This window comes from Cupriavidus pauculus (assembly GCF_022179805.1).
In the GTDB taxonomy this organism is placed as follows: domain Bacteria; phylum Pseudomonadota; class Gammaproteobacteria; order Burkholderiales; family Burkholderiaceae; genus Cupriavidus; species Cupriavidus pauculus_E.
On the sequence record NZ_BPUO01000010.1, the window covers coordinates 114,867 to 172,020 of the forward strand.

The window sequence follows — 57,154 nt, forward strand, 5'->3', positions numbered from 1 at the left end:
CGCGCGTGCCGGCGGCATGCGGCTGGCCGTGTCGTTGCCGTCCGTCAGCAGGATCAGCACCTTTTCGACGGCGTGGCTGTTGTCGAACATCTTGATGCCGAGCCCGATGGCATCGCCCAGCGACGTGCTGGCGCCCGCCATGCCCGGGACGGAATCGTCGATCAGCGTACGGACCAGCGTGTGGTCAAGCGTAAACGGTGCCAGCGGGTACGGGGCATCGCCGAACACGATCAGTCCGATGCGGTCGCCGGGCCGGTGCGCGACAAAGTTGCTCACCACCTGCCGTACCGCCTGCACGCGTGCCTCGACCTGGCCGGCCGGGTCCTTGAAGTCGCGGGTGTCCATCGACTGGGACAGGTCCAGCGCCAGCAGCAAATCGCGCACCGGCTCGGACTTGTAGATCGGCGGCTCCAGCCATTGCGGCCGTGCCAGCGCAGCCACGATCAGCACCCACGCCAGCGGCGCCAGCAGATGCAGCAGCAGCCCACGGCGTGGCACATGGGCGCCAGCGGCTGGCTGCAGCCCGGCCGCGCTGGCCACTTCGCCAAAGAACGGCAGGCGCACCGAAGCGCTGGTTTCGCGATACGCAGGCAGCCGCCACCAGACCAGCAACGGCAGTGGCAGCAGGACGAACATCCACGGATAGGCAATCGCGATCATGCTGGCGGCGCCCGGTGTTCGGCAATCCAGCGCCGGCAGGCCGACGCGGTGTCGCGGGTCTGCTGCGCGGACCAGGCGCCCAGCGCGGCGCGGTCGCGGTACTCGGTCTCGACCAGAGCGGCCAGCGGCGCCACGGCATCGGCGGCCTTGCCGGCATGGGCCTGCAGGAAATCGCGCCACGCAGTGCCGGACAGCGCCGCCACGGTGTCGCGGGGCCACGCGGCCAGCGTCGTACGCTTGAGCAGTTCGGCCACGGCAAGCAGCGCCTGCGCACGCGCCGGGCCTTCCGCGCCCAGCGTGGCCTGCAGCCCGGCCAGTTCCTTGAGCGCGGTGCGGCGATAGCGGTTGGCGCGCCAGTGCCGCCAGAAGCGCCAGGCCAGCCAGAGCACGGCGCAGAGCAGAACGATGCCGAGCACGAGCCAGCCCGCCGTCTGGGGAAACCAGGATGGCGGGAGCGGCGTGACGATATCGGCAAGATCGTTCACCGGCGGGCCTCCCCTGAGGGCATGCCGGAGCGTCGGCATGGGCGCAGGTTACGCCCTGGCGCCGGGAATCCGAATTAAGAGTTTTTGGCGGGTATGTTGAAGGATTTCACCGGCCTGGCCGCTCAATGCAGTTCGACGTCGGCATACGCGGCGATGGTGCTGACCGAGGCATGCCCCAGTTGGCGCTGCACGGCCTTGCGGCTGGCGCCCCGGGCCAGCGCCTGGGCGCCGGCGGTGTGCCGCAGCCAGTGCGCGCTGGCCTGCGCGAAATGCTGCGCGGCCTGGGGATCGTCGTCGGCCAGTGCCTGGCTGGCCTGCGTGAAGCAGCGCTTCCAGATGGCCGCAATCTGCGCGACCGATAGCGGCGCATCGTCCGCATCTTGCTGGACCCGGCCGATCAGTGGCGTCCGCGCGGGCAGGCGCTCGACATCCCGTCCCAGGCCTCGTGCGTCCATGTGGTCGCGCAAGGCGTCGATCACGCTGTCTGGCAACGCGTTGGTGCGCGGACGGTTGCCCGGCACGGTCAGGGTCCAGCCATCGGCCCAGGTGAGATCCGCCACCGTGGCCTGCGCCTGTTCGGACACGCGCAGTCCCGTGGCATGCACGAGCCGCAGCATGAACTGCAGCCGCGCCGTGCGCGCGTCGGCTGCCGGCAAGCCCGCCACGTATCGTTTCAGGTGCTGCCACTGTGCGCCGCCCAGGCTGCGGTCTGCCTGGATGCGCGGCACCGCCGGCGCCGCCACACGGGGTGCCACCTGGAACGGGTTGGCGCTCAGGTGTCCGTGCCGGACCAGCCAGGCGCACAGGATGTTGAGGATCTTGCCGGCATGGCGGATACTGGCCGGCGACAGCGGCCCTTCGAACGGGCGCCAGTCATGGCGGTCGCGCGGCGTGCCGCGCCGGCCCACCCATTGCGCCGCCGGTTGCGGGTCGGCCAGGAAGGCCAGATAGGCGGCGCCATCTTCCGCGCCAAGGGTGGCCAGCGTCTTGCCGCGCGCGAACACGGTCCAGAGCAGGAAGCGTTCGGCTTGCGTGCGGTAGTGGCGCCAGGTGTGGCAGCCCTCTGGCTCGTAGCCCGCCAGCCAGGTCTGGATCGCGCCAACATCTGCCTGGCTGGCCGTGTGGCGCAGCGATTCGAGTGGCGCCAGCGTCTGGGGTGGCGCGTCCGGTGCGCCTGCCGACATCGATTGCGCATGCAGCCACGCCTCGATCTCGTGTGCGGTGGCTTCGCCGATGCCGTGCGCGTGGCGATACCACTGCCGGGGGTCGGCCGCCAGCGCGGCCTGCAGGTCGGCCAGCGTCATCCATCCCGCGCTGGCCAGGCGGCTGGCAATGCTGGGCGTGAACCAGCCCGCCACGGCATCGCCCGGCGCCGGCCGCGCCAGCAGCAGCGGCTGCAACGCGTCCAGCGCGCGCAGCAGCTTGCGCTGACGCACCTGGCGTGCCGTGGTGCTCTCGCCGGCACGCGGCACGATCATGGCCAGCCAGGTCTTCTCGGTCAGGATGGCCGCCTCGCCGTCGGCACGCGGGCGCGTGGCCAGCCGCTTGACGCCACGCACCAGTTCGCTTTCGATCCAGGCCAGCGTGGTACGCGCCTGGCGCAGATCCAGGCCGGGCCCCAAGTAGCGCGCGGCCAGCCGGCCGAGGTCGAGCCCCTGCAGATGACCACGGTAACAGGCAAAGTGATGCGGCCCGAGCAGGCGCTCGGGAGCTACTGGCGGGCGCACGCGCCGCCGGGGTACGGCTGGGGACAAGGCGGAAATTCGGAAATCGGCAGAGGGGCGCGATGATAACCGAATGGTGGGGGCGAGGCTGCTGGTGGGGTCGATGCTGCTGATGGTTTGCTCCCCTCTCCCTGTGGGAGAGGGGAGCACCGTCTCGCCAAGAATAGACGCGATCGAACCTGCCGAAGTTGCTCCCCTCTCCCGCTTGCGGGAGAGGGGCGGGGGTGAGGGCCGGCGTGTCGTGCTTGGCCGGGCTGGTTAGTACTTGAGGCGCCTACCCTCTCCCCCAACCCCTCTCCCGCGACGCGGGAGAGGGGAGCAAAGCAAGGCGGAGCAATTGGTTAGCCCGCCGGCAGCCTCACACTCACCGCCAACCCGCCCAACGGCGACCTTGCCAGTTCAAACCCACCGCCATACAGCGCGCAGACATCACGCACGATGGCCAAACCCAAACCGCTGCCGGCAGCAGACTCGTCCAGGCGGGCGTAAGGCTGCACGGCGCGCGCCATATCGTCGGGGGGCATGCCAGGGCCGTCGTCGTCGATGCGGATCTCGATGCCGGTGGCTTGCGTTACCAGGTCCACGCGCACCCTGCCCCGCGCCCACTGCCACGCGTTATCTAGCAGGTTGCCGAGCATTTCCACCAGGTCCTGGCGGTCGCCGGCAAAGCTCGCCTGCCCTTCGATTTCCACGGAAATCGGCTTGTCGGCGTGCAGGCGACTCAGCGCGCGCACCAGTTCATCGACAGCCGGACGCACCGCCACGGCGCCGCCCGCCGCGCCGCCCACGCCTGCGGCGCGGGCGCGGGCCAGATGGCGGTCAACCTGCTGGCGCATGGCGTCGACCTGCTGCATCACGCGCTGCGACGCGGGCGCGGGCAACCTGCCGGCATCGTTGGCCAGAATCGCCAAGGGTGTCTTCACGGCGTGCGCCAGGTCGGCGGCCTGGCGCCGCGAGCGTTCCACGGCTTCGTGGTTGCGACGCAGCAGCAGATGGATCTCGTCGACCAGTGGCTGGACTTCCACCGGCCACGCGCCCGGCAGCGTGGGTTCGCGTCCCGCATGCAGCCGCGCCACCGCCGCGCGCAGGCGCGACAGCGGCGCTAGGCCGAAGCGGATCTGTGCCCATACCGCGCCAAGAATGCCCAGCCCCAGCACCCCAAGCGACAGCCACAGCAGATGCCGGAACGACCGCTTGGCCTGCCGCAGTTCGGTGCGGTCCAGCGCCACGGTGATGTCGACCGGCACCTCGGCGCCGGTCAATTGCAAGCGGCGCGACTTGACCAGCAGCGACTGTCCGCGCGGGCCGATGCGGACATCGGCACCGCCCTGCCCGACCTCGCGTTCCACCGTAACCGGAATATCAACGTCCCAGAGCGAGCGCGACCGCAGCGTCTGCCCGCCCGACACCGCCTGCCAGTAGGCGCCCGAATAAGGCAGCTCGAAACGCGGATCGGCGGGCTGGCGCGTCAGTTCCAGCCGGGCGTCACCACGCCACTCCAGCGCGGCAGCCAGGCTGGTCAGGTCTCGGTCCAGTTCGGTGATGTAGGTACGGTCGACATGGCGGCCGAACAGCGTGTCGAGCAGCCAGCCCGTGGTGAACAGCGTGCCGGCGATCCAGACGGTGGCGATGGCCAGCAGGCGCCGGGCCAGCGAGGCGCGCTTCATGCCACGTCCGTCGGCGGGCGCAGGCGGTAGCCCAGGCCGCGCACGGTTTCGATGACGTCGACGCCGAGCTTGCGGCGCAGGCGGCCCACGAAGACCTCGATCGTATTGCTGTCGCGATCGAAATCCTGCGCATAGATGTGCTCGGTCAGCGTGTTCTTGCTGACGATGGTGCCCTGGTGGTGCATCAGGTAGTCGAGCACCTTGAGTTCATGCGCGGTCAGCGTGACGGCATGGCCATGCACGCTCACCTGCCCGCTGCCGGTTGCCAACAGCACCGGGCCGCAGGCCAGCGTGGGCGACGTGCGGCCGGCCGAGCGGCGGATCAGCGCGCGGATGCGGGCCAGCAGTTCCTCGGTACGGAAGGGCTTGGTCAGGTAGTCGTCGGCGCCGGCGTCGATGCCTTCGACCTTTTCTACCCAGCTATCGCGCGCGGTCAGGATCAGCACGGGCACGTTGTTGCCCGCCTGGCGCCAGCGCTTGAGCACGGTCAGGCCGTCCAGCCGGGGCAGGCCGAGATCGAGCACGACGGCGTCATAGGGATGTTCGGTGCCCAGATGCTCGCCGTCGATACCGTCGGCGGCATGGTCCACGGCATAGCCGGCCTGGGTCAGCGCCTGTACCAGTTGGGCCGCCAGCGTGGCTTCGTCTTCGACTAGCAGGATGCGCATGGCGGTCAGGGCTTGCGGGCGCGGTCGAGGTCGTGCCCCTTGGCCTTGAGCAGCTTCGCGTCCCGGGCGTCGTATTCGAGCTTGGCGACGGTGCCGGTGGGCAGCAGCAGCTTGACCTCGTATTGCCAGGCGCCGTCTTCGCGGTCGAGCTTTACGTCGATCACGTCGCCCGCGTACTGGCGCGATACGGTTTCGAGGATGCGGGACAACGGCAGGATTTCACCGGAGCGCAACGCCGCGCGGGCGCGGTCGGCGTCGGTATCGGCCAGCGAGGTGCCGGCCGTGCCCGCCAGGCCGATCACGGCCAGCAGCACCGCCATGCGGCAGGCGCCGCGCAGTCTGGCGGTGGTGCTTGAACGGGACACGCCGGACAACGGCCGGCTGGGCGGGAGAGGCGGGGGCGAGGCAGTCATCGGGGGCATTGTCGGCGGGCCAAGCTGAACGGCGCCTGAACGGATGGCTCAGGTGCCATTCAGGAAGCACAACGCATCATGCCCCCAACATTCACGTTCCTACAAGCCCACCGCCATGCCACGCCTGCCCAAACCCCCTGCCCCGCGTTCTCCCTTCCTGCGCCAACTCGGCGCTGGCCTCGCCCAGCTCGCACCGCTGGCCGTGGCCATGGCCGGTGCCGGCCTGCCCTTCTGGCTCCAGACGCTGGGGCGCTAAGGGCGGGCCGGCGGCAAGGCACCGGTTACGAGCCGACCGTCACGAACACCGGGTTCGAATAGAACCACAGGTCGTTGTAGTTGCGCGCGTTGATGGCGTTGAACCGGGCGTTGTCCTCGGTGACCGTGGTCTTCAGGTCCGGCAGCGGATTGCCGTTGGACGTTTCGCCGGCCACGTTCATGCCCAGGTTGGTCCCGCGCAGGCGGAAGTACTGGTTCTTGGCGGCAACGTAGGTGTAGGTCACGGTGTTGTAGCCGTCCTTGTCCTGCTTCCAGTCTGCCGACGTGAACGTGGCGATCACCTTGGTGGAATCGTTGGTGTCCTTGCTGTATTCCGGCGTGCCAGACGCCGCGCGCGGCGTGACGTCGCCGGCGATCAGGTCGATGTGGTCCACCACCGGGCGCATGTTCACGTTGACGCCGCCGTTGATCGGGTACTGGTAGTTGTTGCGGTCCGGGCTCTTGAAGCGGATCGTCACCGTCACCGTTTCACCAGCCTTGGCCTTCAACTCGCCGCCCATCTCGCCCTTGCCAGCGCCGCCAGCAATGTTGAAGTCGAGCGCGTTGATCAGGTCGCCAAAGACCGAGAACATCTTGCCCGAGCGCACGCCTTCCAGCACGCCTTTGACCCCGGTGTTCTTGTTATCGATCCACACGTAGGTCTTGGCGTATTCGCCCGGGAAGTAGCCGCTGCTGTTGGGGGTGATGGTCTTGAAATGGTGGTCGGAGTCGCCCACGTTCCAGAACCGGCGGCCGTCGCCCAGCAGCGCGTCCCAGATGCCGCCCACTTGCGCCACCACGTAGTCCACGCCGCCATAGACGCGGTTCTTGAGGTTGGCGTCGACGTACGCGGTGGTGTAGCCGCCGCGATCCGGTTCCATCTGGTTGCCGACCATGCCTTCCACGCCGAACGCAACGTTCGGGGCGGTGTCGTTGAACTCGCGGTAGTCGGCCACCGTGTACTTGCCGGTGTTACGCGACGGGTGGTTGATCAATGCGTAGCTGGTGTCCGGGAAGTTGTCGCGCAGCCAGGCCACGGCGCGCACGGCATCGGCGTGCGTGGTGTAGCCCTTGGTGCCCTTGGCGTTCCAGTTGGCCACGTCGACGGCGTCGAACTGGGCGGCCGGACGGTCGGTGAAGTAGTACTCGAACTGGTTGGCGGCCTTGGTGGCGGTGGCCAGCGGGGCGCCCGTGAAGATGCCCACGTTCATGTGGTCGTGGGTGGGCATGTCCCACTCGAACGCCGAGAAAATCAGCTTGTTGATATAGCTGCCATTGACCTGGAGTTGGCGCACGGCCGGGATCTCGTAGTCGGCCATGGCCTTCGAGTACGGAATCGGGCCGCCGACGATGGCGGTGCCGTTCTGGTCACGCGTGGACACGCGCAGGTGGTTCGAGATCGCCGTCCAGTCGAGATTGTTGGTGATCATCGCCTGGTCGAGCACGTCGACCAGCTTGCCCTGCGCATCGTCGGATTCGATCGTGTGGACGTGCAGATCGCCGGTCGTCCACTTGCCGGTGACCTCGGCCACGGGCGTCGACGGCGCGGTCGGCTGGGTGACCGGCGTGGTGCCGCCGTTGTTGCTGCTGGTGGTGCTGGTGTCGTCGCTGCCGTTGCAGCCGTAGAACGCAAAAGCGACGGTCAGTGCCGCCGCCAGACTGATCGCAGACTTCATGTGACGCATGAAACTTCCCTGTTAACCTATTGATCGTTCGACCCTTTTTTGCCGTGCGTCATCGGCCCCAAGGTCAAAACGTTATCACGCGGATTGCCCGGAGGTCCAGCCGCACTGGCAGAAAACCTTGGGCGCGAGGATGCCCGCCACATGTGACGAGCGAGTGATGCTTTCGTGATATTTGGGCGTCGGCCCGGGGGAATCAGAACACCAGCGTGGTGGTGGCCATGACCGTTGCGGTGCTGTCCAGCCGGTTCTTGCTGGTCACGGTGGGCACCCAGCGCAGGCTGAACGACAGTGGCGCCTTGCCGCCGAGCTTGGTGTCGTAGGTGATGATCGGCCCGATCGTGAAGTCGTGGCCCCGGAAACCGTTCAGGCGGTCGGCGGTGGGTCCGGTGTCGTCGCCCAGTTGCTGGACAGTCCCCATGACCAGCCCCGCGCCCCATTTGCCGAATTTTTTCACGCCCATCACATCGAGCGTAAACAGCGGCGCGTTCTGGTAATCGGTGGCCGTATTGCGCGTGTAGAACTGGAAAGCTGCCACGGCGTTGAATTCGAGCCCGTACTGCGGCATCAGGTGCGTGAAGGCGACCTGCGGCACGAACGTCCAGTTGTTCAGGCTGGGATTGGCCAGTGCATTCTTGTCGTACTGCCCCGTGGGCGCCCATACGTTGAAGCTCAACGCCATATGGGTGGTCTTCGAAAAGTGGTAGCCGGCAATCAGCGGGCTGAAGTACATGTCGTAGAGATTCGATGCACGGTCAGATGTCCCACGCGAGAACGTGCCGCCGCCCGGGCCCGTGAATACAAAATTGGTACTGGCCGTGGTCCAGACGTAAGGCAGCGTGAAGGCGGACGCGAAATTCCAGGCGCCGGGCCCGGTGTCCCAGACCTTCATGATGGTTGCCAGCGTGAACGCGATCTTGGCGTCGATGCCTGCCGTGGTACGCCCGCCAATGGGCACCTCGCGGCCGCTGCTGATGGAGCCGTCCAGATATAGCTGCTGCAGGTTGGCGATCCATACCGGCTGGTCCGGAATCACGCCTACGTTCGGCGACACGCTGGTGCCCGCCACCGGTCTGCCCAGCGCGCCTTCCGTGGCTTGCGCGGCCAGCGGCGACAGCAATCCGCCCACGGCCATGGCCAGATAAATGGCCGAACTTGCGCGTTTCATGGTGGCTCCTTGGGGTGCGGACGTGCGGTGGGGACACGCCCCGCGGCGACGATGCGGATGCTGCATCCTCGCAGATTCCCAACGGAATGGAATTTAGTTTTCTGGGCGGGAGAATTAACTTTCTTGCTCGCTCTGGCGGAGATCGCCGTCCGCTTGGAAACCACTCGCCATTCGCTTGCCATTGACCGCAAGCAACACCCTCCGAAAGCCGCACTGATGGAATTTGTCGCGGACGCATTCTGGCTGCGCGCCCTTCGCCGCGCCAGATTCGCCCGGTTTTTCCCCTTCGTCATGACCCCAGTCTTGGAGTAGTCATTATGCGAACCATCGGAGGTTTTTTTACTTGCGGCCAGGCGCTTGCGATTGACGCTGGCCACCGTATTGCTGTGTTTTGCCATCGGCGCCTTGATGCCCGAAGCCCAGGCACAGCATGCGTCCCGGACACTGAAACCCGAGGACGTATTCGATACCAGCAAGAAAATCATCTACAAGGAGGATTTCAGGGGAGATTTCACCAAATGGACGCTTTCGATCGATGCCCTGTATGACCCCGAAACGCGACCAATATCCTCGGATCGGGTAGTCAAGGATGCCGCGCCGGGCTTGTACGGCCGTTACGCGACACGCTTCACGCTGCCGGGCGACCCGGGCTCATTCCGTGCCGAGCTGGCCCTGCCTGCGGAAGAAGGCTTGCAGGAACGGTGGTACGGCGCACGGATTTCCGTCGATCAGATGGCGGACGACGCCGGTTATATCGTCCTGCAATGGCACGCGGTAATGGGCAACGACAAGGTCAGCAGGAACTTTCCCAATCTGGCCATTCACCACAAGAACGATCAGTGGGTTATTTCCGGCGCCTGGGGCAGTCCCGCCAATATCCAGCGCTCAAGCACCAAGCTGAAAGCACCCGTGGAAACGGACAAGCTGACCGACTGGCTGATCCACGCCAAATGGGCCACCGATGGCAGCGGCGTGATCGAAATCTGGCGTGACGGCGAACTCGTCTACAATGAGAAACGCCAGAACTCGTACAACCTGTCCAGAGACCGCACGCCTTATTTGAAAACCGGTATCTACCGGCCTTCGCGCAAGGACTCCACGACCTCCGAAGGCCCCATTACCGTACGGGTCAGCGACATGCGGATCGGACGCGCCGATGCACGCCTGATCGATGTGTCGCCGGTGGTGACCGGAACACTGGAACGGTGCAACCCAAGCAAGCGCAGTGCAAGCACGCGGATACCGGTGGACTTTGTCGGCAATGCGGCGGTCCGTGGACCGGTGGGATTTATCGCGCCACCGCAACCAGGCGTCACCGGCGCGCCTATCGTGCTGAACCGGAACGTCACGGTGCGCGATACATCGATGTTCGCGATCGAATTGACGAACAAGATGGACGGCAAGAAGCGGGCAGTAAATATTCGGGGACTTCGTCATACGAAGTGCGGTGACGTGCCGATGAATGTGGTGTCACCGTGCAGCCTGGGTAGCTACGGTCAGTTGGGCATCCATTTCGACGACGAAGATAATCGCAACCTGCCGACAGGCATTTATCAGGGAATACTGCGCCTGCAGGCACATGGCTGGAATGACACCGCCTATTTCCGGACGGTCGATATCCATATCAAGATCTTTGTCACCAGCCTTTCGGGCGAAGTCAGACCAGGTACGGTATTGCGCTTTGGAAAAATCTCCAACCGTCCGTTACGTGGCCCCATTGCGTTCGTCGTGCCCGATCAGCTTCAGGCCAGTGGGCCGACAACACTCACCGGAGACGGCAAGCGCACTGATTCCATCGTCACGGCTTTCTTGACCCGGCAGGATTCCGGTGCGCGATATCCCATGTATCTCAGGGCCCGCCGTGATATCAGCCCTTGCGGCAAGGTCATGATGAACAGCACGCTCCGCTGCCCCGTATTCCCGATAGCCAAAAGCGATCTGGAAATTGAGTATCGGCCGGCGGACAATCCGGACCTGCCCAATGGGGAATACACCGGCAGCCTGTTCGTCCAGTCCGTCGACGGCCAGGACAGCCGGTTCCAGGTGCCGATAGCCATCGGTGTGACCATCAGGAAGATGGCCATTCGTCTGGCCATCAAGAAGTAGCGTCGGCATGGCGCCCCAACCAGGGCGCCAGCCGCCGCAGCGCGCTTAGACCGCGCCGCGCGTTTCCACGTACAGCGCGTACACCGAGTGGCTGCTGGCCATATACAGGCGATTGCGCTTGGGGCCGCCGAAACACAGGTTCGGGCAGCGCTCGGGCAGATGGATATGGCCGATGGCCTTGCCCTGCGCGTTGAACACGCGCACGCCGTCGAGCTTGGACGGATCGGCGCCGGGCGCGCCGCTGCTGCCCCAACCGGCCCAGATATTGCCGTCGACGTCGACCTTGAAGCCGTCGAGCGCGCCCGGTCCGTTGGCATCGATCAGCTTGGTCTTGGCACCAAGCTGGCCATCGGCGCTCACGTCGTAGGCCCACATCACGCGGTACGGCTGGGCGCGCGACTCGATGACATAGAGCTTCTTCTCGTCCGGCGAGAACGCCAGGCCGTTCGGACCGTTCAGGTCGGCGATGACCTGCGTCACGCTGTTGTCCTTCGGGTCGATGCGATAGACAGCATGCGGCAGTTCGGACGCCGCCTTGTCGCCTTCCCAGTCGCCGGCGATGCCGAACGGCGGGTCGGTGAACCACAGCGAGCCATCCGATTTGCAGATGATGTCGTTCGGCGAGTTGAAGCGCTTGCCCTGGTAGCGGTCGGCCAGCACCGTGATCGAGCCGTCGTACTCGGTGCGCGTGACGCGGCGCGTCAGGTGCTCGCAGCTGATCAGGCGGCCCTGCTTGTCACGGCAGTGGCCGTTCGTGAAGTTGGCCGGCGAGCGGAACACGCTCCACTGGTTCGACGTTTCGTCGAACTTGATGATGCGGTTGTTCGGGATGTCGGAGAACAGCAGGTAGCGGCCATCGGCAAAGTAGACCGGACCTTCCACCCAGCGGAATCCGGTTGCCACCTGCTCCACCGTGGAGCTGAACAGGCGGTATTTGCCGAAACTCGGGTCCAGGATCTCGACAGCGGGGTCCGGATAACGCTGCGCGGCCTTGAATTCAAAGGCTTGCGCCAGCACCGGGCCGCTTGCCGCAGCCGCGCCCAGGGCCGCACCGGCCTTGAGCAAATGGCGACGTCGGGCGTCGACACCCTTGTTGTTCGATTCCATGCTGTCTCCTCACAGGTTGTGGATGGGCCGTTTCGGCCCTTTTAGTTGTCCGACATCCTATGAGAAAAATCGCCACGTCGCAAGCACTTGTACGATGACATGGAGCGGGTAAATGCCTTGTCCATACCCTCAGCACGGGAAAGGGTCGGTGCTATTGTCTGACTTGTGCGCGTCCGGGACAGGACGCCTGACCAGCTTTCTCAACTCTCCTGAAGCATCGCCCGAACATCATGGCCAGCGCTCTCCTTCTAGAAAACATCCACGCCAGCGGCCAGCAATTGCTGGGCCGCCACCAGATCGACATTGCCACGCAAAGCAAGGCAATCGCCGGCGAGCCGCTGCTGGCAGCCGTGCGCGATCACGAGTTACTGGGCATCCGCTCGGCTACCCACCTGACCGCCGAGCACTTTGCTGCCGCCGAACGGCTGCTGACGGTGGGCTGCTTCTGCATCGGTACCTCGCAAGTGGACCTGAACGCGGCCGCCCACGCCGGCATTCCGGTGTTCAATGCGCCGTTCTCGAATACGCGCTCGGTGGCCGAACTGGTGATCGGGCAGACCATCATGCTGATGCGCCGCATTCCCGAGAAAAGCCGCGCTGCGCACCAGGGGGAATGGCAGAAATCGGCCAAGGGTTCTTTCGAGATCCGCGGCAAGACCATGGCGGTGATCGGCTACGGCAACATCGGCGCGCAAGTAGGCATCCTGGCCGAGGCCATGGGCATGCGCGTGGTGTTCTACGACGTCCGCCCTCGCCTTTCCATTGGCGGCGCCGTGCCGATGCATTCGCTGGAAGACGCGCTGGCGGCGGCCGACGTGGTGACGCTGCACGTGCCGGCCACGCCGCAGACGCGCAACCTGCTCAATGCCAAGGCCCTGGCCGCGATGCGACCCGGCTCGATCCTGCTCAACGCGTCGCGCGGCACGGTGGTGGATATCGAGGCGCTGGCCCGGCTACTGGACGACGGCCACATTGCCGGCGCCGCCATCGACGTGTTTCCGGAAGAACCGCGCAGCAATACCGACCCGTTTGTCACGCCGCTGCAGGGCAAGCCGAACGTGATCCTGACCCCGCACGTGGGCGGCAGCACCGAGGAAGCCCAGGAGAACATCGGCGTGGAAGTGGCCACCAAGCTGGCCAACTTCCTGGAAACGGGTGCCACGATCGGCGCGGTGAACCTGCCGCAGATCCAGCCTAACCCGCTCGATTCGCCGGCGCGCGTGCTGAACATCCACTACAACCGGCCCGGCACGCTGTCGCACCTGAACCAGGCGCTGGCCGAGATCGGCGCCAACATCGAGGCCCAGCAACTGCAGACCGAGGGTGACATTGGCTACGTGATCACCGATGTCAGCCTGGTGCCGCCCGCCGGCTGGGCAGACAAGCTGATGCAGCACGAGTCGTTTATCCGCTCGCGCGTGATCGTCAACGGCTAAACCTCGCCCGGAATAGCCCGCATGCGGCGGCTGCATGCGGGCGATGAATTTTGTGGATATGGATGGCACCCGCGCCAATCCCCGATGGCGGCGGGTCTCCTGCATTGTCATACTGCGCGAACAACCTCGCAGACCGGACATGACAGATCCGGCAGACAACCAGGAGACAACCTCATGCAACGACGTCGCTTTCTTCGCGTCACGCTGGCCGCATCCGGGCTGGCGCTGGGCGCATCCATCGGCACGCAGGCCATCGCCGCCGACGAATTCCCGACCCGTCCCATCCGCCTGATCGTGCCTTACGGCGCGGGCGGCGTGACCGACCAGGTCACCCGGGCACTGGCCGACGCGGCCGGGCGCGAGCTGGGCCAGTCGATCGTCGTGGAGAACAAGCCCGGGGTCAGCGGCACGCTGGGCGCCACGCAAATGGTGACGACCGAGCCGGACGGCTACACGCTGAGCATGGCCCCGGTGGTGATTTTCCGGCTGCCGCACGTGCAGAAGATGCGCTACGACCCGGCGAAAGACCTGACGTATATCTCGATGATCGCGGACTACAACTTCGCCGTGGCGGTGAAGAAGGACGCGAAGTGGCAGACCATGCAGGAACTAATCGCCGACGCCAAGAAGGACAAGAAAGGCATCAGCTATGGCACCACGGGCATCTATGGCAGCCAGCACCTGACGATCTCCGAACTGGCGCGCGTGTCGCAATCGAACTGGACGCACGTGCCCTACAAGGGCGACGCCGAGGCGATTACCGCGCTGCTGAGCGGATCGTCCGACGTGGCGGTGCTGTCGAATACGCTGCTGCCGTATGTGCAGAACGGGCAGATGCGTGTGCTCGCGACGCTGTCCGAGAAGCGCGCGGCTGATTTTCCGAATGCACCGACGCTGAAGGAAATCGGCTATCCGGTGTGGTCGAACTCGCCGTTCGGCATCATCGGCCCGGCGAACATGAAACCCGCTGTGGTGAAACGCCTCGACGAGGCATTCCGCAATGCGCTGAAGGATCCGAAGTTCCTGAACGTGACCCGCCAGTACGGCATGGACACGAACTATATGGGGCCTGACCAGTACGCTGCCTATGCGAAGCAGGCGTTCAAGAGCGAGGGCGAGATCATCTCGCGCCTGGCCGAGGCCATGAAGAACCAGTAAGCCCGCAAGCCAGTAAGTCAGTGATGCAAGGACGCCTGGCCGCAACACATGCGGCCAGGTGTGAGGGGACGCGGCAAGGTCATGGCTGGCCGCCCTTGGGATCAGGCCCCATCGTAGAACGCGTTGCGCGGCAGGTCGATGCGCGGCACGGTGTTGGCGGCGTGCATCGATGTCTTCATGACGGGCTTGACCACCGGTGCGGCCTGGACGCCCTGCTCCGCCGCCACCTTGGCCTCGGCGGCCTGGATATCGGCCGGATAGTCGTCGTCGTTGCGGCCCGGGTTGTAACCGGCCTTCTCCACAGCGATCAGGTCAGCCACCACCTGGGCACGCGTGACGGGTGCCTGGGCGTTCTGGACGCTCTGGGCGAACGACATGGCGGGGGCGGCAACGATTACAGCGCCGATCAACAGTTTTTGCAGTGTGTTCATGATTTGCTCCTTGTCAGCAGGGTTGTGAACAGGATTCATCATGGACGTCAATCGCCAGCAGCCTTTGCCAGATTGCACGGCATTGTCGGGTTGTCACGATCGCCGCCAGGCCGCGCGCGGTCTTCAGCGCCGTGTTCAGCGCTTTGGCCGATGCTGGCAGCCCGCTTCGTCGATATGGGCGCCCGGCCCTTCCCGCGCCATCATGTCCTGCGGGTTGCGTAGCGGGCACGCCTTCAGCGACAGGCAACCGCAGCCAATGCAGCCGTCGAGCTGGTCCCGCAGCATGGTCAGCATATGGATGCGGGCATCGAGATCGTCGCGCCACGCGGCGGAAAGCCGGCGCCAGTCCGCCACGGTCGGCGCCTTGTTGCGCGGCAGGCGCTCGAATGCCTCTGCGATGGTCGCCAGCGGCAGCCCCATGCGCTGTGCCACCCGAATCACCGCCAGCCGCCGCAGGATGCCACGCGGATAGCGCCGCTGGTTGCCCGCGCTGCGCGTGCTGACAATCAATCCCTTGGATTCATAGAAATGCAGCGCCGATACCGCGATGCCACTGCGCTCGGCCACTTCGCCGACGGTCAGCGGATCGCGTGCCCGCAGCGGGCGCGCGTTTGCGCCCGAGCTGGCGCCGGACTTGGCCTTGGACTCGGCGGTCTTCGATGGGGTTGTCATGCGGGTCATTCGTAAAGCCCTTGCGATGCGCAATGGTATCGCAATCACGCTTGACCTCAAGTGCAGTTGAGGTTTGATACTGGCGCAACTTTCAACCAGGACCCTGCCATGCTGCTCGAATCGCCCCGCGCGCCGTACCTGCAATTCTCGAACCCGCCCGACCTCTACGACCCCCGGCTCAACGGCTATTCGCACGTGGCCATCGCCAATCGGCCCGCCAGGATCGTGTTCGCCGCGGGCCAGGGCGGCGAGGACATGTGCGGCGGCTTGCGCGCCGACTTTGCGGCCCAGGTGAAACAGGCACTGGCCAACCTGCGCGTGGCACTACAGGCCGGCGGGGCCGACATCCCCGACATCGCCAAGATCACGGTGCTCATCGTCGATCATTCGATGGAGCGACTGGCAATCTTCAGCCGGGCCTGGCAGGCGCTGCTGGGCGACTGGCCCGCGCCCGCCTGCACGCTGATCCCAGTACCGCGACTGGCGCTGGACGGCATGCTGTTCGAGATCGAGGCGGTGGCCGTGCTGCCGGATTAAGGGGCCCGAACGCGCCCTGGGCTCCCTTCCGTCAAGAACGATTGTCGACCGGAGGAGCATCGGGGTCGCGGTTGCCTGGATCCACCAGATCTTCACTGCCAACGCCAGGCTGCATTTCACCGCGTTCATCCTTGCGGGCTGTCGGCGATTCTTCGTTCGATGCCTTCCGCGTGGCAAGTGGATCGCGCTCTTCCCTGGCATCGGGAGCGGCTTCACGCTTCTGAGGGGTTGCCGGGTTTTCGAGGCTATCAGGGGAACGGCGTCTGTCGCGATTGCGGCGGCGACGGGTACCGGCATAGGCGAATGGCATGGGCATCTCCTTGTTGGAATGAATGGTTGTTCGATGCGTGCTGCAATCGCCAGCGCGGCCAGGCCGGACCTGCCGCGCTGGAGTGGACGGGGCGTACGTCAGATGACTGTCTCAGACCCCCGACTTGCCGGGCGCGGTGCTGCTGGAACTGGCAGTGCTGCTGCCCAGGCTGCTTGTGCTTCCAGAGCCAAGACTGCTCGCGCCGCCTGCCCCAAGGCTGCCGGTACTACCCGATGCACTGGACGTGGCAGTGCCGGCCTGGCTACCAAGGCTTTGCGACGATCCTGAGACACCGCTGCGGCCGGACATGCCGGTACGACCCTGACTCGACTCGCGCATGACGCGAATCTGGTTCTGGACGTCCTTGACGCCGAAGACTTCGTCGGCCATGTCCTCGATTCGATATTTCTGCTGACGGTCCTGCACCGTGCCGCTTAGCGTCACGACGCCGCCGCTGACGGTCACCTCCACCTCTCGTACGTCGAGGCGGCCGCTCATGGCCAGGCGCTCGCACAGGTCCTCGCGGATACGCTCGTCGGAGCGCTGGTAACCCTTGGGACCACTGCGTTGCGCGCGTCGCGCGGCTGCCGAGCCGCCCGCGCCGCCGTAGCCGCGATTCAGATCGTTCCGCTCACTGGCGCCAGTGAAGTGTTCGTAGGCCCGCTGGTTCGGGTCATAGTCGCCCTGGCTGCCCTGCCCGCCTCGGCCAGCCGATCCGCCGTAGCCGGCCAACCGCTGTCCAAGCCGTTCGCGCCGCTCGTGCTCGTCGAGCCAGTCCGACGCGGCGCGGCGCTGCCAGCCCTGGTCGCTCTGTCCAGCAGACGGCTCCAGTGCGTCGTAGTCAGACATGCCATAGCCCCCGCGATAGTGCGTGCGCATGTCGGGCTCCGATGCCGAAGACCGCTCGAAGCCACCGCCCCACGATTCACGGCCGCGGCCCCGCGGCTGCAACTCGCGGCCCATTTCGCGACCCAATTCGTGGCCGCGGTCCCAGGCGCTCTGGCGTGACGAAGTACCACTGCGTGCGGGCTGGTCCCAGACTGCGCGGCCTTGTCCCCACTCGTCTCGCTGGCTGCCCTGCTGGCTGGACCATTCGCTGCCGCGTCCTTCCTCGCCTTCCTGATGCCAGTTGCCCCAGCGCTCGCGTTCGGCATGTTGGCGTGGCTGGTAGCGCTCGCCAGCGTCCCCACTGTCGCGGCCAAATTCCCGCCCGGATGACTGGCGTCGCTGGCCACCCTGGTTGCCTTCGCCGTACTGGCCGTAACGGCCTTCGCCGTAGCCTTCGTCGTATCGGCGGGGCTGTCCCTCGTAGCCGCCATAACCACTCGCTGCCGACACCGATGACGAGGAAGAACCCTGCGCCGACGATTCCTGCGAACCGCTCCAGCGGGTACCGCCTGGCTGCTGACCGCTCGACTGCCAGTCGCTGCCGCTGCCCTGCTGGGATCCGCCGCGACCCTGCCAGTCACTGCCGCCTTGCTGCCGATGCGTCAGCCAGTCGCCGCCGCTATAGGCCTCCTGCTGCCGCTGCCGTAGGTTCTGCGTGCGGCGCTCGTCGTCGCGTTCATTGCGGTCATCGCGTTCTGCGCCATAGGAGCCAAAGCGGTCGTCCGAGCCACTGCCCCTGTTGCTTCCCTGGTTCATGAGCGTCTCCGGTTTGCGGATCAATTTGAGGATCAACACGGGTACAGCGACGCAAATTCCATACCGCAGCGGCTGACGGGCGCCATGCGCATCGGGCGCCATTCCACAACGTCCAGAGTCCGGCTATCGCCACGGCCGGGCGGTCCGATTTACATGACCATATAAATCCTGCCGGCCGGGTCCACATGCTGTAGTCAACGGCCTACAGTCGATTCAGTGGTGTCCCCCTGAGCGCGTGGGTGCCTGAGTCATATCGTGAAGTCACCGCCACCAATTCTCTGGGAGACGAATGATGAAACGCTTGCTCACCACCACCGCGCTGGCCATCAGCGCCCTTCTCTGCGTACCTGCCATGGCTCAGCAGGCTCCGGTGTCTCCGAACGCGCCGAACCCGAGCGCCCCGCCGGCACCCGAAGGCCCTAGCACGCAACGCGGCAGTTCCGGCAACGCCGGCAGCGGCGCGATGATGAGCGGGGACTCGACCATGCAGCAGCACGACGCCAAGTCGACGAAGAAGAACACCGGCCAGCGCGCTAAGAAGCCTCGCGAGCAAAACGCCTCGCCTACCGCAACCCCGACGGCACCTTCGGGTCCGAAGGGCGATTCTCCGGACCCGGTGCCCAAGCAGTAAGGCAAGTCAGGCCACCGACTCCGGTCACGCCGACGGATCTACCTTTCCACGGGGCGTCGCAGCTCTGGAGATCCGAAAGCAGCGCGCCGCACCTACCCTGTGCAGGGATGGGTGCGGCGCGTTTTTTGCATGGTCTACGGTGTCTGTGAGAAGGCACATCGAGGGGCACTGCGTTGCGCGCAACATTAACCACGCCAACGTCGCATATTCATCGCCCGTCACCGCGCGTCACCTACAGTAAAAGTACTAACTGGAGACGTACATGGATGCACTGAACATCCGGCTGGCGCGGCTTAGCCGTCACGCCATGCAATGTGCAGAAGCGTTGTCGGCCGTGGCGGCCGTGGCATCGGATCCGCAGATCCGGGCCGTGTTGTCCCATCGCGCCAATATGCAGCGCTGTGCCGCGGTGGAGTTGGCCACGCGTGCAGGCCCAATAGCGGATGACGGAGACGCATCGGCAACGCAAAGCCGGCGCCGCGAATCCCAGCATCTGGCACCACCCGCCGAGTCCGGCGAATTGCCGCTGTTGCGCCATGCCGCCCAGCAGGCTGGACGCGCCGCGGTAGCTTATGGCGAATTGCTCAGGGAACCGCTCACGGAGCCCGAGTTGCGTCTGCTGCTGGCGCACTACTACCGAAGTGCCACGGAACTGCAACGGCTGCTGGAGCAACGCGCGATGGAATTCACACCGGCACGCGCGGCCGGCATGCCGGCACGGCGCACTGTACCTCCCCTCCACTAGCCTGCCGCTAACCTGGCGCTAGCTTGCCGGATTGGGAGCGATGGCCGATGCCGGGCCGGGCGGCACGCGCAGCGCCGCCTGGCGCCGGGCCGTCAGTTCCTGCTGGGGCTGATAGGGACGAATGACCAGGGCCACGTAGTCTTCATCGGCGGGATTCACCACCAGGTAGACCAGCCCCGATATCACCAGTGCGACCTCACCCAGTTGCGAGGCAATGCGGGCGGCAACAAAGTACTGGAGCAGGTTGGGATCCACCGTGGCATCGATGGCCTTGGCGGCGGTGGCGATGGTCGGCATGCACTGCTCGACGGCGCGGCAGACCACGATGACCTCGTCGAGCGCATAGCCGGTGTGCGCGGCACGAACCAGTACGGAAATGCCATTGCTGGTGGTGGCGCGATGCCAGCCTGGCTTGGCGCGAAAATCGGGCAACGTGAGCTTGGCCCCGGATTCCTGGGCCGCGACATTGAACTGCTGGGCAAAGTCGTGCGGGCTGATGGCCAGCAGTTGCTTTTCGACGGGCGTGGAAGAGACGGCCACGGAGGACGCCACGCTCAGCGTGGCGAAAATGCCGGTCAGGTTCATCGCTATCTCCCTCGCACGATGCTTGCCTTGCTTCAGCGTCAGCAATTGCCGTTCCAGCCTCTTTCGGGTGGATCGGTTCCATGCCACGGCGGCGGTCCCCTTGGAACCAATATAGGCGCATGCCAGCGGCTTTTCACTGGCATGCAACTTGCCGCCCAAGGGTCATGACAATCCCATCCCGCCGACAACCTGAGGAGTGAAGATGAGCAAGACCTCTCGACACATTCATCCGGACCGCGCGTCCAACACCACGGAATCTGGAGAGCCCGAAGGTATTCCGAGCACGCTCGACCCGAGCCTCGAGGCCGAAGCCACCGACGACCTGGAGCGCGAACTGAGCGACGTGGCGTGCGAAAGCCACGAGCCATCCGACGACGAACTTCCCGAAGATGAAATTTTTGAAGAAGTGCGGCGCGCTGCCGAGGAATTGCCGTCGGATACGCCGGTCGATCGCGCCGACCAGACCGACAAGCGCATGGAGACGCCGCCCAGCGGCAGCGACCTGTAGCGTCACTGGCGCTTGCGCCGATAGAAAAAACCCCGGCATGGCCGGGGCTCGAACAATGCAGCCGGGTGGTCCGGACGTGCTGCGTGCTACCCTGAACTCCTACTCGGAAGCCAGTACGCCATAGGGCCGTACGTGGATCTGGTTGACCACGTCGGACACCCCATAGGTATCGTCGACGATATCTTCCACCTCGTACTTCATGCGGCGGTTGTCGACCGAACCGGTAAGCGTTACCACGCTGCCCGCCACGGTCACCGTTACGTCACTGACATCGAGCGTCGGAGTATGCGTCAGACGCTCGCAGACTTCCTCACGGATACGCTCGTCGGAGCGCGTGTAGTTCTTGGGACCCACGGCGCGTCCGCTCGCCGATTCACCCAAGTGCGGCCGCTGCCGGAAATTGCGACCCGCTGTGACCCCGTAATCTTCATAACCCGTCCCGTATCCGCGCTCGCCGCCCCGCTCGTTGCCCCGGTAGTTCCCCTGGACCCTGGGATCCCCTTCATACCCGCTTTCATACCCGCCGCGCGTGCCGGCCCAGCGTTCCTGCCGACCCGGCATCTGGCTGCTGGACGACCTTGACGCCGCGTCATAGCCATCTTCATAACCGCTGCTGTAGGCGCTGACGTAGCCGGGGCTGTGTGGCGTGCTTTCGTCCTGAGCCTCGCCGTAGGTCGAGCGACCGGGATAGTAGACCGTGGTGGCGCCGCGCGAGCGCCAGCCGCCGCTTAGTTGCGCCGTGCGGCCCTGGCGCCAGGCGCCGGCTTGCCGAGGGTCGTCGCTGCCCCAGCGGCCTTCGTTTGCATCGTAGGGATTGCGTTCGCCGCCGTTGCCATAGCGGCCCGCGGAAAGGTCGCGGCGGCGCCAGTCGCGATCGTCGCCCGGCACATGGCCGTAGCCTTCCTCATAACCGCCATACTGCTCATCGGGCCTGCGGCGACGACCGTAGTTGTCGGATCGATTGCCGAATCGATTCATTGCCTTGCCTCCATGGTGCCGGGGCGCCAATCGCCCCCGATATGAACAAGGGGGCAAGTTTCGTACCGTGGCTGCGCACCAATGAAAATGGCGCCGGATGCACCGGCGCCATGCAGTTTCTACAAGCCCTGCGCGCATCTCTTGCGCGCGGCCCGGGGCTTCATCGAATGATCACGATGACTTTCCGGCGCCTTGCATCCCCGCGCTATCGTCGCCGTGCGCCGTGACCAGCCGCAGCCCGCTGGCCACGGCCGCCGCAGCGGCAAATCCGGCGCCCAGTCCCAGGGCCAGGGTCGGTCCATGCTCTCCGGCGATGCCGAACGACAGCGCCACCAGCGCCGCACCGGTGGCCTGCCCCAGCAGCCGGGCCGTGGCCACCACGCCGCTGGCGCCGCCCGCACGTTCGCGCGGTGCGCTGGCCATCAGCGCCTTCAGGTTGGGCGACTGGAAGAACCCAAAGCCCGCACCGCAGATCGCCATGCGGATGCCGATGTTGAGCACGCTGGCATCAGCCGGCATCATCGCCAGCGACGCCATGCCCACCGCCATGATCGCCAGGCCGATACCGCCCAGCAGGCCAGGCGGATAGCGGTCGGACAGCCGTCCCGCGATGGGCGCCATCAGCGCCACCACGGCCGACCACGGCGTAAGCAGGAAGCCGGTTTCCACGGGATTGCGGCCCAGCACATGCTCGAAGTAGAACGGCAGCGACACAAAGGCCAGGCCCTGGGCCGCGAACGAGCAAACCGCCGTGGCCGTGGACAGCGCGAACATGGGACGTCGCAGCAGGTCCACCGGCAGCATCGGCGCCGGATGGCCGCGCTCGCGGCGCAGCAGCAGCACAAATGCCACCAGGAACACGGCGGCGGCGGCCACCACGTACTCGGTCGGCTCGCGCTGCACGCCCTCGCCCAGCGCGAAGATCAGTGCGGCAAACGTAATGGCGTTCAGCAAGGCCGCGATCGGGTCGAAGCCATGCTGGCTGCGCTTGGTCTGTGGCAGCGAGCGCCAGGCGATGGCCAGCGCCAGCAGGCCGATCGGCAGGTTCACCGCGAACAGCCACGGCCACGTGCCGAACGACAGGATCACCGACGCCACCGTCGGCCCCACGGCAAACGACACGCCAACCACCAGCGCGTTAAGGCCAACCCCCCGGCCCAGCCGGTGTATCGGAAAGATCGCGCTGATCAGCGCCGTGTTCACGCTCATGACGGCCGCCGCGCCAATGCCCTGCAGCAGGCGCGCAGCTGCCAGCGACGGCAGCGACCACGCCATTGCGCAGATCACCGACGACACGATGAACACCATGACGCCGCCCAGGTAGATGCGGCGATGGCCAAGCACGCCGCCCAACGCCGCGAACGGCAGCAGCGTGGCCACCATGGCCAGTTGGTAGGCGTTGATGATCCAGACAGATGCAGCCGGTGTGCTGTTCAGGTCGGCGGCGATGTTCGGCAGCGCCGTGTTGGCAATGGCCGTATCGAGCGTCGCCAGCGACACGGCAATCATGATGGCGGCCATGCCGCGCTTCTCGCGCGGGGTCATGGCGGTGTCTTGGGAAGGGCTGGGCGCGGAGGCAGCCGAAGTGACGGCTTCGGCAGGCTGGCTTGATGGATTCTGCACGATATCGATCCGGGGGCGGGCGGGACTCAGGGGCCGCCGATGCAGATGACCGTGCAATTATTGCCTCGTCAAGCATCGACAGATCGACACAATACGACAAAACTTGCACGCGTGCTGGGCGTTGAAAAATGGCCGTCAGGGGGCGCCGGGCAGGTAGTTTGGCGATCGACGGATATCCGGCCGTGTTCTGCAATGAAAGCCGGCAAACTTCGGCGAAGACGATGATCTCGCCGTGGGCGATCCTAATTGGCGCCGTAGCGCATCTGCACGTCGTCGACGCGCTGGGTACGCAGGTTGTAAAGGCAGGTATAGCGGAACGCCATGGCCTCTTCACTGGCGTCGGGCTCGAACGTGCCTTCACCGGAGACGGCAGTCTGATTGCTGGTTTGCTGGGTAATGCGCTCGCGGTCCGGCATCATCATGACGCTGCCGGGCTGCGGATAGCGAATCTTGACGGCATCGGCCACGCGCTTTTCGCAGGCATTGCCCGCTGCTTCGAGCTGGGCGCGGCTGACACCGGCCTGCGGTGGGGTGATGGTCGTGGACGGCTGCTGGGGCAGGCGCTGCGGCGGCGGCGCCTGGGGCATCGGCGAACTCGCGCAACCCGCCAGCACCAGGGCCAGCAAGGACGTCGCGGTCGTGGACGGAATCGTGAAACGTGGCATCGGGTCTATCCGGAGTCGGCGGAAACCGTCGGAGGACGGGGTTGCTACCCGTTGGACTCTATGACAGAAATGCTTTTGGAGCAACCTGACCCGGCAGTTATCGCCCTGGCGATCAGGCCGAAAACCGGTGCGGCAAGCGCGCCCGTGCTGCGTACCGGTCAGGCCGCGGACACCTTCGGCGCGGCCGGGCTGGTCATGTGGGAAGCCGCCGACGACAGGCGGTCGCGCGTGCGGTCATCCGCGGCCGGTCCGGCCCGCACCACGTGCTTCTTGCCCATCTGCAGCGGTTCGCCGGTGGCCGCGTCCACCAGCAACGGCTCCACGGGCTTGCCCGTTTCGCGGTCGACGATCTGCACGCTGGCGCCTTCGGGTGCGAAGTTCCGATTGCCCCAGGCCAGCAACGACAGCAGCACCGGACGGAAATCGCGCCCGCAGTCGGTCAGCACGTATTCATAGCGCGGCGGCCGCTCGGAATACTGGCGCTTTTCCAGCAGCCCTTCTTCCACCAGTCCGTTGAGCCGGCGCGTGAGCATGTTCGGCGCGATGTCGAGATTGCGCTGGAATTCGTCGAAGCGCTTCGTGCCATAGAACGCATCTCGCAGAATCAGAATGCTCCACCACTCGCCCACGCGCTCCAGGCTGCGGGCAATCGGGCATTGCATGTTTCGGAAAGTCTTGCGTTGCATGTGGTTTGGCCCCTCGGCCCCTCTCTTCGCTGTGCTTCCTGACTTCGGACGGCAACGTCGATGATACCTACCTTTCGGCACGTGCCCGCCCGGCCAGACAAAAAAGGCGCCGCACCCCTGCAGGGATGCGGCGCCGAAATGCCTGCGCGTCGTGGAGTCTTCGCGCCGGCCCCTCGCTTGATGGATCGCCGGGGGAGCGATGCCAGGATCAGAAGACGTGACGCATGCCCAGCGACACGCCAAGTTGCCCGCTGGAGCCCGGCGTCTTGTAGTACACCTGGGACGTCGACGGCAGGTAGCCCACCGACTGGCCGTTAGGCAGATACGAGATGTTGTCCCAGTTCAGCGACGCGTTGCGCGCATAGTTCACGGCGAAGAACACGTCGGTACGCTTGGACAGGCTGTAGTCGGCCAGCGCCAGGTACTGCTGCGGGTTCTTCGGGTTGGTCGTGACGCCGTTGATGCGCGCCGCCTTGATGTCGTCGTAGTAGTAGGCCAGCGACAGGCGCAGGGCCGCCGTGGCGTCCCAGTTCACGCCCAGCCAGTACATGTCGTCGCGGTGCGGCAGCAGCGTGGGCGTGCCCGTGGCGGGCGCCACCGAATTGCCCCAGCGATAGCCGGCCACCATCTTGACCGGCCCCAGGCGGTAGCTGGCACCCAGCGTCGCACGCATGTCACGGCCATAGTCGTTCGAGCCCGACGTGCCGGCTGCCTGTGCCGTATTGAGGGACTTCACCTCGTCATAGGCGGCGGCGACACCGAACGGGCCGGTGTTGTAGGCCAGGCCCACGCCATAGGCGGAACCCGCCGCGAACGTGCCCGAGCGCTCGCCGAACGACCAGTGCGCGATGGCCGTGAGCGGGCCGAACGTGCCCTGGTACTGCACCATGTTGTTCTCGCGGAAGTTCGCGCCCGCAATGCCCACCACCGGCTCGAACTCCGGTGCGTAGGCCACCGGCGTGAAGCTGCCCATCGTCAGGAAGCCGGACGTGTACTGGCGGCCGAACGTCAGCTTGCCCCATTGGTTCTGCACGCCCACGAAGGCCTGGCGGCCAAACAGCAGGCCGCCGTTACCCATCTTGCCGTCATCGGTGTTGAACTGGTTTTCCAGCACGAACAGGCTCTTGAGCCCGCCGCCCAGGTCTTCCACGCCGCGCAGGCCGAAACGCGACTGCGCGATACCCGACGAATTCATGAACATGGCCGAGCCGCTACCCGGTGCCAACACGCCATTGCTGGTGTTCTGCACATGGTTGACGTACTGAATGCTCGTGGTGACAACGCCATAGAGCGTGACGGACGATTGCGCCCAGGCGGCTGGCGCAAGCAGCGCGCCGGCAATGGCGGCGAACAGCGTCTTCTTCATTTGTAGTGGTTCCGAGTGTGGTGGCTGATGGCGCCAGTGGTCTCCTCCGTCCAGCGCCTGGGCTGCAACCTGTCGATCGCAGCATGCCAATTTAATCCTTCGTATTAATTCGGCACGACCGCAGGCTAACGGCATCCGTCGGTTCAGATAGTTAGGATTTTCCCGAGGGGGATAACAATTTGAAGAAAATACGATGCCTGACGGATGTCGTACGTCTGATTTTTCCGTATCCTTGCCAAGCTTTCATTTCGATAACGACAAGCCTGCAAGCGACGCCATCCAGCCCCATGAAGCTCAAGCAAGCGCGCGCGATCATCGCGGACGAATCACGCGATCCGGCGCAAGACAAGCCACGACGTACCCAGGCAACCGCCGCCACCCCACTGCCTGCCCCCGAAAAAGGCGCACCCGATGCCGGCGAGGGCCTGACCGACACCGCACGACGGATTCTTGAAATCGCGGAACGCCTGTTCGCGGAACAGGGTGTGGAGCATGTGCCGCTACGCCAGATCGTGGTGGAAAGCGGACAACGCAACCGGTCGGCGCTGCATTACCACTTTGGGTCGCGCGAAGCGCTGGTCAGTCATCTGCTGAACCGGCGCCTGCACCAGGTGAACCAGATCCGCCATCGCCATCTGGACGAACTCGAACAATGCGGCCAGCCCATTGGCATCCACGGCGTGGTGGAAGCCACGATCCGGCCGCTGGTCGAAGTGATGCTACACACGGACTGGGGCACCAACTACCTGCAGGTGCTGGCGCAGACCACCTTCAGCCCCGCGCTGCTCAACAAGGGCCTGGTCGACAAGACCGCCATGAGCGCGCTATACCGCGTGCGCGAACACCTGTACACGCTGCTGCCCAACGTGCCGCGCGAGGTCATGAAGTTGCGCATGATCTGGTTCATGGACACGGTGGTCTATTCGCTGGCCCACTGGGTACGCGAGCGCAGCAAGCGCGCCCGGAGCGGACCGCCCGTGGATGAACTGATCGATTTCTGCGCGGCGGCCCTGGAGGGTCCAAGGCCGCCGGCATCAGTCAAGGTAGCAGCACCGAAGGCCGCACGGTCGCGCTGATCAGCCCGTTGCGCGCGCGCCGCCGTCGGCCGTGCGCGCCAGCACCGGCACGAGCGCCGCGCCGGTATGGCTGGCCTGGATGCGCGCCAGCGCCTCCGGGTCAGCCGCACCCACGATGGTGCCGCCGTTCGCGCCCCCTTCCGGCCCCAGGTCGATGATCCAGTCCGCCTCGGCTATCACGTCGAGATCGTGCTCGATCACCACCACGCTGTGGCCGCCATCGGTCAGCCGATGCAGCACGCGAATCAGCCGCGCCACGTCCGCCATATGCAGGCCGACGGTCGGCTCATCAAGCACATAGAGCGTGTGCGGCGCCTTCTGGCCACGCCGCGTAATGTCGTCGCGCACCTTTGACAACTCCGTCACGAGCTTGATCCGCTGTGCCTCGCCGCCCGACAGTGTCGGCGACGGCTGCCCCAGCGTCAGGTAGCCCAGGCCCACGTCCTTCATCAACTGCAGCGGATGGCCGATCTGCGTGATGGCCGAGAAGAACTCCACCGCCTCGTCGATCTCCATCGTCAGCACGTCGCCGATGTTCTTGCCGCGCCACGTCACCGCCAGCGTCTCGGGGTTGAAGCGCTGGCCGTGGCAAACGTCGCACGGCACCTTCACATCGGGCAGGAAGCTCATGCCGATGGTGCGCACGCCCTGCCCTTCGCAAGCCGGGCAGCGGCCGTCGCTGGTATTGAACGAGAAGCGCGATGCGCTGTAGCCACGCGCCTTGGCCTCCAGCGTTTCGGCGAACAGCTTGCGGATGGCATCCCACACGCCGATATAAGTGGCCGGGCAGGAACGGGGGGTCTTGCCGATCGGGGTCTGGTCCACTTCCAGCACGCGATCGATCGATTCCCAGCCGCTGATGCCCTCGCAGCCATGCCATGCATGTTCCACCGACAGCGATTTCGTCGCGGTCGGCTTGCCGGCCTTCTCGGCCACGGCGCGCGCGCGGCGCGTGGCCGGCGACGACATCACCGAACGGCCTACCGCATCGAGCAGGTTCGTCATCAGCACATCGCGGGCCAGCGTCGACTTGCCCGAGCCCGACACCCCGGTGATGGCCACCAGGCGTCCCAGCGGAATCCGCGCCGTCACCGCGCGCAGGTTGTGCAGATGCGCCCCATGCACGGTCAGCCACTGCGCCGGCTCCGCATCCTTGCCAGCCCGCGCCGGCTTTACCGGCCTGCGCGACTGCAACGGGTGGATCATCGGATGCGCCAGGAATCGGCCCGTGGTGGAATCCGAGGCGGCCGACAGCGCGGCCACGCCGCCCTGCGCCACCAGGTTCCCGCCACGCTTGCCCGCACCCGGCCCAATGTCAATGATGTGGTCGGCGCGGCGGATCGTATCCTCGTCGTGTTCCACCACCACCAGCGTGTTGCCCTTGTCGCCAAGCTTGCGCAGCGCGTCGAGCAGGATCTGGTTGTCGCGCGGATGCAGGCCGATGGTCGGCTCGTCCAGCACGTAACACACGCCCTGCAGGTTGCTGCCAAGCTGCGCCGCCAGGCGAATACGCTGCGCCTCGCCGCCAGACAGGCTGGGCGCGGCGCGATCCAGGCTCAGGTAACCAAGCCCCACCTCCTCCAGGAACTGCAGGCGGCTGGCGATTTCCGTCACCACATCGCGCGCGATTTCCGCATCGCGACCCTTCAGGCGCAGGCCGTCGACCCAGCGCCGCGTATCGGACACCGTCCACTGCGCCACATCGGTAATGGCATTGGTGTCGAAGGTCACAGCGCGCGCCACATGGTTCAGGCGCGTGCCGCCGCAGTCCGGGCATGGCGTGTCGACCACGCCTTCCGGTTCCTGCTCTTCCGACGGCAGGCTCTGCTCGCGGCCACGGTTGTCGTCGGCGCCCAACACGGTGTCGTCGAACGCCGCACGCTGCTCGCCCGTCAGCGCCAGGCCCGTGCCGACGCAGGTACCGCACCAGCCGTGCTTGCTGTTGTACGAGAACATGCGCGGGTCGAGTTCCGGATAGCTGGTCCCGCAGACCGGACATGCGCGCTTGGTCGAGAACACCTTGGTTTCGCCGATGCGGCCCGAACCCTTGCCCACGTGCATCGCATCGTGCAGTCCGTCGAGCGGTGCCAGCAGATGCATGACGCCCTTGCCCAGTTCCAGCGTCTGGTCCAGCAAGGCGCGCAGTTCGGCTTCGTTATCAGGCGACACCACGATATCGCCGACCGGCAACTCGATCGTGTGCTCGCGGAAGCGGTCCAGGCGCGGCCAGGGGTCCACAGGCAGGAACTCGCCGTCGACACGCAGATGCGTATTGCCACGCGCCTTGGCCCATTTGGCAAGGTCGGTATAGACGCCCTTGCGGTTCACCACCAGCGGCGCCAGCAGGCCCACGTGCTGGCCGCGATGGTCGCGCAGCAGTTGCGCGGCAATCGACGCCGGGCTCTGCGACGTCACCGGCGCGCCGTCGTGCACGCAGTGCTGGATGCCCAGCTTGACGTACAGCAGCCGCAGGAAGTGCCAGACTTCCGACGTCGTGGCCACCGTACTCTTGCGCCCGCCACGCGACAGCCGCTGCTCGATGGCCACCGTCGGCGGAATGCCGTAGACCGCATCCACCTCGGGCCGGCCAGCCGGTTGCACGATCGACCGCGCATAGGCGTTCAGCGACTCCAGGTAGCGGCGCTGCCCCTCGTGGAACAGGATGTCGAACGCCAGCGTCGACTTGCCCGAGCCCGACACCCCGGTAATCACATTGAACCTGCCGTGCGGAATATCGACGTTGAGCGCCTTGAGGTTGTGTTCATGCGCATTGACGATGCGCACCACGCCCTCGCCTTCCACGGCGCGGCGCGCCCGCGCGGCCAGCACCGCTGCCTGCAGCGGCTGGCCGTGCTTCGCCTGTTCGTCGCGCTCGGCGGCCAGCGTGCCGGATTCCCCCAGCGCGCGGTCATAGGCCAGCAGTGCGTGGCCCGTGTGCGAGTCCGCGCAGGCCTTGACACCTTCCGGCGTGCCCACGCACAGCACCTGGCCGCCGGCGTCGCCGCCTTCCGGGCCAAGGTCGACGATCCAGTCCGAAGCGCGGATCACATCGAGATTGTGTTCGATCACGATCAGCGAATGCCCGCCGTCCAGCAGCTTGCCGAACGCCCGCATCAGCTTGGCGATATCGTCGAAGTGCAGGCCGGTCGTGGGCTCGTCGAACATGAACAGGCGCTTGGGCAATACCACCGCCTTACGGTTCTTCACCGGCTGCGAGGCAGCGGTTTCCGCCAGGAAACCAGCCAGCTTCAGGCGCTGCGCCTCACCGCCGGACAGCGTCGGCACCGGCTGGCCCAGCTTCACGTATTCCAAGCCCACATCGGCGATGGGCGCCAGCACGCGCAGCACGGCGCTATCGGCTTCGAACAGCGCGGTGGCTTCGCTGACGGTGAGTTCCAGCACGTCAGCCACACTCAGCGTACGCGGGGCCTGCCCACGTGCCGCGCGCTCGATCTTCACTTCCAGCACTTCGGCACGGTAGCGCGTGCCGTCGCAGTCGGGGCAACGCAGGTACACGTCGGAAAGGAACTGCATTTCCACGTGCTCGAAGCCCGAACCGCCGCAGGTCGGGCAACGTCCGTCGCCCGAATTGAAACTGAACGTGCCGGCCGTATAGCCGCGCTGCAGCGCCAGCGGCGCCTTGGCGAACAGCTTGCGGATTTCGTCGAACGCGCCCACGTAGCTGGCCGGGTTCGAGCGTGCGGTCTTGCCGATCGGCGACTGGTCGACGAACACCACGTCATCCACCAGGTCGGCCCCCACCAGGTCGCGGAATGCACCGGGCGACTCCGTCGCCTTGCCGAAATGCCGCGCCATGGCTGGGTAAAGCACGTCCTGCAGCAGCGTCGACTTGCCCGAGCCCGACACGCCCGTCACGCAGACCAGCCGGTTCAGCGGAATCTCGACCGTCACGTCCTTGAGGTTGTGCTCGGTGGCGCCTTCCAGCCGGAGCCGGGGCGTGCCGTCGTCCACGGTCCGTGCCTGCCATTCGGTGGCATCGGTCACGCGCCGGCGTCCGCCCAGGTAATCGCCCGTCAGCGTGGGTTCCTTGCGGATGGCATCGGGCGAGCCATCGAAAATGATTGAGCCGCCGCGCTCGCCGGGGCCGGGGCCCATGTCGATCAGGCGGTCGGCCGCCAGCATCACCGACGGATCGTGCTCCACCACCACGAGCGTGTTGCCCGCGTCACGCAGCCTGTGCATCGCCTCGACAATGCGGTTCAGGTCGCGCGGATGCAGCCCGATGCTGGGCTCGTCCAGCACGAACAAGGTATTGACCAGCGACGTGCCCAGCGCGGTCGTCAGGTTGATCCGCTGCACCTCGCCGCCGGACAGCGTCCGGCTCTGACGATCGAGCGTGAGGTAGCCCAGGCCGACGTCGCACAGGTACTTCAGCCGCGTGCGCACTTCAGCCAGCAGCAGCTTGAGCGCATCGTCGAGCAAGGCACTGGACAGCGTCAGGTCGTCAAAGAATCGGCGGATGCGCGCAATCGGCATCAGCATCAGGTCGTGCACGGTCAAACCCGGCAGCGCCTCGAGCTGCGCGCGGTTCCAGTCCACGCCCTTCGGCAGGAAGCGGCCAGCCGGCGCCAGCACGGCATTAGCGTTGTCCTGGCTGCCCAGGCGCCACAACAGCGCTTCGGTCTTCAGCCGCGCGCCGCAGCAGGTTTCGCACGGCGTGTAGCTGCGGTATTTCGACAGCAGCACGCGGATGTGCATCTTGTAGGCCTTCGACTCCAGGTAGTTGAAGAACCGCATCACGCCATACCACTGCTTGTTCCACTCGCCCTTCCAGTCCGGCGAGCCATGGATCACCCAGTGCTGCTCGGACTCGGTCAGCTGGTTCCACGGCAGGTCGCGCGGAATGCCGGCCTTGGCCGCGTAGCGCATCAGGTCGTCCTGGCATTCCTTCCAGGCCGGCGTCTGCATCGGCTTGATCGCCCCGTCGCGCAGCGACTTGCGCACGTCGGGAATCACCAGACCCAGGTCCACGCCGATCACGCGGCCAAAGCCCCGGCAAGTTTCGCAGGCACCATAGGCGGAGTTGAACGAGAACAGCGCCGGCTGCGGATCCGCATAGCGGATGTCGCTTTCAGGGCTGTGCAGGCCGGTGGAGAACTTCCACACCGGGCCCTCGCCCTCGTCGATCACCACGTTGACGCTAATCCGCCCGCCGCCGCGCTTCAGCGACGCCTCGATGGCTTCGATCGCACGCGCCTTTTCCACATTGCCGATGCGAAAACGGTCGGCCACCACGTCGAGCACCTTGCGCTTGCCATTGGGCGATTCGACCACACGCTGGCCGTGCACCCGCGTATAGCCGCTGACCGACAGCCACTGGGCCACTTCTTCTTCGGTGGCCGATTCCGGCAGCTCCACGGGGAACGTCACCACCAGCCGGGCATCGGCAAACGGCTGGCCGGCGGCCGTGCGCGCCTGCAATTCGGCGTAGATGGTTTCGGGGGAATCATGGCGCACCGGCAGCGCGGTCTGCCTGTCGAACAGCTCCGCGGCGCGGGCGTACAGAAGCTTCAGGTGATCGTTCAGCTCGGTCATCGTGCCAACGGTGGAGCGCGAACTGCGCACCGGGTTGGTCTGGTCGATGGCGATCGCCGGCGGCACGCCATCCACCTTGTCGACCTGCGGGCGATCCATCCGGTCCAGGAACTGGCGCGCATAGGCACTGAAGGTCTCGACGTAGCGACGCTGGCCTTCGGCGTAGAGCGTGTCGAATACCAGGCTGGACTTGCCCGACCCTGACGGCCCGGTCACCACGGTCATCTGGCCGGTGTGCAGGTCAAGATCGACGTTCTTGAGATTGTGCTGGCGGGCGCCGCGAATGCGGATGGTGCCGGAATCTGACAATTTCTTGCCTCGAATCAGTAAGTTGAATGCGAAATTTGATGTATCGCTTGAGCTTTGCTAATGCGCTCGGCGGGAGCGAAAGTCCCGTAACTATACTGTATAAACGTACAGCCTTCCTGACAGCCAGCAGACAATTCTGAAAGGCTCTCCGGCATCTCGACTTCGACCGAACTTGTCTGGAAAAATCCACATCGCAAGTTCAAGCCGCCCCCGACGCAAGCAAACTATATTTGCGTTTTATTGGCTATACGCTAACATCGGGATGCAGCACGAGATCACATTCACCAAGCAGGCTACGCAGCTGATGCTGGCGATGCCACGAAACATCGCCCTGAACATCCGGGCAAAGATCGATCTGCTCGCGGTCGATCCCTACGCGCCAAACAACAATGTGCGAAAGCTGGCTGGCCGCGAAGCCTTCCGGCTCCGTGTCGGCGACTGGCGCGTCATTTACCGGATCGAGGCGGGACAACTCGTGATCATCGTGCTGACCATCAAATCCCGTGGGAGTGCATATCAATGAACGCCATCCAGTTTATTCAGCGCGAAGGGCAACGTGAATACGCGATCGTTCCGATCGACCTGTGGCAGCGCGTGCAGCATCTGTTCGAAGATGCCGAAGATGTGGTGCTGCATGACGCGGCAACCGCCACCGACGACGGCTTCCGGGTACCGGCCGCGGTGCTCGATGCCCAACTCGCCGGCGACCATCCGATCAAGGCATGGCGCGACTATCGCCGGCTGACCCAGGACACGCTGGCCACCGCCGCTGGCATCAGCAAGCCCTATCTGAGCCAGATCGAGAACCGCAAGCGCGACGGCAGCGTGGAAGTGCTGCGCACCCTGGCCACGGCATTGGCGGTGCCGCTGGACATGCTGGTGGAGCAGCGGCAAGGGTGAGGATGGCCCTTACCCCCGCTGCGGCAGCTTCCAGCCCGGCCGGATGAAGTGGCACGTATAGCCATTCGGCAGCCGTTCCAGATAGTCCTGGTGTTCCGGCTCCGCCTCCCAGAACGGGCCGGCCGGGGCGATTTCGGTGACTACCTTGCCGGGCCACAGGCCCGAGGCGTTCACATCTTCCACGGTCTGCTCGGCGACGTGCTTCTGTTCGTCGTCCAGATAGAAGATGGCCGACCGGTAGCTGGTGCCGATATCGTTACCCTGGCGGTTCTTCGTCGTGGGGTCGTGGATCTGGAAGAAGAACTCAAGGATCTGGCGAAAGCTGATCTGGCCCGGATCGAACACGATCTCGATACCCTCGGCATGCGTACCGTGGTTACGGTAGGTGGCGTTGGGCACGTCGCCGCCGGTGTAGCCGACGCGCGTGGTCAGAATGCCGGGGTAGCGGCGCAGCAGGTCCTGCATGCCCCAGAAGCAGCCGCCGGCCAGGATCGCGGTTTCGGTTTGTGTCGTCATGGTCGATATCCATCGCAATGCATCAAGCCCCGTAATATACGCAGACCCTAGGAAATCCGCTTGCGAGCATGAAGTCTCCACACCACGCACAGGGTGTCGTGCAGGCCCTGCGGCACGACATCGCCGCCTGCACCCACTGTGCCGCCAACCTGGCCGCCGGACCGCGTCCGGTGCTGCAGTTCAGTGCCACGGCCCGGATCCTGATCATCGGCCAGGCGCCGGGATCACGTGTACATGCGACCGGCGTACCGTTCGACGATCCCAGCGGCGACCGGCTGCGGGCATGGATGGGCGTCAGCAAGGACGAGTTCTACGATGCCGCGCGCGTGGCCATCATGCCGATGGGGTTCTGCTATCCCGGCAAGGGAAAAAGCGGGGATTTACCGCCCCGACGCGAATGCGCGCCGCTATGGCACGAGCGCGTGCTGGCGTGCCTGCCGGAAGACAAGCTGACATTGCTCGTGGGCACCTACGCCCAGGCCGCCTATCTCCCGAAGGTGCCGAAGCAGTCGATGACCGAACGCGTCGCGGATTTTCGAAGCCGCGGCCCGAACGTCTTCCCCCTGCCCCACCCGTCCTGGCGCGTGGTGCGCTGGATGCGCGAGCAGCCCTGGTTCGAGGCTGAACTGCTGCCCGCTCTGCAAGCGTCCGTGCGCGCGCGTCTCTGACGTCGTAGCCGTGGGTCAGAGTCCCAGCGACTTCAGGAACGCGTCGAGGTCCTTGCGCCAGAAGCGCTGCCCGTAAGACAGCAGCAGATGCCCGTCGTGGCCTGGCACTTCCTCCACGCTGACCAGTTTGGCGGGGCTGCCCCCGGCCGCGAACGCCTGATACCAGCCCAGCGGCGCCTCGGCACCAAAATACTGGTCGTTCTTCGCATAGAGCCAGAGTCCGGGCACAGCCACCTTCTTGCCGAACTCGCCCATCACGTCACGCATCTGGTCCGGGTCGCAACTGCGGCCTGGCGATCGGGTCGGAGACCCACCGGCACCGCCCGAGAAATTGACGTAGCCGATCACGCCTTCGGGTCGCGTCGCCGCCGCCGCAACGCTGGCAAAGCCACCAGCCGACCGGCCTTCGAGCACGATGCGCCGGCTGTCGGCCCACGACTGTGCTCGCAGCCACTGGATGGTGGCCAGCGTGGCATCGTTGAGCATGCCTGCCACGCCGCGATAGTCGGGCTTGCTCGTGCACTGCCCCAAGTTGTCGAAGCTCGCGTGATTGTTCTCGCGATCGGGCCCGCCCGTATCGCCGTAGCCCACACGGATCGGCGCCACCACGGCCACGCCGTGGTCAAGCCAGTAGCGCACGTGCCAGTTTTGGATTGGATGCTTGAGCTTGGCCCGGTCAAGACGGTCAGGAGCGCGTCCGTGCGAAAAGATCATGACCGGAAACGGCCCGGGGCCGTCCGGCTTGAAGACTTCCGCATGCATGGCAACGGTGCCGCCTAGCGCGCCAGCACCCGACACGGGAATCTCGACAGCCTCGGCAACCGGCGCCGGCGCCTGCGCGCCAGGTTCTTCGGCGGCCTGCGCCACGGCGCCGGATGCCAGATGCAACATCAGCGCCACCAGCATCGGCAGGCAGCGGATACCACGGGAGGGAAGATGCAGGGACATGTTGTTGTGTGAAGGCGTTGGAAGAATGATCAGCCCAGCGGCAGCGCCGTGCTGTACAGCACCTGCTTTAGTGCAAAGCTCGACCGGATGCTGGCCACTCCCGGAATGCGCGTGATCTGGTCGATGATCAACCGCTCCAGCGCCTCGACGTCCGGCACCACCACGCGCAGCAGGTAGTCGGCATCGCCCGACATCAGGTAGCACTCCATCACCTGCGGCAGCGCGGCGATCTTCCGTTCGAACGTATCCAGCGTTTCGCGGCGCTGCTTGTCCAGCGACACCGAAATGAACACCACCACCTTGAGACCCAGGCGGCGGGCGTCCAGCAGTGTCACGCGCCGCGAGATCACGCCGATTTTCTCCAGCCGCTTCACGCGCGCCAGGCAAGGCGAAGGCGACAGATTAATGCGGCTGGCCAGCTCCACGTTGGTCAGGCTGCCGTCGCGCTGCAGCTCCCCCAGGATCCGGATGTCCGTGGCATCAAGGTCAATGTCCAGCATGTTTGGCTTGTATGGTGAGAATTGGCAGCATTCTATGCTGGATCACGCAGTAATGACAGAGCGATCCGGACAATGCTGCGGTGCGATGGATCGTAGACTTTCCTGACTGCGGCCTGCCACCGGCGCGCCCCTCCATCCGTACCCGTTCATGTCCGTTTCCACCTCCGCAGGCAGCGCCCGTTCTGCCGGTTTCAAATCGTTCCTGCCGCTGATCGGCGCTGTCTTCATCTGGGGCGGCAACTGGCCCGTCATGAAGTTCGGACTTTCGCATGTCAGCCCGCTATGGTTTGCCGCGCTGCGCTTTGGCTCGGCGGCCCTGATCAGCTTTGTGGTGCTGGGCGCGCTGCAACGCGTACGCCTGCCGTCGCGCCAGGAATGGCCCTTGGTGATTGGCGTGGGTCTGTTGCAGATGGGTGCATTTACGGCGCTGGCCTTGTGGGCGCTGCAATACGTGGCGCCGGGGCGCGCCTCGGTGGTGGCTTATGCCACGGCCATCTGGGTGATTCCTCTTTCGTCGCTGGTGCTGGGCGAGCGGCCGTCACGCTGGCAATGGCTGGCCACCGCGTTCAGCTACGCCGGCATTGGCGTCATCGTGGCGCCGGCGCTGGGCGACTGGGAACTGCATACCGTGATGGGACTGACCATGCTGCTCGGTGCCTCGCTGGCCTGGTCGGTCAGCATCATCCAGTTGCGCGCAAATCGTCATGTTCGGCTTGGCGCGGAAATGATTCCCTGGGAATGCGCGGTGGCGACGGCGCCGCTGGTGCTGCTGGCCGTGCTGCGCGACGGCGCGCCGGACCTGGCCGCCATGGCCGAAATCTGGCCGGCTGTCCTGTACACCGGCCCGCTGGCCACGGCGCTGACGTTTATCGTCGTGCTCAACGTCACGCAAACGCTGCCGCCAGCGGCCACGTCGATTGCCATGCTCGGCGTGCCGCTGATCGGCCTGGTGCTGTCCGCGCTGGCCTGGCACGAACAGATCTCGGCCGACCTGTCGACCGGGCTCGGACTTATCGCAATGGGCGTGATCACGACAGCTCTGGCGCCTCGACTGGGCCGGCTGGCCTCGCGCTGACCATCCATCCGTCGATCAAGGCTCGACGGACGGCTCGCGCTTGAGCGTGCGCAGCACGAAGGTGGAATGGGTATGCCGCAGTCCGGGCAACTTGTAGAGCTTGTGGCGCAGGAACTCTTCGTACCCCTCGGTGCCGGCCACCGCCACCTTGATCAGATAGTCATACTCGCCCGTCAACAGGTGGGCCTCCAGCACCTCGGGCAGCAGCGCCAGCGCCTCGCCGAAACGGTGCAGCATGTCGTCGTCGTGCCGATCCAGCGTGACCTCGATCAGCACGGTGTCGGGCAGGCCCAGCGCCTTCTGGTTCAGCAGCGCGGCATAGCCGCCAATCACACCGGCATCTTCCAGCGCCTTCACGCGATTCCAGCAAGGCGTTGCAGACAAACCCACGCGTTCCGCGAGCTTGGCATTGGAGATCCGCCCATCGCGGCGCAGTTCGCGCAGGATGCGTCGGTCAATATCGTCGAGTTTGGGAACGTTTGTCACCGGGATCTGGGATAGAAAGAACGAATATCCGACAATTTACCCGATTACGGATAAAGATTCTCCATTCGACCCAAGAATGCAGAAAATTCAGAAGCCCATTTTGTGTGACGACTGGTAGATTTATCGGACTCCTGCGCATCACATTGCGCCAATCTGACCGGACCTGCCATGTCATCCCTCCAGCTTTCACTCCGCCTCGACGACACCGATGTTTTCGGCAGCCTGGAATGGGTACTGGCCAACGCGCGTCGCACGGGCTTGTCGCTGGAGCAACTGACGTTCGACGCCAGCCGCGCCAATGCCGTGCGGATGCGCTGCGAGGCAGATACGGTCGATCTGCTGGAGTTGTTTGTGCGCCGCGTGGCCCATGGCGTGGACCTGGACATCGTCGACGCTGAATTCACGGACGAAGCCGAGGCGCTAGCCGCCTGATTTCTCCACCTCCCCCAGCAACTCGATGCCGTCGAGCTCGGCGGCGCAGATATCGCGCACGATCGATACAAAATCGTCCACGTACGGCCGGTCGGCCATCGCCGACGGCAGCACCGCGTAGAGTTCGCTCCACAGTCCCTTGGCGCCGATGCGCTTGGCCTGCACATAGTCGTGGTCGACGTAGTTCTTGACGCCCCAGTTTGGTAGCGCCGCCACGCCGCGCCGGCTTGCCACGAGCTGCAGCACCGCCACGGTCAGTTCTGCCGTGCGCCGTTCCAGCCGGATGCCGGCAGGCTCCAGTACCTCGCGAATCAGGTCGATGCGCTGTTCCGGCACCGGATAGGTGATCAGCGTTTCGCCGGCCAGGTCGGCCGCCTCGATGCGCCGCTTGTTGCGCAGCCGATGCTCGTTGGCGATCACCGCCAGGATCTCGAACCGGAACAGCGGCGCGACGGTCAGGCCGCGCTTGGCCGGCGGCCTGGAGCCAATCACCATATCGGCCTTGCCCTGGGCCAGCAGCGCCAGCGGATCGGCATGAAATCCCGCCACGAGGTCGATCTCTACTTCCGGCCAACGGCGGCGGAATTCATCCATCACGGGCATCAGCCAGTCGAAGCACGTATGGCATTCCAGCACTACGCGCAATTCGCCACGGGTGTCGCTCTTCAACCGCAGCAGGTCTCGTTCGGCGGCGCTGATGGCTGCCAGCGCCTCGCGCGCCAGCATCAGCAGGCGTTCGCCGGCCGGCGTGAAGCGCAGCCCCTGCCGCGTGCGGTCGAACAGCGGCATGCCGTAATGCGACTCGATGGCCTTGATCTGGTGCGACAACGCCGACTGGCTCACATGCACGCGCTCGGCGGCGGTGGCCAGCTTGCCGGAGTCTGCAATGGCCACCAGCGACCGGAAATGACGGACTTCGATCATCGACGCCACCCCGGCCGTTCGGAACTGAGTTGAATGAAATTCATATTTTGTTTAAAACATCTCGCTTGATTCATTCTATCCGGGAATCGACACTGTGCGCCAGATCAGACATCACCGGAGCACGGCATGGCACGTACACACGTTTTGGGATTCCCGCGCATTGGCGCCCGACGGGAACTGAAGTTCGCGCAAGAGGCATTCTGGCGCGGCGAGACATCGGAAGCGGCACTGCGCGAGACCGCCGCCACGCTGCGCCGCCGCCACTGGCAACTGCAGGCCGATGCGGGCCTGGCCACCGTGGCCGCTGGCGACTTTTCCTGGTACGACCAGATGCTGGGCATGACCACGCTGCTGGGCGCGCTGCCCGGCCGCTTCGGTTTCGATCCGGCCGCGCTGTCGCTGGGCCAGTACTACGAGCTGGCGCGCGGCAACGCCGCCCAGCCCGCCATGGAAATGACCAAGTGGTTCGATACCAACTACCACTACATCGTGCCGGAACTCGACGCGGGCACCACGTTCGATGGCGGCGCCCACTGGTTCTTCGAGGAAATCGACGAAGCCCTGGCGCTGGGCCTGTCCGTGCGTCCGGTGCTGATCGGGCCGGTGACCTACCTGTGGCTGTCGAAGTCGCACACCGCCGGCTTTGATCGGCTCAGCCTGCTGCCGCAGGTGGTGCAAGCCTATCGGCGAATCCTGTCGCAACTGCAGGCCCGGGGCATCGAATGGGTGCAGATCGACGAACCGGCACTGTGCCTGGACCTGCCGCCGCAATGGCTCGACGCATACGATGCGGCCTACCCCGCACTGGCCGATGCCGGCGTGAAGCTGCTGCTGGCCACCTACTTCGACACCGCGGCCGACCACGCCGCACGCATCGCCGCCCTGCCCGTCCACGGCTTCCATATCGACCTGGTGCGCGCGCCGCAGCAACTGCCCGCATGGCTGGCCGTGCTGCCCGCTGGCGCGGTGCTGTCGGCTGGCGTGATTGATGGCCGCAACATCTGGCGCACCGATCTGCGCCGCGTGCTCGATATCGTGGCCCCGCTGCACGCGCAACTCGGTGACCGCCTGTGGCTGGCGCCGTCCTGCTCGCTGCTGCACGTGCCGGTTTCGCTCGATGCCGAAGCACGGATCGATCCCGAGCTGAAGACCTGGCTGGCGTTTGCCACTGAAAAGCTGGATGAATTGCACACGCTGGCCACGGCGCTCAACGCCGGCGAGCCGGCCGTGGCGGAACAACTCGCCGCCTCCGACGCCGCGCAGGCATCGCGCCGCACGTCGCGCCGGGTGGTGAACCAGCAGGTGCAGAAGCGGCTGGCCGCGATCACCGCCGACATGGCCGATCGCCAGAGCCCGTTCGATATCCGCATCGCCCGCCAGCGCGACGCCCTCAAGCTGCCCGCGCTGCCCACCACGACCATCGGCTCGTTCCCACAGACGGCCAGCATTCGCCAGACGCGTGCCGCCTACAAGCGCGGCGACCTGGGCGCGCTGGAATACCTGGAACGCATTCGCGGAGAAATCGAACTCGCCGTGCGCAAGCAGGAGGCGCTGGGGCTGGACGTGCTGGTCCATGGCGAAGCCGAGCGCAACGACATGGTGGAATACTTCGGCGAGCAGCTTTGCGGCTACGCGTTCACCGAAAACGGCTGGGTACAGAGCTACGGCTCGCGCTGCGTGAAGCCGCCGGTGATCTTTGGCGATGTGTACCGCCCCGAGCCGATGACCGTGGACACCGCGCGCTTCGCCCAGTCGCTGACCGACAAGCCGATGAAGGGCATGCTGACCGGCCCCGTGACCATGCTGCAATGGTCGTTCGTGCGCGACGACCAGCCGCGCGCCCTGACCACGCGCCAACTGGCGCTGGCGATCCGCGACGAAGTCCGCGACCTCGAAGCCGCTGGCATCCGCGTGATCCAGATCGACGAGCCCGCGCTGCGCGAAGGCTTGCCGCTGCGCCAGGAAGACTGGGCCGACTACCTGGACTGGGCCGTGAACGCGTTCCGGCTGTCGGCATCGGGCGTCGACGACGAAACGCAGATCCACACCCATATGTGCTATGCCGAGTTCAACGACATCCTGCCCGCCATCGCCGCCATGGACGCCGATGTGATCACGATCGAGACCTCACGCTCGGCCATGGAACTGCTGGAAGGATTCGGCGAGTTCGAGTACCCGAACGAGATCGGACCCGGCGTGTACGACATCCATTCGCCGCGCGTGCCGGGCGTCGACGCCATGACGCGCCTGCTGGAACGTGCCTGCGAGGTGATTCCGCCGGACCGGCTGTGGGTCAATCCGGACTGCGGCCTGAAGACGCGCGGCTGGCCCGAGACCGAGGCCGCGCTGGCCAACATGGTGAATGCGGCACGTGCATTGCGCGAGAAGCTGGCACGCCAGGCACCGGCTACCTGGACGCGCGTGGTTCGTCCCGCTCACACCGCACCGGTTGCACGGCATGTGCATGGCGAGGCTTGCGGACCGTCGTGCGCGGGACAGGCCACGGCCTGAGCGGGGCGCCTAAAAACGCCTGAGCTTATGCGCTAAAGCGCACGTTGCGTCGCTGTGTCGCATGGCGTCGCGACGTGCGCCTCCGTATCCTTGCGGTCGAGCCAAACAAGAAGATCGCAAGCCGCGTCGGGTTCCGCCGCAGGCTTCGACCACAAGGAATGAAACCAGCCACACCATGGCGCCGCGTCGCGGTGCTTCCTGCCGCCGCGCTTTCCAGCGCGGCTTTCGCGCAATCGGCCGCCGTCACCAGCACGGACGCCGCCGCTATCCCCACTTTGCCTACCGTAACCGCTACCGCATCCGCGGTGGGTTCGCTGACCGTACCGGGCCTGGCCCGGCAGCGCGAATCGCTGTTCCAGTCGGCTGGCTCGGTGGGCTTTGTCGATGCGCAATCGTTCACCAACACCTACGCTTACGACCTGCGCGACGTGCTCAAGGACTCGCCCGGTGTCTACGTGCAGGAGCGCTATGGTCAGGAACTGCGCCTGTCTATCCGGGGGTCGGGCGTGGCGCGCGGCTTTCACACGCGCGGCATTGAGATCCTGCAGGACGGCGTGCCGACCAACTTTGCCGACGGCAGCGGCGATTTCTATCAGATCGATCCGCTCGCGCTGTCGGCCGCCGAGGTCTACAAGGGCGGCAACGGGCTGGCCTATGGCAGCACCACGCTGGGCGGCGCGATCAACTTCACCACGCCCACCGCGCTGACCGCCGACGCACAGAACATGGTGCGCGTGGACGGCGGCAGCTTCGGCACGGTGCGCGGCAGCGGCCAGGTGTCGCGCCAGATTGGCCAGTGGGACTTCCTGGCCAACGCCACTGTCAGCCACTCGGAAGGCTGGCGCAACCACGAGCGCGGCCAGTACGAGCAGCTGAACGCCAACGTGGGCTACCGCTTCAGCCCGGCCGTGGAAACGCGCTTCTACTTTGGCGCGTACATCGTCGACCAGTTGCTGCCCGGCGCGCTGACGCTGAACCAGGCGCTGACCACGCCGCGCATGGCATCGGCCAGTGCGCTGGCGGGCGACCAGGCACGCAACACGCGTACCGAACGGCTGGCCAACGTCACCAGCATCAAGCTCGACAACGGCCAGATCGACCTGACCACGTGGGGCATCCACAAGAGCCTGTACCACCCGATCTTCCAGGTGGTGGACCAGGACAGCTGGACCTATGGCTTCGCGCCGCGCTACACCGGCAACTTCACGCTGGGTGGCATGCGCAACCAGTTGATCGCGGGCGCGCGCTTCTTCGGCGGCAACAACGACGCGCGGCAGTACGTCAACATCAACGGCGACCGGGGTGCGCAGACGCTGAACGCAAAACAGGACGCCTACAACTACGAGGCCTACCTCGAAGACCGGCTATACGTGCTGCCCACGGTGGCGCTGATGGCCGGCGCCAAGGCGTACCGCAACCGCCGCGAATACACCGACTACGGCGGCTTGCCGGCCAACCCGACGGCCAAGGCGGATGCCACCACCTACAGCGGCGTGAACCCGAAGTTCGGCGTGCTGTGGGAGCCCAAGCCGGACATCCAGGCGTTCATCGACATCACACGCAGCGCCGACGTACCGGACTTCTCGGACCTGAACCAGACCATCGGCACCACGCAGCAGTTCGTGCCGCTGGCCGCCCAGCATGGCTGGACGCTCGAACTCGGCACGCGTGGCAAAGCCGACCGTCTTGCGTGGGATGTCACCGCTTACCGCTCGCTGCTGCGCGACCAGTTGTTGCAGTACACGGTGAGCCCCGATATTCCGGCATCGACCTTTAACGCCAACAAGACGGTCCTGCAGGGCGTGGAGCTGGGCGCCAGCGCGGAAGTCCTGCGCAACGTGCTTGGCAAGGGCGACAAGGTCACCGTCTCGCAGGTCTGGAACTACAGCGACTTCCGCTTCGACAACGATCCGGTCTACGGCAACAACCGCATCGCCGGTGTACCGAAGCACGTGCTGCGCACCACGCTGGCCTACAGCCGCAACAGCCGCCTGCGCGTGGCCGGCACGATCGACTGGGTGCCCACGGGCGCCTACGTGGACTATGCCAATACGCTGAAGGTGCCGTCGTACGTGCTGTTCGGCATCGAAGCCAGCTACGAGTTCGAGCGCGGCGTGACGCTGTACCTCGATGCCCGTAACCTGACCGACAAGCGCTACATCAGCGACTTCAGCACCGTGACCGACGCCCGCACGGCCAACACCTCGGTGTTCTACCCGGGCGTGGGCCGCGCGTTCTATGCCGGCGTGAAGTACCGCTTCTGACGTTCTGACGGTCTCGCGGCGGCCTTAAACCTTGCCGTCGTGGATCACCACGGACAACGTGGTACGCGGCGGCACGGTGACGGTCCCACTGAAGGTGCCACGGATGCCGCGCCGGACGATCGGTAGCATCGACCAGCCCGCCAGCGGTCCGGCGGCGCTGGTCGGCAGCTTGCGCTCGTCCACCATGGTCTGCAGGTCGATCTCGGGCAACGGATGATCCGCGTCGGGTCGCGCCGGGTATCCATAGCCGACCGGCACTTTCGCGGCCGGCACAAGTGCCCCGATCGTGGCCGCCCAGCGGCGCATCTCGGGAACGGTGCCTGATTCGGGCCGAACCGAGCGGATGGCGGCATCCAGCACCGTGGCCGACGTGGTATGGGTCGTGTTGTTGAGCAGGTTCCTGTAGAACGGCATGCCAAGCTGGCGGTTCAGGTAGCCGCCCCACGCGCCCCAGACCGCATAGCCATCGCAGGTTTCTCTCGTCTTGGGCCAGTTGAACGGACTGCAGCCATAGTGCGGTTTTGACAGGTACTGGGGCACCCGTCCATCGCGCACTTCGTTGTAGCCGGTCAGCAGACGCTCGCTGATGTAGTCCTCGATCCTGACCGCCGAGCCTTCGTCGAGCCAGTCCTCGAACACGTAGTCGGCACCCAGCTTCACGCCGCGCCGGTAGAAGTTCTGCATGTGCACCGACTCATGGGCCAGCGTCAGGATCTGAATGGGCACCCCTTGAGGGTTGTCCGGATACAGCATCGCCGTGTTGATGAACAAGGCCACCGCCTCATTGCTGCGCGCTATCACGGTACCCGGCACGCTAACGAACGCATTGGCCCCCATGAAGTATCCGGACATGTCGTCCCCCAGATTCAGCAGTACCAGATTGATGGGCTGATTGGCCGCTGGAATCACTGCCCACTCAGTGTGCGCGCCCCACATCGGCCCCCCAATGTCGTACACGAACTCGTAGATGCCGCCCGTCATCCGGTAGGCGTGTAACAGGGTATCGAGGACGGTGTCTGTCACGCGGTTTTCGCCGGTCTCGGCTGTCTCGACCCACATGTTCACTACCGTTCCGTCGCGCAGGGTTCCCTGCCGGAGCAGCGTGGCATCGCGCGGCGGCTCGTCTTCGTCGTTGTACCACTGGCGTGTGTCGCCGACCCTGCTGTCGGCAATGTCCGGCCGCTGCCATGGCAGCCTGTTCTGCGCGGCCGGGGGCGTGTCGTGCGGCGTTGCGCGCTGCTCCCGCATCTGTTCCAGCAGCGTCACCCACCCACCCTGATTGAATTCGCGGATCCGGTCCGCCATCGACGTTTCGCCAGACTGGGCTGGCGCATGCAAGTTAGCCGCGGGCGGCGGCACGGGTGAAGCCGCCTGCATGGCAATCGGCGGCATTGGCTGGGCCGTGGCGCCGTCATTGGAAAAGACCAGCGACACATCCTGGCTTTTAACCTCATAGATCGACACCGGAATCGTTACGGGTGCATCCGTTTCATTGGAAAAGGACCAGATTCCTGTGCCAATGCCTGTTTCGAGTGTGGCCGAGATGGCATTGCAGTTCGTGCACGACGGATTCACTGGCGTGATCGTGGGCGTGGTTGGGATCGTGGGCGCGGTGGTGGTCGTGGTGGTGGTCGTGGTGGTGGTCGCGGTCGGCGCCGGATTGGAGGGTCAGCCGGCGATACCGAACGTGGCAGCCAGCAGCGTGGCCAGCTTTAGGGCGGATGTTTGCATGGTGAGAATTCCTTGACTGCAAGACTGGGCACCACGGGGGAGCCCACTCCGGCCAATTCCCTCGGACGTTTCCGAGGGCAAGTGGCCAGGTGCGCAAGGTTCGGCGCTGGTCGCCGGTTCGGCATTGACTTAGGTCAATGAGGAAATCGCATTCGTACGACGGCTAGGCGCGTTGCCGGCCGATTCAGGCCTGGTATCACCAGAAAGCAAAAGGCCCTTCCACATCGGGAAGGGCCTCGGGGTAGATCGGGCGATGCCGCGCGATCCGTCGATCAGTTCACGCGCTGTACCGCTGGCGGCATCCACTTGCCATCGAGCACCACCTGGTCGGGCCAGTAGGCGCGCAGCATCAGGTTGAATGCGTCGGGCGGCGCGGGGAGCCAGTTCGCCATGTTGTTCGGCGCGGGGCGTTCGTACTGGATATAGATGTCGAGCGAGCCGTCACGGTTGTAGCGCAAGCGGTCACGGCTGCCGATCGCATAGCGCTGGAGCGGGTTGCTCGCGAACGCCTGCTTGTCGTTGTACGCGCTCAGCGACCAGAACGCCTTGGCCGGCGGCAACTGGCCCTTCTCGAAATGCAGCACATAGCGGCTGCCGCCATCGAACGGACGTCCCGTGGCATCGGCGCGTGCGATCGGGTAGACGGCATCCTCGGGCAGGTTGGCTCCCAGGCCCGACATCGCCACGGCAGCACGCCGGTCGTAGTCGGCGCCGTACGTGCCGGTATCGCGCTGCAGGCGCCAGCCCGAATTGCCCGCCGCGCTCTTGCGCGCGTTGGCCGTGATCGTTGCCAGCGCCGTGGTGGCGCCTTCCTGCACGGCGCGGGCTGTCGATGGCTCCAGCACCGTGGTCTTGAACGGTTCGCCGGCCTTGATACCCATGCGCTGCATTTTCTCCAGCATGGCGACGTCATCGGGTCCGGGCGGATTGTCCTGCAGCAGCGCTGCCATGCGGCTGAAGAACGCCTGCGCATCCATCGCCGCCACCTGTTCGGACGGTGGCGTCTCCGTATCGATCAGCCCCAGGCGCGGCGCCACCGGCTGCACGGCGCGGGCCCCCTTGCGCCAGGCCGATAGCGGCACCAGGCGAAACTGGTCTTGCAGGCGATGCACGTTGGCGTAGTCGCCCTTGCCATTGGTCTGCATCCGGCCAATCAGCCAGACCATGCTGGTTGGAGCGCGGACTTCCGTCACGCCCTTGGGCAGCGTGCCATCCCAGTCGGGGCCGACGATCGCAAACGCGCCACGACGCGTGCCGGTGGTGCGCTTGCCGGGCGCCGCGAACACGTTGGTCCAGGCGTCGAGCATCTGCATCACGTAGTAGCGGCCGGCCGTATCGGGCACCGACAGCACGACGGGTTCCTTCGACACGTCAAGCCACGCCAACGAATAGAGCGTGTCGGCGTTGGGGCTGACAACGTTGGTGTAGTTGGCATCGGGGAAGGCCCGATGGTGATTGAAGCTGTTGACGGGCGTCCTGGCCGTCATCACCTCGCGCGTGACATCCATCAGCACGAGCGGATAGCCGTAGGTGAAGACCTCGGCCGAGAGTGTCTTCATGGCCTGGTCCGACGGCGGCTGCTCTGCGGCCGGCACGGTCGCGACGGGCTCGGGCGTGGTCGAGCAGGCGGACAGGAAGACGGCAAGCGCGAGCACGCTTGCCAGTTGGCGTATCGATAGGTTCATGACCCCGTTTCCCATTGGTGGCGGCCTTCCAGGGACAATCCGCACGGCGCGTCGGGGGGACGCGAGTAGCTCCGGAGGCGCATCTATTCCGAACGAATGATGTCCCCGGGGCTTGGCCACTGTCAATGACCCGAAGGGATGCTTCCGGGGGGAAGCGAACATTGATCGTGGAGGCGTTGTCCGAACCGGACGGTTTGTGTGGGACGCGTCACGCCGGGCGTGGAAAATCCCTGGTATCGGCGAGCTGCCGGACGGCGCGCAATGGCGGCGTAGAAAAGAAAAAAGGCTTTCGTTTCCGAAAGCCCTTTCTCACTACATAGATGGCGCGGCTGGCAGGATTCGAACCCACGACCCCTTGGTTCGTAGCCAAGTACTCTATCCAACTGAGCTACAGCCGCACGCGAGGAGCGCATTGTATCGCAATTCGCACTCCGCGCAAGCGCTTTCTTGAAAATAATGCGCTATCAGCAACTAGCTCAAATCACCACCTGTATCTGGCACCCACCGTGCCGCCCGCATTGCGTCCGCCGCGCGCCTTGACCCAGAGTTTCAAACCGGTGGGCGAGTTGCTGTGCGCGCCAATATTGAACGAGAACAGGCCGCGCAACAGATCGGTATCGATACGCGTGCCGTTGATGTTGATGGATTTCGTACGGCTGTCCTGCCACCAGTCGGCCTCGACGAATGGATAGACCCCATTGAGCCGGGTGGGCGCCGCACTGTACAGGCGTACGGCGAGCCCGGTGGAGGTGACATCGCCAGGGGGCGCATCCCAGTTGCCAGGCACGGGCGCCGACCCAGGCCGGTAGGCCATCTCCACGCGCGACTGCAGCGTCAGGCCGTTGCCGCTGCGTGACAGCGGCGCGTCGAGCGCCAACGCCATGCTGCGGGCGCGACCGTCAACGATGCCGGTGGCCGTCGATGCGTCGTCAAGATGAAGAATGGGCGGGCGCGGCGCGCTGTTGAAGCGCTCCACCACGCGATCGATCGATGCCACGTTGATAGTCACGTGCTCGACGTCGCCGCCTTGCGGCACCCATCTCGATGCGTGCACGGGAATGGGCAGGTCGGGCTCTTCGCCGTCATCGACCATGCGCGGCGGCACCAGTGACATTGGTGCTTCCGCGGCGATGACGGGCTCGGCCAGCACGGGTGGCGCGGGTGGTGCGGCGTCCTGCAGCAGGCCCGGTGGCGCACCGGTACCCGACATGCCGACCATGGACTCCTCGGCATGCACCACGGCGCAGGCCAGCAGCGCAAGTACGAAACACAGGGGGAGACCGGAATGCAGGGGATGCGCACAGACGCAGCGCCCCCCGCCGAACCGAAGCCCGGCGTGCTCCTCTCTCCCGCACATCATCTGTACGGACATGGCGACCACCTCGTCGGACGTTGTCTGGAACGTGCCCGATCAGCTTGAGCATAGGTCAAAGGCCGCGTGATCGTTAGCGTCGTATGTGGGGTGTCGAGCCGGCTGGATGGCTGAGAAATACGGATGAGAGAGACGACGTCGGACGAGCGTCCAGACGAAAAACTAGCGCTTGTTTGCTCCCCTCTCCCACTTGTGGGAGAGGGGCTGGGGGTGAGGGTCAGCGGTTAAATCCACGACAAGTCGCAATTTGAGCCGCCAAGCCCTCTCCCCCGACCCCTCTCCCGCAAAGCGGGAGAGGGGAGAACAACACGGAGATCCGAGGAAAAACCTCAAGCCGCCTGCTGCCCAGCCTTCGGATCCCTGAACAACTTCAGCAGCCGCTCCCACTTCGCACGCGCGGCCTTGAGATTGTTCTCCTTCACGTGCCCGAACCCACGAATGTCATCCGGCAAGTTGGCCAGTTCCACCGCAGTGCCATGGTTCGCAACGCTCAGGCCCTTCGACAGCTCATCGAGCAGCGTCCGGTACTCGCCAATCAGCGCGCGTTCCGTGCGGCGTTCCTCGGTCTTGCCGAAGATGTCGAGTGCGCCGCCGCGCAGGCCCTTCAGCTTGGCCAGGATGCGGAACAACGTCATCGTCGACGGGCCGAAGCGGCGCTTGACCAGGTGGCCCTGGGCGTCGCGCTTTGCCGTGGTCGGCGGAGCCAGCCAGAAGTTGAGCTGATAGTCGCGGCCCGGTTCACCTTCGAACTGCGCGCGCAGCTTGTCGAGGAACAGCGGGTCGGTGTACAGGCGCGCCACCTCGTACTCGTCCTTGTACGCCATCAGCTTGGCCAGGTTGCGCGCGGCGGCCTCGGTCAGCGGCAGCGGCTTGCCGGCACCCACCAGCGCGCTCTCGGCCGTGCGCACGCGGTTCACTGCGTCGCGATACTGCTCGGCATAGGCGGCGTTCTGGTACTTGGTCAGCAGCTCCACGCGATTGGCGATCAGCTTTTCCAGCAGCGCGCCGCTCGACGTCGGCAGCTTCACCACGTCGGCGCCCTCGGTCTGCACCTTGAGCTTGCCGGTCAGCGACAGCACGTGGTCCGGGTCGTGCGCCATGTGGCGGCCCCAGTCAAAGGCCGCCTTGTTCTTCTCGACCGATACGCCATTCAGTTCGATGGCGCGCTCCAGCGCTTCCAGCGTCAGCGGAATCCAGCCCTTCTGCCACGCGTACCCCAGCACCAGCGGATTGGTGTAGATGGTGTCGCCCAGCAGCGCCACGGCCAGCGCGCTGGCGTTGATGAAGTCGCACTGGTCGCCCACGGCATTGCGGACGTCCTGCTCGGCCGACATGCCCGGGAACTGCCACTTCGGGTCCTTGATGAACGCGGCCGTCGGGGTTTGCGCGGTGTTGACCACGGCGCGCGTGCGGCCCGATTGCGTCTTCGAGATGACTTCGTCGGTGGCTGACACGATGGCGTCGCAGCCGATCACCAGGTCTGCCTCGCCCATGGCGATACGCGTGGCATGCAGGTCATCGGGTTTGTCGGCCAGCTGCACGTGCGACAGCACGGCGCCACCCTTCTGCGCCAGGCCCGCCATGTCGAGCACGGTCACGCCCTTGTTCTCAAGGTGCGCGGCCATGCCCAGCAGACCGCCGATCGTCACCACGCCGGTGCCGCCCACGCCAGTCACCAGGATGCCGTAGGCGCGCCGGATGGCCGGCAGCGTCGGATGCGGCAGCTCAGGCAGCCCGCCCATCGAGATGCCGTTTGCCTTGGGCTTGCGCACCTGCGCGCCTTCGGCCGTGATAAAGCTCGGGCAGAAGCCGTTCACGCACGAGAAATCCTTGTTGCAGGACGACTGGTTGATCTGGCGCTTGGTGCCCAGTTCCGTTTCCAGGGGCTCCACCGACAGGCAGTTCGACTTGACCGAGCAATCGCCGCAGCCTTCGCAGACCGCGTCGTTGATGAACGCGCGGCGTGCCGGGTCGGGGAACGTGCCGCGCTTGCGGCGACGACGCTTTTCCGTGGCGCACGTCTGGTCGTAGATCAGGATCGTGCAGCCGGGCACTTCGCGTAGCTGGCGCTGGATGTCGTCCAGTTCCTCGCGCGGATGCACGGTCAGGCCTTCGGGCAGCTTGATCGCGCCGTTGTACTTCTCGGGCTGGTCCGTGACGATGACGATCTTCTTGGCGCCCTCGGCCGACACCTGGAACGCGATGTCCTGCACCGACAGCTGGCCGTCCACGGGCTGGCCGCCCGTCATGGCCACCGCGTCGTTGTAGAGGATCTTGTAGGTGATGTTCACACCGGCCGCGATCGACGCGCGGATGGCCAGCAGCCCCGAGTGGAAGTACGTACCGTCACCCAGGTTGGCAAACACGTGCTGGTCGCCGGCAAACGGTGCCTGGCCGATCCACGCCACGCCTTCGCCGCCCATCTGGCTGAACGTGCTCGTGTTGCGGTCCATCCAGACCGTCATGTAGTGGCAGCCGATGCCGGCCAGCGCGCGCGAGCCTTCGGGCACGTTGGTCGACGTGTTGTGCGGGCAGCCCGAGCAGAACCAGGGCTTTCGCTCGGCGGTCACGCGCGGCGTGGCCAGCGCGCGTTCCTTGGCGTGGATGATCGCCAGGCGGGCTTCGATGCGTGCGCGAATGTCGCTGGGCAGATCGAACTTTTCCAGGCGCGTGGCGATGGCCTTGGCGATGATCGCCGGCGACAGTTCATAGTGCGCGGGCAGCAGCCAGTTGTTCTGCGGAATCGACCATTCGCCGCCCGCGTTGTCGCGCTCGTCGAACTTGCCGTAGACCTTGGGCCGCACGTCGTCGCGCCAGTTGTACAGCTCTTCCTTGAGCGCGTACTCCATGATCTGGCGCTTTTCCTCGACCACCAGGATTTCCTGCAGCCCTTCGGCAAACGCGCGCGCGCCGTGTGCTTCCAGCGGCCACACGCAGCCCACCTTGTACAGGCGGATGCCCAGGCGCGTGCAGGTCTCGTCGTCGAGGCCCAGGTCGGACAGCGCCTGGCGCGTATCCAGGTAGGCCTTGCCGGCCGTCATGATGCCGAAGCGTGCGTGCGGCGAATCGATCTCGATCCGGTCGATCTTGTTGGCACGCACATAGGCCAGGCCCGCGTACCACTTGTAGTCGAGAAGCCGCGCTTCCTGTTCCAGCGGCGGATCGGGCCAGCGGATGTTCAGGCCGCCCGGGGGCAGCATGAAATCGTCGGGCAGCACGATCTGCACGCGATGCGGATCGAGTTCCACCGATGCGGACGATTCCACCACGTCGGTCACGCACTTCATGGCCACCCACAGGCCCGAGTAACGGCTCATAGCCCAGCCATGCAGCCCGTAGTCCAGGTATTCCTGTACGTTGGACGGGTAGAGCACCGGCAGGCCGCAGGCCTTGAAGATGTGCTCGGACTGGTGCGCCAGCGTGGAGGACTTGGCCGAGTGGTCGTCGCCGGCCAGCACCAGTACGCCACCGTACTTGCTGGAGCCGGCCGAGTTGGCGTGCTTGAATACGTCGCCGGTGCGGTCCACGCCGGGACCCTTGCCGTACCACATGCCGAACACGCCATCGAACTTGGCGTCCGGGTACATGTTGACCTGTTGCGATCCCCAGACCGACGTGGCGGCCAGATCCTCGTTCAGGCCGGCCTGGAACACGACGTTGTGCGCCGCCAGATGCTTCTTGGCCTTCCAGAGCGATTGGTCCAGGGCACCCAGCGGGGAGCCGCGGTAGCCGGAGATGAAGCCTGCGGTATTCAGGCCGGAGGCGCGGTCGCGTTCCTGCTGCAGCATGGGAAGGCGCACGAGTGCCTGCGTGCCGCTGATGTAGATGCGGCCACGCTCCAGCGTGTATTTGTCTTCAAGGGATACGTTTTCGAGCGCGCGGCGGATGGCGTCGCTGACCGGTGGGGTCAGGGGGGCATTCATATGTGCTCCTCTTTGGGGCCCTGTGGGGCATGCTGTCGGGATCACCGACACATCATTTATGGGCAGCCGTCGGGGGCCTCTTGTGGAGGCGTTGAACGGCCGTGTCTCTGCGCGGCATGGTAGCACCGGCGTGCAGGCCGCGGTACCGTGCGATGCAGCATAAAACGGGCCAGATACCCCCGTGATTTCCCGTATACGCCGGTGCCAGCCGTGTACACTGCGGTGCATCCAAATGGCGCGCGCGAAACGCCGATGACGATCACGCGCCACACGCCGGGGCACGCCACCATGGTGCAACCCGGCTCCATCAAGAAGAACCGACTATGACCAATTCTCCCCGCCAGGGCGCAACCCTGGCCGTGCTGATCGACGCCGACAACGCGGCCCCCGCCATCGTCGAGGGCCTGCTGGCCGAAGTGGCAAAGTACGGCGTGGCCGCCGTGAAACGCATCTACGGCGACTGGACGCGCCCGAACCTGTCGGGCTGGAAAGACCGCCTGCTCGCGCACTCGATCCAGCCGATCCAGCAGTTCCGCTACACCGTGGGCAAGAACGCCACCGACAGCGCGATGATCATCGACGCGATGGACCTGCTGTACACGGGCCGCTTCGATGGCTTCTGCATCGTGTCGAGTGACAGCGACTTCACGCGCCTGGCGTCGCGCATCCGCGAACAGGGCCTGACCGTCTACGGGTTCGGCGAGCGCAAGACGCCCAAGCCGTTCGTGACTGCCTGCGACAAGTTCATCTATTCCGATGTGCTGCGCGCCACCGATACCGACTCGGACGCCGAGGCCGAAACCGCGCCGGCCCGCCGCCGCAGCTCGCAGGAACTACGTCAGGACTCGCGCCTGGTGCGGCTGCTGCAGAGCGCATCCCAGGCGATGTCCGACGAGGACGGCTGGTCCACGCTCGGCGGCATCGGCAACTACATCGCCAAGCAGGCGCCCGAATTCGATTCGCGCAACTATGGCTACGGCAAGCTCTCCGAGCTGGTCACCGCCACGAACCTGTTCGACGTGGAAACCCGCAACGGCGGCAACAACAAGACGCTGTGGGTGCGCCTGAAGAAGCGCGGCAAGGGCGAGGGCGGCCAGCCGCAGCCATCGCAGCCGCAATCGCAGCCGCAGCAGCAACCCCAGCAATCGCAACCCCAGCCGCAGGCCCAGCGTCCGGCGCACGTGAAGCCGGCGCGCGCGCCGCTGCCCACGCAGACCGTGGCCCAGCCGGTGCCGTCGGTGGAAACCCCGGCGCCGGTGGTGGAAGTGAACGCGATTCCCGAACCCGCACCTGCGTTCTCGGCAGCCGACGAGGAGTCGGCCGGATCGGCATCGACGCTGATTTCGGAGGAAGTGGCCGAGCCGCAACCGAAGCCCGGCAAGCGCTCGAAGCGGCCGGAAGTGACGCTCAGCGATACGCCGTGGCCGATCGACCAGTCGGTGTTTGCCGCGCCCGGTACGACCGTGTTGCCGGCGAAGGTGAAAGCTGAAGAGGAAGTCGAGGAAGCGCCTGCGCCCGTGGTCGAAGCCGAAGCGGACGTTGAAGCAGAAGCCGTGAGCAAGGTAGAGGCCCCGGCCCCGGCAAAGAAGAAGCCGGCTGCCAAGAAGGCGGCACCGCGCAAGCGGGCGCCAGCGAAGAAGGCTGCGGCGAAGGAATGAGTCGGTAGGGGGTGCTTGTGCTCACCCCCGGGCTCTCTCCCGCACCCTTGGTTTGCTCCCCTCTCCCGCTTTGCGGGAGAGGGGAGCTTGACCCCTACCGCACCAGCTGGTTGATCTCGATAATCGGCATCAGCACGGCCAGCACGATCAGCAGCACCACCACACCCATCGTCAGGATCAGCAGCGGCTCCAGCAGGCTGGTCAGGAACAGCGTACGGCGCTCCAGTTCCTGGCCTTCGCCGGTGGCTGCGCGCTCCAGCATCACGGGCAGGTTGCCCGTGGCCTCGCCAGACCGGATCAGATGCACCAGCACCGGCGGAAACTGGTTCTGCGCCGCCAGCGCGCGCGCCAGCGATGCGCCTTCGCGCACACGCGTGGTGGCGTCGTCGACATTGGCCTTGAGCGCGGCATTCGTCAGCGTTTCACCGGCGGCCTGCAGGCTGCGCAGGATCGGCACGCCAGCCGACACCAGGATGGCCAGCGTGCTGGCGAAGCGTGCGGTGTTGTAGCCGCGTACGAGCTTGCCGATCAGCGGCGCGGTCAGCAGCCAGCGGTGCCATGACAACCGCACGTCGGGCTGCTTCAGCAGGCTGCGGATGATCGCCGCGATCACCGCGAAGACCGCCAGCGCGGCCCACCACCAGTTGCGCACGAAGTCCGACAGCCACAGCATGACGATCGTCAGCGTGGGCAGCTTCTGCTTGGTATTGGCAAAGACGCTGACCACCTGCGGCACCACATATGACAGCAGGAAGATCACGATCGCGAACGCCACGACGGTGACGATGGCCGGGTAGGTGAACGCCAGGCGGATCTTCGACGTGAGCTGGTTGCGCGTCTCGATATAGGTCGCCAGCCGCTCCAGCACCACGCCCAGATGCCCGGAATGCTCGCCGGCCGAAACCAGCGCGCGATAGATATCCGGAAAATCCTTCGGATGCTGGGACAGCGCCACTGACAGCGAACTGCCGCCCATCACCTCGGCGCGGATGCCGGCCAGCAATTCGTGCACGTACTGGCGCTCGGCCTGGTCGGCCAGCGCGCCAAGCGCTTCGTCCAGCGGCAGCCCCGACACGATCAGGCTGGCCAGTTGCCGCGTGAACAGCGCCTGCTCCTGCGTGGAAAGCCGCCGCACGAACATGCCGCTGCTGCTGCGCTGGGCCAGGCCGGCGCCGGCCAGCGGATCGACGGTCAGCGGCGTCAGGCCGCGCGCGCGCAGTTGCGAGCGCGCCTGCTTGGGACTGTCGGCTTCGATGACGCCGCGGTCGACGCGGCCGGCGGCGTCGGCGGCTTCATAGCGATAGGCGGGCATGCGGGTCTTCCTTGCTTACTCGCGCGTCACGCGCAGCACCTCTTCCAGCGAGGTGGCGCCGCTATCAACCCAGCGCTGCGCGTCGCCGCGCATCGTGTGCATGCCCTTGGCCAGCGCCACCTGCTTGATCTCGGACTCCGGCTGCTGCCGATGGATCATGGTCTGGATCTCGCTGTCGACGGTCAGCAGCTCATACACGCCCATACGGCCCTGGTAGCCCGAATGACCGCACTTGTCGCAGCCCACCGCGTGCCAGATACGCTGCAGCGGCTTGCCCTGCGCCTGCAGCGTCTCGGCCTCGGTCGGGGTGACCTCGATCACTTCCTCGCGCTTGCAATGCGGGCACAGGCGCCGTACCAGCCGCTGCGCCAGCACGCCAAGCAGCGACGAAGACAGCAGGAACGGTTCGATGCCCATGTCCACCAGACGCGTGACAGCCGACGCCGAATCGTTGGTGTGCAGCGTGGCGAGCACTAGGTGGCCGGTCAGCGACGCCTGCACCGCAATCTGCGCGGTCTCCAGGTCGCGGATTTCGCCGATCATCACCACGTCCGGGTCCTGGCGCAGGATGGCGCGCAGCGCCTTGCCGAACGTCATGTCGATACGCGGGTTCACCTGCGTCTGGCCGATACCGTCGAGGTCGTACTCGATCGGATCTTCCACGGTCATGATGTTGGTGGTGTGCGAATCCAGCCGCGACAGGGCCGCATAGAGCGTGGTGGTCTTGCCCGAGCCGGTCGGGCCCGTCACCAGCACGATGCCGTGGGGCTGGCGCACCAGATGGTCAAAGCCGCCCAGCGTCCCGGGCGCCATGCCCAGCTTGGCCAGGTCCAGCCGACCCGCTTCCTTGTCCAGCAGACGCAGCACCGCGCGCTCGCCGTGGCCGGTGGGCAGCGTCGACACCCGCACATCCACCGGACGCCCGCCCACGCGCAGCGTGATGCGGCCGTCCTGCGGCAGGCGCTTCTCGGCGATGTCGAGCTGCGCCATGATCTTGATCCGCGAGATCAGCGCGCCGTGCAGCGCCTTCTTGGGCCGCACTACGTCGCGCAGCGTGCCGTCCACGCGGAAACGCACCACGGACGCCGACTCGAACGGTTCGATGTGGATATCCGATGCCTGCTCGCGCGCGGCCTGCGTCAGCAGCGCGTTGATCATGCGGATGATCGGGGCATCGTCTTCGGATTCGAGCAGGTCTTCCACGGCGGGAATGTCCTGCATCAGGCGCGACAGGTCCACCTCGCCCTCGACCTCGCCCACCACCTGCGCGGCCGAGCCGTCCTGGCGGTTGTAGGCGTCGGACATCGCGGCTTCCAGCGCGGCCGGTTCCAGGACGCGCAGGTGCAGCGCGCCATGCACGCGCGCCACTTCGGCCAGCGCGGCCGGCGACGTCTTGCG

The 57,154-nt window shown here is 65.6% G+C and carries 49 protein-coding genes and 1 tRNA gene (2 of these 50 only partly in view); 18 read left to right on the plus strand and 32 right to left on the minus strand.

Features of this window, described 5'->3' with window-relative positions:
- From MFF62_RS20970 to MFF62_RS21005, 8 genes are all read right to left on the minus strand, one after another.
- Window positions 1-660 carry the 5' portion of a vWA domain-containing protein gene (locus MFF62_RS20970; RefSeq protein WP_238265052.1) on the minus strand. 363 nt of this gene lie to the left of the window's left edge, so only the first 660 of its 1,023 coding nucleotides appear in the window; the start codon lies at window positions 658-660; its stop codon lies off the left edge, out of view.
- Window positions 657-1,145, minus strand: coding sequence for a DUF4381 domain-containing protein (locus MFF62_RS20975; protein WP_238265053.1), 489 nt, complete (start codon window positions 1,143-1,145; stop codon window positions 657-659). Before MFF62_RS20975 ends, MFF62_RS20970 begins: the two co-directional genes overlap by 4 nt.
- Before the next feature lie 122 nt (window positions 1,146-1,267).
- Entirely contained in the window at window positions 1,268-2,899 is a 1,632-nt protein-coding gene (locus tag MFF62_RS20980) for a tyrosine-type recombinase/integrase (RefSeq protein ID WP_238265054.1), read from the minus strand.
- Window positions 2,900-3,210: 311 nt separating this feature from the next.
- On the minus strand, window positions 3,211-4,536 hold the full coding sequence (locus MFF62_RS20985; protein ID WP_238265055.1) for a sensor histidine kinase: 1,326 nt from the start codon (window positions 4,534-4,536) through the stop codon (window positions 3,211-3,213).
- Window positions 4,533-5,204, minus strand: a complete 672-nt coding sequence (locus tag MFF62_RS20990; protein WP_238265056.1) for a response regulator transcription factor — start codon at window positions 5,202-5,204, stop codon at window positions 4,533-4,535. Before MFF62_RS20990 ends, MFF62_RS20985 begins: the two co-directional genes overlap by 4 nt.
- Before the next feature lie 5 nt (window positions 5,205-5,209).
- Window positions 5,210-5,617, minus strand: a complete 408-nt coding sequence (locus tag MFF62_RS20995) for a PepSY domain-containing protein (protein ID WP_238265057.1) — start codon at window positions 5,615-5,617, stop codon at window positions 5,210-5,212.
- Between the two features lie 281 nt (window positions 5,618-5,898).
- Entirely contained in the window at window positions 5,899-7,557 is a 1,659-nt protein-coding gene (locus MFF62_RS21000; protein ID WP_238265058.1) for a PHP domain-containing protein, read from the minus strand.
- A gap of 193 nt (window positions 7,558-7,750) precedes the next feature.
- The gene (locus tag MFF62_RS21005; RefSeq protein ID WP_238265059.1) at window positions 7,751-8,722 is read right to left on the minus strand and encodes a SphA family protein; all 972 of its coding nucleotides are present in this window, start codon (window positions 8,720-8,722) and stop codon (window positions 7,751-7,753) included.
- Window positions 8,723-8,779: 57 nt separating this feature from the next.
- Between MFF62_RS21005 and MFF62_RS21010 the strand changes: the two genes are divergently transcribed.
- The gene (locus tag MFF62_RS21010; protein ID WP_238265060.1) at window positions 8,780-9,034 is read left to right on the plus strand and encodes a hypothetical protein; all 255 of its coding nucleotides are present in this window, start codon (window positions 8,780-8,782) and stop codon (window positions 9,032-9,034) included.
- 51 nt (window positions 9,035-9,085) lie between these two features.
- The gene (locus tag MFF62_RS21015) at window positions 9,086-10,828 is read left to right on the plus strand and encodes a polysaccharide lyase family 20 protein (RefSeq protein WP_238265061.1); all 1,743 of its coding nucleotides are present in this window, start codon (window positions 9,086-9,088) and stop codon (window positions 10,826-10,828) included.
- A 45-nt stretch (window positions 10,829-10,873) separates the two neighbouring features.
- Here the strand turns inward: MFF62_RS21015 and MFF62_RS21020 are convergent, their stop codons facing one another.
- Complete coding sequence (locus tag MFF62_RS21020) at window positions 10,874-11,935, minus strand: SMP-30/gluconolactonase/LRE family protein (RefSeq protein WP_238265062.1); 1,062 nt, start codon at window positions 11,933-11,935, stop codon at window positions 10,874-10,876.
- A 230-nt stretch (window positions 11,936-12,165) separates the two neighbouring features.
- Between MFF62_RS21020 and serA the strand changes: the two genes are divergently transcribed.
- Both serA and MFF62_RS21030 read left to right on the plus strand, forming a co-directional pair.
- Window positions 12,166-13,371, plus strand: a complete 1,206-nt coding sequence (serA, locus tag MFF62_RS21025; RefSeq protein ID WP_238265063.1) for a phosphoglycerate dehydrogenase — start codon at window positions 12,166-12,168, stop codon at window positions 13,369-13,371.
- A gap of 174 nt (window positions 13,372-13,545) precedes the next feature.
- Window positions 13,546-14,529, plus strand: a complete 984-nt coding sequence (locus MFF62_RS21030; protein ID WP_238265064.1) for a tripartite tricarboxylate transporter substrate binding protein — start codon at window positions 13,546-13,548, stop codon at window positions 14,527-14,529.
- Between the two features lie 101 nt (window positions 14,530-14,630).
- Here MFF62_RS21030 and MFF62_RS21035 read toward each other — a convergent pair whose 3' ends face one another.
- Together MFF62_RS21035 and soxR are read right to left on the minus strand one after the other, a co-directional pair.
- Window positions 14,631-14,960, minus strand: coding sequence for a DUF4148 domain-containing protein (locus MFF62_RS21035; RefSeq protein WP_238265065.1), 330 nt, complete (start codon window positions 14,958-14,960; stop codon window positions 14,631-14,633).
- A gap of 135 nt (window positions 14,961-15,095) precedes the next feature.
- Window positions 15,096-15,632 carry a redox-sensitive transcriptional activator SoxR gene (gene soxR / locus MFF62_RS21040; protein WP_238265066.1) on the minus strand — a complete coding sequence of 179 codons (537 nt, stop codon included), beginning with the start codon at window positions 15,630-15,632 and terminating at the stop codon, window positions 15,096-15,098.
- A 108-nt stretch (window positions 15,633-15,740) separates the two neighbouring features.
- Between soxR and MFF62_RS21045 the strand changes: the two genes are divergently transcribed.
- Window positions 15,741-16,169 carry a RidA family protein gene (locus MFF62_RS21045; RefSeq protein WP_238265067.1) on the plus strand — a complete coding sequence of 143 codons (429 nt, stop codon included), beginning with the start codon at window positions 15,741-15,743 and terminating at the stop codon, window positions 16,167-16,169.
- A 31-nt stretch (window positions 16,170-16,200) separates the two neighbouring features.
- Here the strand turns inward: MFF62_RS21045 and MFF62_RS21050 are convergent, their stop codons facing one another.
- Both MFF62_RS21050 and MFF62_RS21055 read right to left on the minus strand, forming a co-directional pair.
- Window positions 16,201-16,479: a hypothetical protein gene (locus MFF62_RS21050; protein ID WP_238265068.1), complete on the minus strand. Its 279-nt coding sequence runs from the start codon at window positions 16,477-16,479 to the stop codon at window positions 16,201-16,203.
- Window positions 16,480-16,590: 111 nt separating this feature from the next.
- Window positions 16,591-18,123 (minus strand): BON domain-containing protein, encoded by a 1,533-nt coding sequence (locus tag MFF62_RS21055; protein WP_238265069.1) that lies wholly within the window; start codon window positions 18,121-18,123, stop codon window positions 16,591-16,593.
- Window positions 18,124-18,415: 292 nt separating this feature from the next.
- On the opposite strand from MFF62_RS21055, the gene MFF62_RS21060 reads away from it, so the two are divergent.
- Both MFF62_RS21060 and MFF62_RS21065 read left to right on the plus strand, forming a co-directional pair.
- Window positions 18,416-18,754 carry a hypothetical protein gene (locus tag MFF62_RS21060; protein ID WP_238265070.1) on the plus strand — a complete coding sequence of 113 codons (339 nt, stop codon included), beginning with the start codon at window positions 18,416-18,418 and terminating at the stop codon, window positions 18,752-18,754.
- Between the two features lie 262 nt (window positions 18,755-19,016).
- Entirely contained in the window at window positions 19,017-19,499 is a 483-nt protein-coding gene (locus MFF62_RS21065) for a hypothetical protein (protein ID WP_238265071.1), read from the plus strand.
- 18 nt (window positions 19,500-19,517) lie between these two features.
- Here the strand turns inward: MFF62_RS21065 and MFF62_RS21070 are convergent, their stop codons facing one another.
- A complete protein-coding gene (locus tag MFF62_RS21070) occupies window positions 19,518-20,084 on the minus strand; it encodes a malto-oligosyltrehalose synthase (RefSeq protein ID WP_238265072.1) in 567 nt (188 codons plus the stop codon).
- 202 nt (window positions 20,085-20,286) lie between these two features.
- On the opposite strand from MFF62_RS21070, the gene MFF62_RS21075 reads away from it, so the two are divergent.
- The gene (locus tag MFF62_RS21075; RefSeq protein ID WP_238265073.1) at window positions 20,287-20,592 is read left to right on the plus strand and encodes a hypothetical protein; all 306 of its coding nucleotides are present in this window, start codon (window positions 20,287-20,289) and stop codon (window positions 20,590-20,592) included.
- A 99-nt stretch (window positions 20,593-20,691) separates the two neighbouring features.
- Here the strand turns inward: MFF62_RS21075 and MFF62_RS21080 are convergent, their stop codons facing one another.
- The 5 genes from MFF62_RS21080 to MFF62_RS21100 all read right to left on the minus strand — a co-directional run bounded on the left by MFF62_RS21080 (window position 20,692) and on the right by MFF62_RS21100 (window position 25,910).
- Window positions 20,692-21,570 carry a BON domain-containing protein gene (locus MFF62_RS21080; protein WP_238265074.1) on the minus strand — a complete coding sequence of 293 codons (879 nt, stop codon included), beginning with the start codon at window positions 21,568-21,570 and terminating at the stop codon, window positions 20,692-20,694.
- Between the two features lie 171 nt (window positions 21,571-21,741).
- Window positions 21,742-23,115: an MFS transporter gene (locus MFF62_RS21085; protein ID WP_238265075.1), complete on the minus strand. Its 1,374-nt coding sequence runs from the start codon at window positions 23,113-23,115 to the stop codon at window positions 21,742-21,744.
- Window positions 23,116-23,435: 320 nt separating this feature from the next.
- The gene (locus MFF62_RS21090) at window positions 23,436-23,858 is read right to left on the minus strand and encodes a short-chain fatty acid transporter (protein ID WP_238265076.1); all 423 of its coding nucleotides are present in this window, start codon (window positions 23,856-23,858) and stop codon (window positions 23,436-23,438) included.
- Between the two features lie 158 nt (window positions 23,859-24,016).
- A complete protein-coding gene (locus tag MFF62_RS21095) occupies window positions 24,017-24,544 on the minus strand; it encodes a winged helix-turn-helix transcriptional regulator (protein ID WP_238265077.1) in 528 nt (175 codons plus the stop codon).
- 208 nt (window positions 24,545-24,752) lie between these two features.
- A complete protein-coding gene (locus MFF62_RS21100) occupies window positions 24,753-25,910 on the minus strand; it encodes a porin (RefSeq protein ID WP_238265078.1) in 1,158 nt (385 codons plus the stop codon).
- Between the two features lie 287 nt (window positions 25,911-26,197).
- Here MFF62_RS21100 and MFF62_RS21105 point away from each other — a divergent pair, with 287 nt between their 5' ends.
- Window positions 26,198-26,986 carry a TetR/AcrR family transcriptional regulator gene (locus MFF62_RS21105; protein WP_238265079.1) on the plus strand — a complete coding sequence of 263 codons (789 nt, stop codon included), beginning with the start codon at window positions 26,198-26,200 and terminating at the stop codon, window positions 26,984-26,986.
- Here the strand turns inward: MFF62_RS21105 and uvrA are convergent, their stop codons facing one another.
- Window positions 26,987-32,851 carry an excinuclease ABC subunit UvrA gene (gene uvrA, locus MFF62_RS21110; RefSeq protein ID WP_238265080.1) on the minus strand — a complete coding sequence of 1,955 codons (5,865 nt, stop codon included), beginning with the start codon at window positions 32,849-32,851 and terminating at the stop codon, window positions 26,987-26,989. It lies immediately after the preceding gene.
- A 262-nt stretch (window positions 32,852-33,113) separates the two neighbouring features.
- Here uvrA and MFF62_RS21115 point away from each other — a divergent pair, with 262 nt between their 5' ends.
- Together MFF62_RS21115 and MFF62_RS21120 are read left to right on the plus strand one after the other, a co-directional pair.
- Window positions 33,114-33,374, plus strand: coding sequence for a type II toxin-antitoxin system RelE family toxin (locus MFF62_RS21115; RefSeq protein WP_238265081.1), 261 nt, complete (start codon window positions 33,114-33,116; stop codon window positions 33,372-33,374).
- Window positions 33,371-33,751, plus strand: a complete 381-nt coding sequence (locus MFF62_RS21120) for a helix-turn-helix domain-containing protein (protein WP_238265082.1) — start codon at window positions 33,371-33,373, stop codon at window positions 33,749-33,751. Before MFF62_RS21115 ends, MFF62_RS21120 begins: the two co-directional genes overlap by 4 nt.
- 9 nt (window positions 33,752-33,760) lie before the next feature.
- On the opposite strand, the gene msrA is transcribed toward MFF62_RS21120, so the two are convergent.
- The gene (msrA, locus tag MFF62_RS21125; protein ID WP_238265083.1) at window positions 33,761-34,267 is read right to left on the minus strand and encodes a peptide-methionine (S)-S-oxide reductase MsrA; all 507 of its coding nucleotides are present in this window, start codon (window positions 34,265-34,267) and stop codon (window positions 33,761-33,763) included.
- A gap of 68 nt (window positions 34,268-34,335) precedes the next feature.
- On the opposite strand from msrA, the gene MFF62_RS21130 reads away from it, so the two are divergent.
- On the plus strand, window positions 34,336-34,935 hold the full coding sequence (locus tag MFF62_RS21130) for a uracil-DNA glycosylase family protein (protein WP_238265084.1): 600 nt from the start codon (window positions 34,336-34,338) through the stop codon (window positions 34,933-34,935).
- Between the two features lie 15 nt (window positions 34,936-34,950).
- On the opposite strand, the gene MFF62_RS21135 is transcribed toward MFF62_RS21130, so the two are convergent.
- Both MFF62_RS21135 and MFF62_RS21140 read right to left on the minus strand, forming a co-directional pair.
- On the minus strand, window positions 34,951-35,883 hold the full coding sequence (locus MFF62_RS21135) for an alpha/beta hydrolase family protein (protein ID WP_238265085.1): 933 nt from the start codon (window positions 35,881-35,883) through the stop codon (window positions 34,951-34,953).
- A 29-nt stretch (window positions 35,884-35,912) separates the two neighbouring features.
- Complete coding sequence (locus MFF62_RS21140) at window positions 35,913-36,383, minus strand: Lrp/AsnC family transcriptional regulator (protein WP_137927145.1); 471 nt, start codon at window positions 36,381-36,383, stop codon at window positions 35,913-35,915.
- 148 nt (window positions 36,384-36,531) lie between these two features.
- On the opposite strand from MFF62_RS21140, the gene MFF62_RS21145 reads away from it, so the two are divergent.
- Entirely contained in the window at window positions 36,532-37,458 is a 927-nt protein-coding gene (locus MFF62_RS21145; protein ID WP_238265086.1) for a DMT family transporter, read from the plus strand.
- Between the two features lie 15 nt (window positions 37,459-37,473).
- On the opposite strand, the gene MFF62_RS21150 is transcribed toward MFF62_RS21145, so the two are convergent.
- Entirely contained in the window at window positions 37,474-37,944 is a 471-nt protein-coding gene (locus MFF62_RS21150) for an Lrp/AsnC family transcriptional regulator (protein ID WP_238265087.1), read from the minus strand.
- A gap of 168 nt (window positions 37,945-38,112) precedes the next feature.
- Between MFF62_RS21150 and MFF62_RS21155 the strand changes: the two genes are divergently transcribed.
- Window positions 38,113-38,376: an AsnC family transcriptional regulator gene (locus tag MFF62_RS21155; RefSeq protein WP_238265088.1), complete on the plus strand. Its 264-nt coding sequence runs from the start codon at window positions 38,113-38,115 to the stop codon at window positions 38,374-38,376.
- Here MFF62_RS21155 and MFF62_RS21160 read toward each other — a convergent pair.
- Window positions 38,365-39,300 (minus strand): LysR family transcriptional regulator, encoded by a 936-nt coding sequence (locus tag MFF62_RS21160; RefSeq protein WP_238265089.1) that lies wholly within the window; start codon window positions 39,298-39,300, stop codon window positions 38,365-38,367. The two genes, MFF62_RS21155 and MFF62_RS21160, sit on opposite strands and share 12 nt — an antisense overlap.
- Window positions 39,301-39,426: 126 nt before the next feature.
- Here MFF62_RS21160 and metE point away from each other — a divergent pair, with 126 nt between their 5' ends.
- Entirely contained in the window at window positions 39,427-41,811 is a 2,385-nt protein-coding gene (metE, locus tag MFF62_RS21165) for a 5-methyltetrahydropteroyltriglutamate--homocysteine S-methyltransferase (protein WP_238265090.1), read from the plus strand.
- A 158-nt stretch (window positions 41,812-41,969) separates the two neighbouring features.
- Entirely contained in the window at window positions 41,970-44,075 is a 2,106-nt protein-coding gene (locus MFF62_RS21170) for a TonB-dependent receptor family protein (protein WP_238265091.1), read from the plus strand.
- Between the two features lie 24 nt (window positions 44,076-44,099).
- On the opposite strand, the gene MFF62_RS21175 is transcribed toward MFF62_RS21170, so the two are convergent.
- The gene (locus MFF62_RS21175; protein WP_238265092.1) at window positions 44,100-45,539 is read right to left on the minus strand and encodes a M30 family zinc metallopeptidase; all 1,440 of its coding nucleotides are present in this window, start codon (window positions 45,537-45,539) and stop codon (window positions 44,100-44,102) included.
- A 55-nt stretch (window positions 45,540-45,594) separates the two neighbouring features.
- On the opposite strand from MFF62_RS21175, the gene MFF62_RS21180 reads away from it, so the two are divergent.
- Window positions 45,595-45,822 carry a hypothetical protein gene (locus MFF62_RS21180; RefSeq protein ID WP_238265093.1) on the plus strand — a complete coding sequence of 76 codons (228 nt, stop codon included), beginning with the start codon at window positions 45,595-45,597 and terminating at the stop codon, window positions 45,820-45,822.
- Between the two features lie 256 nt (window positions 45,823-46,078).
- Here MFF62_RS21180 and MFF62_RS21185 read toward each other — a convergent pair whose 3' ends face one another.
- The 4 genes from MFF62_RS21185 to MFF62_RS21200 form a co-directional block, all read right to left on the minus strand.
- Window positions 46,079-47,491 carry a DUF1254 domain-containing protein gene (locus tag MFF62_RS21185; protein ID WP_238265094.1) on the minus strand — a complete coding sequence of 471 codons (1,413 nt, stop codon included), beginning with the start codon at window positions 47,489-47,491 and terminating at the stop codon, window positions 46,079-46,081.
- Between the two features lie 321 nt (window positions 47,492-47,812).
- Window positions 47,813-47,889: transfer RNA gene (locus MFF62_RS21190), tRNA-Arg, on the minus strand.
- Between the two features lie 83 nt (window positions 47,890-47,972).
- Window positions 47,973-48,701 carry a hypothetical protein gene (locus MFF62_RS21195; RefSeq protein ID WP_238265095.1) on the minus strand — a complete coding sequence of 243 codons (729 nt, stop codon included), beginning with the start codon at window positions 48,699-48,701 and terminating at the stop codon, window positions 47,973-47,975.
- 491 nt (window positions 48,702-49,192) lie between these two features.
- The gene (locus MFF62_RS21200; protein WP_238265096.1) at window positions 49,193-52,786 is read right to left on the minus strand and encodes an indolepyruvate ferredoxin oxidoreductase family protein; all 3,594 of its coding nucleotides are present in this window, start codon (window positions 52,784-52,786) and stop codon (window positions 49,193-49,195) included.
- Between the two features lie 323 nt (window positions 52,787-53,109).
- Here MFF62_RS21200 and MFF62_RS21205 point away from each other — a divergent pair, with 323 nt between their 5' ends.
- A complete protein-coding gene (locus MFF62_RS21205; RefSeq protein ID WP_238265097.1) occupies window positions 53,110-54,444 on the plus strand; it encodes an NYN domain-containing protein in 1,335 nt (444 codons plus the stop codon).
- A gap of 94 nt (window positions 54,445-54,538) precedes the next feature.
- On the opposite strand, the gene gspF is transcribed toward MFF62_RS21205, so the two are convergent.
- A complete protein-coding gene (gene gspF / locus MFF62_RS21210; protein WP_238265098.1) occupies window positions 54,539-55,756 on the minus strand; it encodes a type II secretion system inner membrane protein GspF in 1,218 nt (405 codons plus the stop codon).
- 15 nt (window positions 55,757-55,771) lie between these two features.
- Window positions 55,772-57,154 carry the 3' portion of a type II secretion system ATPase GspE gene (gene gspE, locus MFF62_RS21215; protein WP_404990807.1) on the minus strand. The gene runs 93 nt beyond the window's last position, so 1,383 of the gene's 1,476 nt are visible here — the last part of the coding sequence; its start codon lies beyond the right edge, outside the window — the gene reads right to left on this strand; the stop codon is at window positions 55,772-55,774.

Excerpts from the sequence above, each read along its gene's own strand:
- MFF62_RS20985 (WP_238265055.1), bottom strand. The coding sequence starts at position 4,536 with ATGAAGCGCGCCTCGCTGGCCCGGCGCCTGCTGGCCATCGCCACCGTC.
- MFF62_RS20990 (WP_238265056.1), bottom strand. The coding sequence starts at position 5,204 with ATGCGCATCCTGCTAGTCGAAGACGAAGCCACGCTGGCGGCCCAACTG.
- MFF62_RS20995 (WP_238265057.1), bottom strand. The coding sequence starts at position 5,617 with ATGACTGCCTCGCCCCCGCCTCTCCCGCCCAGCCGGCCGTTGTCCGGC.
- MFF62_RS21000 (WP_238265058.1), bottom strand. The coding sequence starts at position 7,557 with ATGCGTCACATGAAGTCTGCGATCAGTCTGGCGGCGGCACTGACCGTC.
- MFF62_RS21005 (WP_238265059.1), bottom strand. The coding sequence starts at position 8,722 with ATGAAACGCGCAAGTTCGGCCATTTATCTGGCCATGGCCGTGGGCGGA.
- MFF62_RS21010 (WP_238265060.1), top strand. The coding sequence starts at position 8,780 with ATGCTGCATCCTCGCAGATTCCCAACGGAATGGAATTTAGTTTTCTGG.
- MFF62_RS21020 (WP_238265062.1), bottom strand. The coding sequence starts at position 11,935 with ATGGAATCGAACAACAAGGGTGTCGACGCCCGACGTCGCCATTTGCTC.
- serA (WP_238265063.1), top strand. The coding sequence starts at position 12,166 with ATGGCCAGCGCTCTCCTTCTAGAAAACATCCACGCCAGCGGCCAGCAA.
- MFF62_RS21030 (WP_238265064.1), top strand. The coding sequence starts at position 13,546 with ATGCAACGACGTCGCTTTCTTCGCGTCACGCTGGCCGCATCCGGGCTG.
- MFF62_RS21035 (WP_238265065.1), bottom strand. The coding sequence starts at position 14,960 with ATGAACACACTGCAAAAACTGTTGATCGGCGCTGTAATCGTTGCCGCC.
- soxR (WP_238265066.1), bottom strand. The coding sequence starts at position 15,632 with ATGACAACCCCATCGAAGACCGCCGAGTCCAAGGCCAAGTCCGGCGCC.
- MFF62_RS21045 (WP_238265067.1), top strand. The coding sequence starts at position 15,741 with ATGCTGCTCGAATCGCCCCGCGCGCCGTACCTGCAATTCTCGAACCCG.
- MFF62_RS21050 (WP_238265068.1), bottom strand. The coding sequence starts at position 16,479 with ATGCCATTCGCCTATGCCGGTACCCGTCGCCGCCGCAATCGCGACAGA.
- MFF62_RS21055 (WP_238265069.1), bottom strand. The coding sequence starts at position 18,123 with ATGAACCAGGGAAGCAACAGGGGCAGTGGCTCGGACGACCGCTTTGGC.
- MFF62_RS21060 (WP_238265070.1), top strand. The coding sequence starts at position 18,416 with ATGAAACGCTTGCTCACCACCACCGCGCTGGCCATCAGCGCCCTTCTC.
- MFF62_RS21065 (WP_238265071.1), top strand. The coding sequence starts at position 19,017 with ATGGATGCACTGAACATCCGGCTGGCGCGGCTTAGCCGTCACGCCATG.
- MFF62_RS21070 (WP_238265072.1), bottom strand. The coding sequence starts at position 20,084 with ATGAACCTGACCGGCATTTTCGCCACGCTGAGCGTGGCGTCCTCCGTG.
- MFF62_RS21075 (WP_238265073.1), top strand. The coding sequence starts at position 20,287 with ATGAGCAAGACCTCTCGACACATTCATCCGGACCGCGCGTCCAACACC.
- MFF62_RS21080 (WP_238265074.1), bottom strand. The coding sequence starts at position 21,570 with ATGAATCGATTCGGCAATCGATCCGACAACTACGGTCGTCGCCGCAGG.
- MFF62_RS21085 (WP_238265075.1), bottom strand. The coding sequence starts at position 23,115 with ATGACCCCGCGCGAGAAGCGCGGCATGGCCGCCATCATGATTGCCGTG.
- MFF62_RS21090 (WP_238265076.1), bottom strand. The coding sequence starts at position 23,858 with ATGCCACGTTTCACGATTCCGTCCACGACCGCGACGTCCTTGCTGGCC.
- MFF62_RS21095 (WP_238265077.1), bottom strand. The coding sequence starts at position 24,544 with ATGCAACGCAAGACTTTCCGAAACATGCAATGCCCGATTGCCCGCAGC.
- MFF62_RS21100 (WP_238265078.1), bottom strand. The coding sequence starts at position 25,910 with ATGAAGAAGACGCTGTTCGCCGCCATTGCCGGCGCGCTGCTTGCGCCA.
- MFF62_RS21105 (WP_238265079.1), top strand. The coding sequence starts at position 26,198 with ATGAAGCTCAAGCAAGCGCGCGCGATCATCGCGGACGAATCACGCGAT.
- MFF62_RS21115 (WP_238265081.1), top strand. The coding sequence starts at position 33,114 with ATGCAGCACGAGATCACATTCACCAAGCAGGCTACGCAGCTGATGCTG.
- MFF62_RS21120 (WP_238265082.1), top strand. The coding sequence starts at position 33,371 with ATGAACGCCATCCAGTTTATTCAGCGCGAAGGGCAACGTGAATACGCG.
- msrA (WP_238265083.1), bottom strand. The coding sequence starts at position 34,267 with ATGACGACACAAACCGAAACCGCGATCCTGGCCGGCGGCTGCTTCTGG.
- MFF62_RS21130 (WP_238265084.1), top strand. The coding sequence starts at position 34,336 with ATGAAGTCTCCACACCACGCACAGGGTGTCGTGCAGGCCCTGCGGCAC.
- MFF62_RS21135 (WP_238265085.1), bottom strand. The coding sequence starts at position 35,883 with ATGTCCCTGCATCTTCCCTCCCGTGGTATCCGCTGCCTGCCGATGCTG.
- MFF62_RS21140 (WP_137927145.1), bottom strand. The coding sequence starts at position 36,383 with ATGCTGGACATTGACCTTGATGCCACGGACATCCGGATCCTGGGGGAG.
- MFF62_RS21145 (WP_238265086.1), top strand. The coding sequence starts at position 36,532 with ATGTCCGTTTCCACCTCCGCAGGCAGCGCCCGTTCTGCCGGTTTCAAA.
- MFF62_RS21155 (WP_238265088.1), top strand. The coding sequence starts at position 38,113 with ATGTCATCCCTCCAGCTTTCACTCCGCCTCGACGACACCGATGTTTTC.
- MFF62_RS21160 (WP_238265089.1), bottom strand. The coding sequence starts at position 39,300 with ATGATCGAAGTCCGTCATTTCCGGTCGCTGGTGGCCATTGCAGACTCC.
- metE (WP_238265090.1), top strand. The coding sequence starts at position 39,427 with ATGGCACGTACACACGTTTTGGGATTCCCGCGCATTGGCGCCCGACGG.
- MFF62_RS21170 (WP_238265091.1), top strand. The coding sequence starts at position 41,970 with ATGAAACCAGCCACACCATGGCGCCGCGTCGCGGTGCTTCCTGCCGCC.
- MFF62_RS21180 (WP_238265093.1), top strand. The coding sequence starts at position 45,595 with ATGCCTGTTTCGAGTGTGGCCGAGATGGCATTGCAGTTCGTGCACGAC.
- MFF62_RS21185 (WP_238265094.1), bottom strand. The coding sequence starts at position 47,491 with ATGAACCTATCGATACGCCAACTGGCAAGCGTGCTCGCGCTTGCCGTC.
- MFF62_RS21195 (WP_238265095.1), bottom strand. The coding sequence starts at position 48,701 with ATGTCGGGTACCGGTGCGCCACCGGGCCTGCTGCAGGACGCCGCACCA.
- MFF62_RS21200 (WP_238265096.1), bottom strand. The coding sequence starts at position 52,786 with ATGAATGCCCCCCTGACCCCACCGGTCAGCGACGCCATCCGCCGCGCG.
- MFF62_RS21205 (WP_238265097.1), top strand. The coding sequence starts at position 53,110 with ATGACCAATTCTCCCCGCCAGGGCGCAACCCTGGCCGTGCTGATCGAC.
- gspF (WP_238265098.1), bottom strand. The coding sequence starts at position 55,756 with ATGCCCGCCTATCGCTATGAAGCCGCCGACGCCGCCGGCCGCGTCGAC.